A 48,745-nucleotide genomic window follows, 5' to 3' on the forward strand; every position below is an offset into this window, starting at 1 on the left:
CATCGCCATATACCTGGATATAGTAAGTTCCGGCTTCTCGTCCCTCTAAACTAATTCCCGACAAATAATAACTAATGCCAGTTTTCATCAAGACTCCCTCAGCATCATATAGGGAGAATTTTAGGGTTTCATTAGAGTAGGAGGAACGAATTGATACGGAATTATACCCTCTTCCGGTTTGAGCCATCGCAAACTTAAACCAGTCGGAGTCTTCAGCATGAATACTGAGACCAGACCAGGTATTATCTTCAGATAGTAAGCCTAAATCTGTAGCTGTTTCCAGACTATCGTTAGGTTCAAATTCATCTGGGGTAATAGTTCTATCCCAGGGAACGTCGATATAAAGGCTATAGTCAGGGTTAGTAATACCTTCATCTCCATAAACCTTAATATGGTAAGTACCGGCTTCTAGTCCCTCTAAACTAATATACTCCCAATCATCACTACTGGAAGTCTCAATCAAGACTCCCTCAGCATCATACAGAGAGAAATTTAGGGGGTCATCGTAATCGGAACGAATTGATACGGAATTATACCCTCTTCCGGTATTGGCGATCGCAAACTTAAACCAATCCGAGTCTTCGGCATCAATACTGAGACCATACCAACGATTTGATTCAGATAGCAACCCTAAATCGGTGGCGGTTTCCAGACTATCGTTAGGTTCAAATTCATCTGGGGTAATAGTTCTATCCCAGGGAACGTCGATATAAAGGCTATAGTTAGGACTAGTGATGCCTTCATCCCCATAAACTTGAACATGGTAAGTTCCTGCTTCTAGTCCCTCTAAACTAATAAACGACAGCTCTTCATCACTGTTGGAAGTGTTAATCAAGACTCCCTCAGCATCATACAGAGAGAAATTTATGGGGTCATCGTAATAGTACCAACAATGAATTGATACCCAATTCTCATATCTTCCGGTATCGGCGATCGCAAACTTAAACCAGTCCGAGTCTCCAGAATGAATACTGAGGTTATCCCAACAATTCCATTCAGATAGCAAGCCTAAATCTGTAGCTGTTGCCAGACTATCGTTAGGTTCAAATTCATCTGGGATAATCTCGAAGAGAGCTAGATCATCCCCCAAATTACCTTCAGATAGCAAGTTTAAATCGGTGGCGATTTCAATGGTATCATTTTCAATGGTATCATTGGCTTCAAATTCATCTGAGGTGATAGTTATGTCCCAAGGAGCATCGATCCAGAGGCTGTAGCTAGAGCTAGTGTCTGCATCATATCCATAAACCTGAATATGATAAGTTCCCGCTTCTAGTCCCTCTAAACTAATATCCTCCCAATCATCACTACTGGAAGTCTCAATCAAGACTCCCTCAGCATCATAGAGGGCAATATTTAGGTTTTCATCGTACCCAGAATGAATTGATAGGACATTATAAGCTCTTCCGGTTTGAGCGATCGCAAACTTAAACCAATCTGAGTCTCCAGCATGAATACTGAGACCAGACCAGTTATTCCATTCAGATAGCAAGCCTAAATCGGTGGCGGTTTCAATACTATCGTTAGGTTCAAATTCATCAGGTGTACGATCCCAGGGAGCTGTGATGCTAAGGCTATAATTAGGGTTAGTGCTACCAGGATCTCCATAAACCTTAACATGGTAAGTTCCAGCGTCTAGCCCCTCTAAACTAATTGTACGCACATCATAGTTATTAACTAAAATGTCAATCAAGACCCCCTCAGCATCATACAGGGCAAGATTTAGGTTTGGATCTAAGTAGACAACGGGAGCATCTAGGTAATCATAAAATCCCATAGGAATAATTGATACATGATCATCAGGTCTTCCAGTATCGGCGATCGCAAACTTAAACCAGTCCGAGTCTCCCTCATGAATACTGAGACTAGACCAGTAATTCCATTCAGATAGCAACCCTAAATCGGTCGCGGTTTCGAGACTATCATTAGGTTCAAATTCATCTGGGATGATATTGTTGACAGCTTCATCAGGCATTTTAATTTCTCCATGAAACGAAATGTATTTAATGTCTATTCGTCCCCTCAGTCACGGTGATGGGTATACTTGAGAAATCGGACACGACAAACCCGACTCAAGATTTCCTTAAACTTCTACCCTGAGTCACGTTTTTTATATAGATTCAACCGCTGGTTTCTTTGCTGTTAGCAGGAGATGTGGTAGGTATTGATTCACCCCCACCCATAACCCAAGAGGGTTCCGACTTTGATCGCTGTTTCTCTACTTGTTTCTCAAAAGCACGCCGTCTACCAAATTGGTTTGATTATCAGTAGATTAGCTTGATTATATCCTATAAATCCAGTTGGGAAGTTATCCGATGAATTTTTAAGGAAAATTTAATCATTTAGGCTATGGTAAAGTCATGGGAAAATCTATGCTGTCCCAGGGTGCGGCTCTCAATTATTGACACAGTGATAAAGTGCGATCGCCTTTGACGGTAGACCCTCCACCAGTACCCCCAGTTAGGGGAACCCAAAAAATCCCAAAAATCCCCCCATTTTTCCTTGACAAATCCCCGAACTTGACCTATACTTAGAGAATGGGAATCCGTGCCGACATATATATGGTATTTTAGGGGTTTGTCGGTGGTAAGGAAAAGCGAAAAGGTTTGTTAACAGTGGTGAAAGGGCGATCGCCTTGAGGAGAAGAGGGGAAGGGGAGAAGGGGTAGAGATAGCGATCGCCCGAAAAGAAACGGTTGTGTGGTTGTTGATGGTTAGGTAGTGGGAGAGGGGGCTAGTGGCAGTGACGAACTGAGGAGATTTCCTTAAAATAACAAGTAAGGACTAATCTTCATAAGGAGGAGAACCAATCTCATGAGACTTTTACACACAATGCTGCGGGTCGGCAACTTGGATGAGTCGCTGAAATTTTACTGTGATATTCTGGGAATGAAGCTGCTGCGACAGAAAGATTATCCTGGGGGAAAGTTTACCCTAGCCTTTGTGGGATATGGGGATGAAGCTGATCATAGTGTCATTGAACTGACCTATAACTGGGGCGTTGATAGCTACAACCTGGGGGACGGTTACGGCCATATTGCCCTCGGTGTGGATGATATTTATAGCACCTGTGAGCAAATTCGGGCAGCAGGGGGTAAAATTAGCCGAGAACCAGGGCCGATGAAACACGGATCAACAGTGATTGCTTTCGTGGAAGACCCGGACGGGTATAAAGTTGAATTGATTCAACTGGGAACCCAGGGCTCGGCTGAGGCAAGTAAACAGTTAGCAGTAAACAGTTAAGATCTGAACGGATAAGGTGATCGATTGCCCATAGTAGGATAAAATCCTTGGGGCAATCGGCTCTGGTGGTCCCCAGAAAAATACATCGGCAACATCTATTTGAGAGTCATAATTCCCCGTTCCCTATTTGGTGTCAATAAAAATAAGCAATGCAACCGACCGATCCGAGTAAATTTACAGATAAAGCCTGGGAAGCGATAGTAAAATCCCAAGATGTTGCTCGTCGCTTCCAAAATCAGCATTTAGAAGTGGAGCACGTGGCGATCGCCGCCTTAGAACAAAATGGACTGGCTAATAATATATTAGGGCGGGCTGGTTTTAATCCCGAACAGGTCCAGCAACAATTAGAAGCCTTCACCAAACGGCAACCCCGAGTCGGAACTATTGACCATCTCTACCTAGGTCGTGGGTTAGAATTGATGCTAGATACGGCTGAAGCGACGCGGTCCGCATGGCAAGACCGCTACATTGCTATTGAACACCTGATTATTGCCCTAGCAGAAGATGATCGCGTCGGTCGTAGGATTTTGGGTAGTGGAAACCCCACCAGAGCCACACCAGGAAGACCAGGGTTCGATCGCCCTACCAATGACTCCAAAGCTACAGTCCGGGAGAAACTGGAAGAAGCCATCAAATCCATGCGTGGCAGTGCTAAAGTTGACAACCAGAACCCGGAAAATAGTTATGATGCCCTGAGTAAGTATGGCCGAGATCTAACCGAATTGGCTAAGGCAGGGAAACTAGACCCGGTGATCGGACGGGATGAAGAAATTCGCCGGGTGGTTAGTTGTCTGTCCAGACGAACCAAAAATAATCCGGTGTTAATTGGAGAACCGGGAGTCGGTAAAACAGCGATCGCCGAAGGGTTAGCCCAACGCATTGTTAACGGAGATGTGCCAGAGTCCCTCAAAAACCGCCAGTTGATTTCCCTGGATATGGGTAGTTTAATCGCCGGAGCCAAATATAGGGGGGAATTTGAAGAAAGACTGCGATCGGTATTGCGGGAAGTTACCCACTCCGACGGTCAAATAGTCCTGTTTATCGACGAACTACATACCGTCGTGGGGGCAGGATCGGGTTCTGGAGGTTCGGGAATGGATGCCGGAAACCTGCTTAAACCTATGTTAGCCCGGGGAGAATTGCGCTGTATCGGTGCTTCTACTGTTGATGAATACCGTAAGCATATCGAAAAAGACCCAGCCCTAGAAAGACGATTTCAACAGGTCTATGTTGATCAACCTAGTCCAGAGGATACCGTGTCAATCCTGCGGGGGTTGAAAGACCGTTACGAACGCCATCACGGGGTCAAAATTACAGATTCCGCATTGGTGGCGGCGGCAATGCTGTCCGCGCGATATATTAGCGATCGCTTCCTTCCTGATAAGGCGATCGACCTAGTAGACGAAGCCGCCGCCCAGTTGAAAATGGAAATCACCTCCAAACCCGTGGAGTTAGAACAAATTGAGCGTCGCCTCATGCAGTTGGAGATGGAAAAACTCTCCGTCGAAGGGGAAAGCCAAAGAAGTACACCCCCACGCACAGGGGAACAAGATCGAACTGCTGATCTGGGTTTAAATATGCGTATCCAATCCCTACTGCAAGAAATTAACACCCTCAAAGACAAGCAGAAAACTCTATCGTCCCAGTGGCAGAGTGAAAAGGAACTCCTCGAAGCTATTAACCGCCTCAAAGAAGAAGAAGAAAAACTGCGGGTGCAAATTGAACAAGCCGAACGCGCTTATGATCTCAATAAAGCAGCTCAGTTAAAATACGGCCGCTTAGAGACTCTTCACCACGACCGAGAGGCGCGGGAGGCAGAATTGTTAAAATTGCAGGCTCAGGGGTCTTCCTTGCTGCGAGAGCAGGTGACAGAAGCCGATATTGCTGCCATTGTCGCTAAGTGGACGGGGATTCCCGTTAATCGCCTGTTGGAGTCCGAACGACAAAAATTATTACAATTGGAATCCCATTTACATCGGCGCGTAATTGGTCAGCAGGAAGCCGTGGAAGCTGTATCTGCCGCTATTCGCCGCGCTAGGGCGGGGATGAAAGACCCCGGACGGCCTATCGGTTCGTTTCTGTTTATGGGACCCACAGGGGTCGGTAAAACTGAGTTGGCTAGGGCTTTGGCGGAGTTCCTCTTTGACAGCGAGGAAGCTATGATTCGCATTGATATGTCCGAATATATGGAAAAACACGCTGTCTCTCGGTTGGTGGGTGCGCCTCCGGGATATGTGGGCTATGACGAAGGCGGACAACTATCAGAAGCGGTCCGCCGCCATCCCTATTCAGTGATTCTATTTGATGAGGTGGAAAAAGCTCATCCTGATGTCTTTAATATCCTCTTACAAGTATTGGATGATGGCAGAATTACTGACTCCCAAGGACGATTGGTGGATTTCCGCAATACGGTAATTGTCATGACTAGCAATATCGGCGGTGAGTATATTCTGGGGGTGGCTGGGGATGACTCTCGCTATGGGGAAATGTCTGCTTTGGTTATGCAGGCTTTGCGATCGCATTTCCGACCCGAATTTTTGAATCGGGTAGATGAAATTATCCTCTTCCACACCCTCAGTAAAGCTGAATTGCGCGATATCGTTGCCATTCAAATGCATCGCCTCCAAAGACTTTTGGCTGATCAAAAAATTGCTCTGGATTTATCACCTGCTGCTATTGATCATGTGGCTGATGTGGGTTATGATCCTGTTTATGGGGCTAGACCTCTGAAACGGGCGATTCAACGGGAGTTGGAAAATCCGATCGCTAACCTGATTTTAGAGCAGAAGTTTGTCACGGGCGATACTATTCAAATTCAGGTGAAAGATGGAACACTCACTTTTGATCATCCCTTGAAGACACCAGAAGCCCCATTAAATCAGGGTCAGTTGACCATGTTACCAGTGGCAGTCAACAGCCCAGGTGATGATAATTAAAATCTTTAAGTGTGCCGTCTCTATCTCGAATTGCCAAGGAAGACTCCCGTGGAAAGCCTAGCAGAATAGCGATAGTGTTAATATCCTACGATAGGAAGTTAATCATGATCCAGTTAACAGTAGCAATTCCTACCTATAATGGGGAAAACCGGTTGCCAGAAGTGCTCGAACAGTTGCGATGTCAAAGGGCGACCGAAAGCATCCGTTGGGAAGTTCTCGTCGTGGATAATAATAGTTCCGATGGTACGGCAGCAGTGGTACAGCAGTTTCAGAAGGACTGGCCCCAAGAAGTCCCCCTGCGATATGTGTTAGAAACTCAACAGGGTTTAGCATTTGCGAGGAAGCGATCGGTGTCTGAGTCCCAAGCTGAGTTGATCGGTTTTTTGGATGATGACAATATACCTGAATTAAATTGGGTAGCTGAGGCGGTTAGATTTTCTCAAGAAAACCCAAAGGCGGGAGCCTATGGTAGTCAAATTCACGCCATATTTGAGGTAGAACCGCCCCCTAACTTTAATCGAATTAAACCATTTTTCGCCATTACGGAATTAGGGAAAAATCCGAGGCTTTATAATGCTCGAAAAAATCTCTTGCCTCCAGGAGCAGGGTTAGTTATTAGGAGAGAGGTCTGGAGTGAATTTGTGCCAGACAAATGTATCTTGAGTGGTAGAGTTGATGGCAGTATGTTGGGCGGAGAAGATATAGAGGCTTTATCCTATATTCAACGCAAGTCCGACTGGGAAATTTGGTATAATCCCCAAATGCAGGTCGATCATAAAATTCCTAGAAAACGTTTGGAGATTGAGTATTTGATACCCTTATTTCGGGGAATTGGATTAAGTCGTTACGTCACTCGTACAGCGGGAGTTAAGCCAATTTTAAAGCCTGTTTTAACAACAGCGTACTTGGCAAACGACTGTCGAAAATTGCTGCTTCACGTCCTCCGTTACGGTGTGTCGGATCTGGATGATATTGCTGCTTGTGAACGAGCCTTATTAATGGGGAGTTTAAACAGCTTTTTTTATTTGTGGTATAACGGTTACTTAAAGCTAGACAAAAAAACAGCAACTCTGCTAATACTACTGTCAGTGCAGTTGTTCATGAGTAACCAGAATTTGCTCTCAGCTTGCACTACTCCCTAAGCAAACATATTAACAGTTTCAATACCTCCAATCTAGTATATCTTATGCTAGGACATCTCAAGTCTTCATTTGGTCCCAGTTATCCCACCAACTAGTACAAACTTTAGTTATGACCCAGGATTCATTTTCTCTCACGGTAGCTATTCCGACCTACAATGGAGCGCAACGCTTACCCGAAGTATTAGAGGCACTTCGTCATCAAAGCCATAGGTCAAAAATTGACTGGGACATTGTGGTTATTGATAATAATAGCACTGATACAACTCATCAAGTGATTCAAGCTTATCAAAGCAACTGGGAGAAACATTATCCCCTCACCTACTATTTTGAACCCAAGCAAGGACCAGCTTTTGCTAGACAACGAGCAATTAAAGAAGCAAAAGGACTTTATATCGCTTTCCTAGATGATGATAATATTCCAGCAACAAGCTGGATTTCCTCTATCTATGAATTTAGCCAAAACTACCCCCAAGCGGGAGCATTTGGCGGACAAATTAACGGCGAATATGAAGTAAAACCTCCTGAAAACTTTAAACAAATTGCCGCATTTTTAGCGATTGGCGAACATGGCAATCAACCCTTTCGCTTTGACCCAGATAATTTAATATTACCACCAACTGCTGGATTAGTGGTTAAAAAACAGGCTTGGCAAGAAGCTGTTCCGAAAACCCCTCAACTTGTTGGAAGTCAGAGGAATTTTTTGGCGCGAGGAGACGATTATGAGTTATTGCTTTATCTACACAAACAAGGCTGGGAAATTTGGTATAATCCCCAGATGCACATTAACCATAAAATTCCCGCGTTTCGATTAGAACGCAATTATTTATTATCCTTAGCGCGTGCCTGTGGTTTAGCCACTTTTCAGTTACGGATGATTAATGCTAAAACCATAGACAAGCCAGTGATTTTTGTCAGGACAATTTTGGGCAATCTCCGCCGTATTATTAAGCAACGACTGAAGTATGGAGAAATGCTGAAAAGTGAACTAATTCCAGCAGTTGAAATGGAATTTTATCGGGGTAGTATGATGAGTGTCTTGGTTGGGCTCAACAATGTCTGGAATGCTAAATTCGGGTCTGTAGAAAAGTCAGAGGATCAATAAAATGCCCCAAATATCAATAATTATTCCTGCCTATAATGCTGATAAGACGATTAAGGAAACCATTGATTCCGTTATCAATCAGACCTTTAAGGATTTTGAAATAATTATAATTAATGATGGGTCTACTGATAGAACATTAGATATTATTTCCAGTATTAATGACCCGCGTATTCAAGTATTTTCTTATCCCAATTCAGGGGCTTCTGTTAGTCGAAATCGAGGATTTTCTAAAGCCAGCGCTCAGTATATTGCTTTCTTAGATGCTGACGATTTATGGACCTCTGATAAATTGGAATTACAATATGCAGCACTTGAAGCAGATCCAGAAGCATCTGTAGCCTATAGCTGGACAAATTATATTGATCAATATGGTGAATTTTTATACCCGGGATTTCATCAAAGCTATCAAGGCGATGTTTATTCCATATTATTAGTGAAAAACTTTCTGGAAAATGGTTCTAATCCTTTAATTACCCGTCATGCTTTATCAGCAATTGGAGGTTTTGATGAGTCTTTGAAGGGTGGGCAGGATTGGGATTTATATTTGCGTTTAGCTGCCCAGTATAAATTTGTTTGTATATCTCAAGCGCAAATCTTATACCGCATATCTGAGCATTCGATTTCCTCTAATATTGAGCGTCAATAATCTTCCTGCTTATTGGTACTTAACAAAGCGTTTAACAATGCTCCCAGCTCCTTAAAAAATCTGAAAAAAGATAGCCTTTCACACTTATATAGTTATCTAACTTTTAAATCACTTGAATCGCCATTAACGAGAAAAAAAGCAAGGATAGGAGCGAGATGTTTTTGGATGTCTATTTACCACGATCCTGGTTTGATCAAACGTCGCTCACGTATGATGGCTATCGTATTTGTGAAAATCATGGTAGGTCTGATGTTACCCAACGGACAGGCTGAACCTTTACTTAAATTCGTTAAAGAATTTAAAGGATTTTTCCCCACAACTCATAACTCTAAAAATTTATCTCATTAGCCACATGAGTGATACTGTCAAAATCTACGCAGTTACTATAATTAGCGATCTACAGCACACCTTCCATGGATCTCGTTTTGATGGCCTCATTTGAGAATTATCGTCTGATCATTCCTTTCCTGGGTCTGATTCATGGGTCTGATGCTACCATATATATCGATTGTCCATGATCCATGGTTGATATACGGAAATCCGAATCATCTCATGGGGGTGATCCATGCCCATGATGTCATGGCGATCGCCCAAGATCAGGAAATGATAACTATGTATATTTGAGAAATAACGCCCATGACCGTACTTGAACAGGGAACAATCACGATCCATACTGAAAACATCTTCCCGATTATCAAGAAATCTCTCTACACTGATCATGAGGTATTCTTGCGGGAATTGGTTTCTAACGCGGTAGATGCGATCGCTAAATTAAAAATGGTGGCCCGCACCGGAGAATATTCCGGGGACATCAGCAACCCACAAATTACCATTGCGATCGACAAAGACGCTAAAACCCTATCTGTTAGTGATACTGGTATCGGTCTCACCGCCGACGAGGTTAAAAAATATATTAACCAAGTCGCCTTTTCCAGCGCCGAAGAATTTATCCAAAAATACCAAGCCACCGACGGAGAAGCCATCATCGGCCACTTTGGTCTAGGGTTTTACTCCTCATTCATGGTAGCCAAACAAGTAGAGATCGACACCCTCTCCTACAAAGAAGGCGCAGAAGCCGTCCATTGGACCTGCGACGGTTCCCCAGAATTCAAATTAGAAGATTCTGCCCGCACCACCCGTGGGACTACCATCACCCTCACCTTGATGGATGATGAATTAGAGTATCTCGAAACCAGTCGCATTCAGCAACTGATTAAAACCTATTGCGACTTTATGCCCGTCCCCATTATTATGGACGGCGAAACCATCAACCGCCACACAGCGCCCTGGCGTGAGTCTCCCAATAACCTCACCAAAGAAGATTATTTAGACCTTTATCGTTATCTGTATCCTTTCCAAGAAGAACCCCTGCTGTGGGTTCACCTGAACACTGACTATCCCTTCATTGTTAACGGTATTCTATACTTCCCCAAACTGCGGCCTGATGTTGATGTCACCCAGGGCAATATTAAACTATTTTGTAATCAGGTTTTTGTCAGCGACCACTGCGAGGAAATTATCCCGAAATTCCTGATGCCTTTGCGGGGTGTAATTGACAGCACCGATATTCCTTTGAATATCTCCCGTAGCGCCCTACAAACTAACCGCACAGTCCGCAAAATTGCTGACTATATCGCCAAAAAAGTAGGCGATCGCCTCAAAGAATTATATCGAGACAATCGCCAAGAATATATCCGTTGTTGGCAGGATGTTGGTACTTTTATCAAGTTCGGTTCCCTCAATGACGATAAATTTAAGAAACAGGTAGAAGAGATTCTCATCTTCCGCAGCACTTATAAACCCCCCACTGAGTCCGGGGAAGCTCAAACCCCAGAAGTACAAGTCCAAAGCGAAGATGGGGATGTTTGGGAAGAAGTGAAAACCGAAAAATCCCTTAGCACTGATGAACAGGGACGCTATTATACTACCCTCAGTGAATACCTAGAACGCAATCAATCCCGCCACGAAAACCGGGTTTTTTACTGCACCGATGAAGCCGCCCAAGCTACATACATAGAACTGCACAAAAGTCAAGGTTTAGAAGTGCTATTCCTCGACTCATTTATCGATACCCATTTTATCAGTTTCTTGGAGCGGGAACACTCAGAGGTTAAGTTTTTGCGGGTAGACTCGGAACTTGATGAGACTCTCATTGAAAAAGATAAGCCAGCCGAAATTGTTGACCCCAAAACTAATAAAACCCGCAGCGAACAAATTAAGGAGTTATTTGAGAAGTCCCTCAATAAGCCACGGGTGAATATTCGCACGGAATCTCTCAAATCTGAGGATACCCCGCCCGCCATGGTTTTACTACCGGAAGCCATGCGCCGTTTACAGGATATGACCGCCTTATTGCAACAGCAGAAGGCTGATTTCCCCGAAGACCATATTTTACTGGTAAATACTGCTCACCCTCTCATTCAAAATCTGGCTAATTTAAGTCAGGGTAGCATTATTCAAGAGGGCGGTTCTTCCCCCTCAGAAGAGTTGGCAAAAATGATTTGTCACCATGTTTATGACTTAGCATTAATGGCTCAAAAAGGCTTTGATGCTGAAGGAATGAAGGATTTTGTTGAACGTTCTAATCATGTTTTAACTCGGTTAACAGAACGGGCCATGTAAACATTAGGGGACAATTCACTAATTGTCCCCACCAGATAGGGGAATTTGGTGATATATCCTGGTCATGATCACACCGAAAGGTTAAAATCTTTAATAAAGCCGGATTAGATTTAACCAACCCTATGGATACAAAAGCATTTAGACGTTCACTCCAACAGTCAGACACCTACCACCGCAAAGGCTTCGGTCATCAGGAAGAGGTGGCGGGTGTCATGGACAGCGCCTACCAAAGTAGCTTAATTCAACAAATTAGACAAAATAACTATATCCTGACCCAAGGTAATGTGACCATCCGGTTAGCAGAGGCTTTCGGCTTCTGCTGGGGGGTAGAAAGGGCTGTGGCTATGGCTTACGAGACTCGCCAACACTTCCCGACTGAAAGAATATGGATCACTAATGAAATTATCCATAATCCTTCAGTTAATCAACATTTGCGGGATATGAATGTTGAGTTTATCCCGGTCAATGACTCCCACAAAGATTTTTCGGTGGTGGGTAGTGGTGATGTGGTTATCCTTCCTGCTTTTGGGGCGAGTGTTCAGGAAATGCAAATCCTGAATGATAAGGGGTGTAAAATTATTGATACTACCTGTCCCTGGGTTTCTAAGGTTTGGAATACGGTAGAAAAGCATAAGAAAAAACAGTACACCTCGATTATTCACGGTAAATATAAGCATGAAGAAACTGTGGCTACCAGTTCTTTTGCTGATAAGTATTTGGTGCTGTTGAATTTAGAAGAAGCAGAATATGTGGCTGATTATATCCTTAATGGTGGCAACCGTGAGGAGTTTTTGGCTAAGTTCGCTAATGCTTATTCGGCTAATTTTGACCCGGATCGGGATTTGGAATCTGTCGGTATCGCTAACCAAACTACTATGTTAAAAAGCGAAACTGAACAAATTGGGAAGCTGTTTGAACGCACGATGATGCAAAAATACGGCCCGGCTAATCTCAATGAACATTTCCAAAGTTTCAATACTATCTGTGATGCTACCCAGGAACGTCAAGATGCGATGATTGGGTTATTAGAAGAAAAGCTGGATTTAATGGTAGTGATTGGCGGTTTTAACTCTTCTAATACGACTCACTTGCAAGAGATGGCGATTGAACGGGGTATCCCTTCTTATCATATCGATAGCAGCGATCGCATTCTTGAGGGAAATCAAATTCAACATAAACCCCTTAATAAAGACTTGGAAATGGCGACAAAATGGCTCCCAGAAGGAGAAATTATTGTCGGTGTAACCTCTGGTGCATCCACCCCTGACCGGGTAGTGGAAGAGGCGATTCAAAAAATCTTCGCTCAGAAAGCCTTAGCGGTGGCAGTGTAGTTAGTTATATCCCCCTTGGGCATAATTTGCGGATGCTCCGGTAGGTAGAAATGCTGTAAATGTTATGCGATCGCCAAACCGGAGTATAATCAAAAAATACATTGTTCCTATCACAATTTGGAGAAAATAAAACCATGACTTTGCGATTAGGTGATACCGTCCCTAACTTTACCCAAGCCTCTTCAGAAGGAGATATTAACTTCTATGATTGGGCTGGGGATAGCTGGGTTGTCCTGTTCTCTCATCCAGCAGACTATACCCCTGTTTGTACCACAGAATTAGGCACTGTTGCTAAACTCAAACCAGAGTTTGATAAACGCAATGTTAAAGTAATCGCCCTGAGTGTGGATGATGCGGACTCCCATAAAGGTTGGATTGGTGATATCAACGAGACTCAGCAAACTAATATTAACTACCCGATTTTAGCTGATAGCGATCGCCAAGTATCGGATCTTTACGATATGATTCACCCCAACGCTAACGCATCTTTAACCGTTCGTACTGTTTTCGTCATTGACTCTAACAAAAAGTTACGCCTGACCCTAACTTATCCCCCTAGTACCGGACGTAATTTTAGCGAAATTTTGCGGGTGATTGACTCCTTACAACTCACCGACAACTACAGTGTGGCTACCCCTGCTGATTGGCAAGATGGGGAAGATTGTGTAATTGTGCCTTCCCTCAAAGACCCGGAAGAACTCAAACAGAAATTTCCCAAAGGTTACAAGGAAATTAAGCCATATTTACGCATGACTCCTCAACCTAATAAGTAGGATATTTAGCCTTTAAAATATGGGATGAGTGGATAGATTCAAAAGTGCCATAATCTTGAGCATCTCTCATCCCTTAATTGTCACCCCACCTTTGAAAAACCCAACTTTTTAAAAAATTAGCAATGGATATTAAACGTGGCTTTGTAGAAGCTGTGGGAAACACTCCCTTAATCAGATTAAATAGTTTTAGTGATGAGACAGGTTGTGAAATTTTAGGAAAAGCAGAATTTTTAAATCCTGGCGGTTCTGTTAAAGATAGGGCGGCTTTATATATTATCGAAGATGCCGAAAAAAAAGGTTTGCTAAAACCCGGTGGCACAGTGGTAGAGGGTACCGCCGGAAATACAGGTATTGGTCTAGCCCATATTTGTAATGCTAAGGGCTATAAATGCGTCATTGTCATACCTGAAACTCAATCTGTGGAAAAAATGGAAGCCTTGAGAACTTTGGGCGCTGAAGTGCGTGCAGTTCCCGCTGTTCCCTATAAAGACCCTAATAATTATGTGAAATTATCGGGACGTTTGGCGGCGGAAATGGATAATGCAATTTGGGCGAATCAGTTTGATAATTTAGCGAACCGGGAAGCGCATTATCAAACCACTGGACCGGAAATTTGGTCTCAAACTGACGGTAAAATTGATGCTTGGGTGGCGGCTACGGGTACGGGGGGAACCTTTGCGGGGGTGTCTCTGTTTTTGAAGGAAAAAAACCCGAATATTAAAACTGTGGTGGCTGACCCGATGGGTAGTGGTTTATACAGTTATGTGAAAACTGGTGAAATTCAACCCCAGGGAAACTCAATTACTGAGGGAATTGGTAATAGTAGGATTACTGCTAATATGCAGGATGTTCCTATTGATGATGCTATACAAGTTGATGACCAGGAGGCGGTGCGCGTGGTTTATCAACTCTTAGAAAAAGATGGGTTATTTATGGGGGGGTCTGTTGGTATTAATGTCGGTGCGGCGATCGCATTAGCTAAACAAATGGGACCCGGACATACCATTGTTACTGTGTTATGTGATGGCGGCGGACGTTATCAATCTAAACTATACAATAAACAATGGTTGGCTGAACGGGGACTATTACCAGTCAGTTAAAATTTACCCTCATCGGGAATCGGATTAGCTAGGGTTTAGGGCTGAATTTCCCATGATTGGGGCTGATTATCGGGGATGTTTAGCAAGTCCTATTCCCTATCTTTCCACAACTCTCAATCAATGTAATTTTGGCGATCGCTATAGTCACCGCTTGGCTGATTTTTGCCCCTTCTGGCGTGAGATTTTCGCCTCTGTAGATACATTTAGGAACCAGTAGGGTTGAGACTCCCGCCGCCTCTAATGCTGCGGCTTCCGCGACGCTGGGGGTGGTGATTTTTTGCTGTACCACCATGGAAGGATTGGGAACCTTGACACCCTGCAATTGTTGGGGTGAAAATGTCTGTAAAATCCAGTGGCGATCGCTACATAATTCTACTAACCCTCCTTCATCAGCCTTTCCCTCTATGGTAGCAATCCCAATGATAGCATCTTCCGCTAATTGATGTTCCTGAAATACCTGTTTAATAGCGGTTTCTATCACGAGTCTGGGGGTGTGACGTTGACAACCTATACCGACCCACAAAACCTTCTGAGACGATGATATTTTTAGCCACAGGTTTGTCATTAATTCACAAAAAGGGTGATTCTATATACCATTACCCTCATTTTAGCAAACTTTTATCTCATGGAAAAAATGATTAAGCGCCTACTACATGACCCACCTCCGTTAAGTGAAACGACGACGAAAACGGCGATCGTGATAATGGAGTTTTTTCCGATTACACTCCCAGCAGAGGGTCTGTAAATTACTCAGGTCATTACTTCCCCCCCTAGCCAATGCAATAATATGGTCAATCGTTAGCCGCGCCTCTTTATTGGTTTTTCCGCAACTTTGACAAGTAAAATTATCTCGTTCATAAACATATTTACGAACAGCCGGAGGGAAAGGAATGCGGGGTGTTTTACTCATGTTTATTTCCTGGTTTGGGGTTTCTATAGCCAACAATCAACGGGGGGGGTTAGCTTCAGCCAGATACCAGCATAACCCACCCCTACAAAACTTTTACTCGCTCATCACCGGATTTTTCTCTGTTGGTGTAAACTCAGCATCCACTATTTCTGAGGAAGTTTCCTGATCATCCTCAAGATTATAATTATATGATGGTTCTGTAAAAGCTGGTTGTTGGTAATTGAAAACCGGATCAAAGTCTGTGTCCTTAATATCCGGTAATTTACCTCGTCCTAAACCCATAGCCACTAAACAATCATTAATCGCTATTACTGAGTCATTATAAGCATCAATTTTCTGCTTAATTTGTTCTTGTAATTTATGATTATCTTCCAGCTTTTCTTCCGCTTCCTGTTCCAAGGTTTTAGCTAAATTAGCTCGTGCCATCTCGTATTGAGAAAAAATCGCCCCAGATTGATGTTTAGCACCCACCTGCAAATTATCATTGAGAGTCAGATTAATCACAGTCCGAAAATGGCGGAGAACTGTTCTTTTAACCTTTTTCTCAAAGTCAATTTTCAGCAGTTGACGAATAGCCGGTTCCGCTTCAACCATCCCTTGATAATCAGCACTATTACAGGCTTCCCGTAACGTTTGACGCAGTTGGAAATGGGGAACTGTTCCCTCTGCATAAAACTCTGGGGTTTCCCGTACATAAGCACCGCATTCGGTCTGAGCCGCACTAATTACAGCATCATGAACTTTACGGTGAAGTTGATTTAACGTAGCATCAATACCGCCATCATTACCCAAAAGACGATATAGATGATGGTAAAAATCAGCTTGATGGACTTGCTCAGTTAACTGTTGGAAAAAGTTAGCCACCAAGGACTCACAGGACTCTACTAGGGTGGCTTTTAAATCATCCGATAAGCTATAAAAAGCCTCCGCTAATATGGCTAATAGAGGAACCACAGCACTATTGGGGTGGTTACTTTGAGCGCGTTTGTAGGCTTCACCCACTGAGAATTTTTGAATCAGTGTATCTAAACGCTCAATCATCTTTCTTTGTAAGTTCCGAAAATCTCGCTCATAAATAGCGTTTTCGTTACTCGCTACAGTGTGATTAAGATGAGCCTTAATATACTGCTCAAATTCATCGCCAATGGTTTTTAAGTCTTGGCTAAGTTGTCGTAATTGTAAATCCTTAATTGCATCGATTTCTTTGGGTTGATTTTCTAAATCCCACCAGTTTTGCAGATAATAAGACCTTAACGAAATGCAGACAGGTCGGAGGTCTTCTGCTAAGGCTTGAAAAAGCTGGGGTCGGCGGTCTTCTGTGAGATAGCGGGTGATATCATCACGAAACTGATCAATCCCACTATCAAGAACTAATTGCTCCATCAAATTGTAGCCGTGAGCATTCAGAATTTGTAGATACTTTTCTTGATGGGTGTCCGCATAACCTATGGCTGGAGTAATGGGAAAGCTACTGCGGGAAAGTTGACCAGAAGTGAAGAAGTAGTTATTAAATTCTACTATAAATTTTGGTGTCTCTTCCGCCTCTGGATTAGAGAGATTACCCTTGGCAAAAATTGAATCTAAACCCCAGCGATCGCTACCATGAGTCTGACGAATTAACTCCCCATAAAACCCTAATAATCCACTGGTTTTATAAACGCGATCGCTACTACTGAATTGAGTATTTAGATGACGGTTTAAACAGTTTTTTAGCTGGTCATCGTACCAAGTCGCATCAATATAATTGAATACATAAAAAACGCGATCGCGAATCCCCGAATTATTCTGAATGCGTTCTAGTAACTGAGTCTCTTCTGAGGTCAGTTCCCCATTAGCTGCTGTTTTAAATACACAGACCACCGCCGAGGTATCAGAATGCTCAATTTTATCATAAGCAATCTGTGTATCTCGTTGGACAGGTGCATCAATTCCCGGAGTATCAATAATTACATTACCATCTTCTAAGAGGGGATGATGGCAGTAATATTCTATCTTTTTAATAACTGCACTATTTTGACTACGACGAGCATATAGGGAGGCTGAATCAACACCATTATCAGCGATTTCTCCCATAGATAAAATAGTATTATTATGGGCGTTGATTTTATCCCGATTCGCTACAAAACCAGCTAACAATTGTTCCAAGGCTTTCGCTCGTTTGGCGCGCTGATTCCGACTTTCCCCCCCCTCTTGTTCATAGAGTGTTTTCGCCGCTTCCTGGAGTCCTTTCGCTTCCTCTATTTCATGAAGATTCCCAGGAGTCGATAACCCCAATGTTTGACAAAGTTCGTGGACTTGCTCCCGGATTTCTACTTCACTTAAAAAGGTCAGCACTACCTTTTCATCCGATGGAGTAGCAGCATATTCAATGTAGCAAATAGTACCCGTGGCGTGTCCCTGAGCGCTATACAGCAATTCTCGCCCTAACAGAGCGTTAATTAGCATCGATTTTCCCGCACTGAAAGCGCCAGCAAATACAATCTCAAATCTCGGAGAAATTGCCTTTTCTAATGAGGTTCTGACTGCTGATAAATCCTGCGATCGCAAAGATGATTCCTGCAACAATAGCTTAATTACACTATTGACTTGCTGATCCAAATTCTGGCATTGCGGAATATTCACAGACATGATCTGTACCATCCTTTAATATCTTAAAATCGTCCCTGCTAACTACAGCATCACTTTTAGCTATTCCCGAAAAGATTGTGATTTTTTTGGTCTGACAATTACTAGCCACACCAACACTGACTCCCACCATTGGGGAAGCCTGAATCCAGCCACTGTAGTCAGCCAAGACCCTGACACATTATTCTAGGATAAATAGGGGATTGAGTCAACCCCTATAAATAGCAAGTTTTCCCCCTCCTAAGCAGCACCTAATACCTTAATCAGCCATCATCCGTGTTTCTACAGATTGCCATTTATTTAATGCCCAAAAATTATGGGTTAGCCACATTTTAAGGGCGGATAAATGATCTATAAATTTGGGGCAATTTACCCGATTTATTAGAAAGTCAAAAACCGCCCCATCATATAATTAAACCATCACTTTAAATCCAGAATACCCTGAGTTTTAAGTTTAGGGTTAAAGCGGATTTCTTCCTGTAATCCTCGTTTTTCCAAGGCAGATAAAATATTTGCCTCGACTCTTTTGGCGACGGTTTTAAGTAGTTTATCCTTGCCAATTTCATCAAGACTATCAAACTTAGCCACTTCCTCCGAGGTCATTTGTGGCTTGACATCAATAGGTTGATTCCAGCGATCGCTGTGTTCAGCATTACCAGGAGGAACCGAACCATTTTCAGCTATCCAACCATCGCGAATTTCCTCTAGCAGGGTCCGACTAGGGCGATTAATAGTTTGTACTTTCAGCCAATAGCACCCTTCTGGTTCACGCACTAAATGCTGTTTTATGCTTTGGAAAATATCACGAGAATAGCCTACATATTGTAAAATATGTTGTTGATTAAAAATTGCATAAACCCCGATTTTTCCTGATAAAGATTCTGGTAATTTCCCGGAATTATCCAGATAAGCAATAAATTCCAGACCGCTAAGGGGAATCATCTCAGTTGAGGAAGTCATGATTGATTAATTAGGTGCAATGAACAACAATACCACCAGCTAGTTAGCTAGGGCTATAAACAAAGGCATTTAAGCCATTAAACTCGACGATAGATAGCACAGAGGCGACTAGGTTTAAAAATCTTCGCCTGGAACATATAATTAGGCGGAACATTCACAATGATATAATCATCAGAGTGATAATATTCTTCTAATTCCGGTGGCATTCCTTTGGGGGTATTAATGCTGTAGGGGACAGGTTGAAAGAGTAACTCCGTAAATTCTACCCCATTCCCTTCAGTTTGCTGTCGCATTTGGTTGATAAATGTATCACTGGTTAGGAGGCTAAACAGTATGGATTTTGCTTGTGGTTCTAGGGTAAAAGAACCATCAAAATTTTCGATAACTTTTAACTTCATAACTCCCTTTCAAGGCTAGTTGAGCAATCACAGGTAATCTTCCCGTTGTTGACTGTATATTCTAAACCGCTAGGGGGGATATTCCCAAGGGTATAATTGCCCAAAACCTCAAAAATCTGGAGACCGAAAAGAATAATCTCAAAAATAGTGGCTATCTGGCGGACAGTTTGCGTTAGCATAACTCTATAACAGTTTTCTCCAAAATAGCGACAGCCATGCAAACGACAGAACCCTCGCCCCCAACCTCTGAAAATCAGCGAGATTGGCTCAAAATTGCCGAATATGTGTCTGTGGTCGCCTCTGGGGTAGGTTCACTGGTAGCAGCGATTATATTTCGCCCGTTGTTACTGGCGGCGGCTCCTTTAACTGTGGCTGTGGCGTTGAATATCATCAACCGCCAACGGTTTGAGCAGCAAGTGCGACAGAGTACAGATGCAGCGATCGCTGATGTTCGTGCGGTGGTAAAATCCCTTTATGATCAGGTTCAGATGTTACCAGGACCGACAGAGGAAAACAGCGACCTAGATCAAATTACAGAAGTGCTGACGGAATTACAAAGGGTAACTCAGCGTTTAGAACAAAATGCTTTGCGTCATGAGGATTGGGAAGTGATGAATGTTCGGTTTCGGTTAATGGAAAATACCATCAATGATATCAAACAACACCCACCAGCTACCAATTCGGAGCATTTATCCCAACCCTCTGTTTCTCCCGGAAACTTGATTAAACTGGAACAACAACTAGGGATTCTTTACCAGCAGGTCAGGGAACTGCAAAACCATAATCGAGAGATTGTTAAACCCTATTTAAAACGTCTGACTGTCGCGGTCAAAAAACTACAACAAGGTGACAATATACCGAGCTAGTTTAACGGTACTCATCCCCGCAGTCGCCAATAATTTCAAATAGGTTTTTTCCTCGATTGGTGACTTGATGAATTTGCTGCCGATCGCTTTCATCTAGGCTAAAATCAAAAACTCTAGCATTCTCATCAATATGTTGAGAAATGCTTAATCGCGCTCCCACCATGGCTCCCGCTACCGTAGGCTGTTCGAGGATGTAGCGAACCGCCACATTAGCAATACTGACCCCATGGCGATCGCCAATGGATTTTAACACAGTCAGCAACTCTTGAAATAACTTCCAGCCTCCCCAAGCATCAATCATATTTTTATATTTTTTGAGGCTAACAGTTTTTAACATCATAGCCATAGGTTCAGGCTTCCCTAAATACTGTTCCGATAAGAACCCACCACAGAGAACCCCATAGGGAACTAACTTAATATCATGGGTTTGACAGAACTCTACCATAGCCACCAAAGGACGGCGATCGACTAGGGAAAACTGCACCTGATTAGAGACTATTTTAATCCCATTTTCCACAATGACCCGCAAATGTTCAGTATCAAAGTTAGTCAAAGCCAAATGTTTAATTTTCCCCTCGGATTGTAGAATAGTCATCTGTCGCAATGCTTCCAAATAGTTATCATCGCGATAATCCCACCAGTGAAATTGAAGCAAATCCAGACAATCCACATTCATTCTCTTGAGAGAAATATCAATATTTTTCTCAACAATATTGCGAGTCATTTTTTGAGGTCTAGGAACCCATTTAGTAAACGCCTGAATAGTTGATAAGGCTTCCTGACCGCGAGAATTAGCCATTTGTCGCCTAAATTCCCCGATGAAATCTTCCGCCGGTCCATAATGATCCGCCAGATCCCAAGTAGTGTAACCTGCATCATGGTATTGAAACATGGTTTCGATCGCCACCTTGGGGTCAATGCGTCCATGATACCCAGAAACCTGCCACATTCCATTTAAGATACGACAGATATTGAGGTCTTCGGTAAATTGGAATCGAGAAGATGATGTTAACATGGCCAATGAAAGTTCCTTTAAAGGTTTGCTATCCCCCGAATGGGTGAGTTTTATGGAAAAAGTGGGTAATTGCAACAGACCCCTTGCGGTTTCACAATCGAACTGCCATGATGATAACAGAAAGGCACATTACGAGGGTTTCAAAAGGCGAGAAAGTAAGTGTTTATGGGAACACTGCACTTCTGGCCTTTTTTCTTTTTGGGTAATTTTTGGGTAATTCATGGCGATCGCGAAAAAGTGGGTAATTGCAACAGACCCCTTGCGGTTTTACCATGCAACTCCTCTGATAATAACAGAAAGGCACATTACGAGGGTTTCAAAGGGTTGGGAGCATGATTTAATCTCAAATTAGGTTAACATTTTACGGCAATACAGTATAATACCAAGTATGGGTGCGAGACGTTTAGGAGTGAAATAGGGATGCAATGCCCGAAATAGCCTCCTAGTGGGACTTCCACTCCTTTGTGGAATATAAGGGATTCACATCCCTGACCATCCCATAACTGTTTATATGTCCCGACGCTTGGAGAAATCTGAGCAAGGCAGGGGACTCAAGGTCATAAACAAACTGAGAAATCAGGGAGTAGAGAGTAAAGGCGATAGCCACCCCCAGTTTCAGGATACACAACCTTGGGATTGAAGCGGGGAACGGAAGGCGTGAAGTAGAACCTACTACCAAATGCGACCACTGCCAACCATCCATGACTAGGGAAACCGAATGTCTGGCTTGAACCATCGTCATTATTGAGTAGCGTAATAGGTTGCCACGCTGCGCTCAAAAGAGCAAGGGGAAAAGTAGGGTTTTCCATACAACACCTACACAGACCTTTTTAAGTACCCCGGTGGAAAGGACAAGTCTAAAGATGGAATGCCCATATAAACGGAACGTTTAAACCCCCTTTTTTTTTTAGGCTCTCGGCAGGTACATCTTGTTGAGTAGTGAAAGTGTAATCGTATGCCTTTAAGGGGAAGGGATGTGACTGAAAGCCAATGCCTAATTGTAATGGTTAGGATATGCCCACTAGTCACGGTGTAGATATAGTTACTGCAATCAACAGGAGTTTAACGGCGAAAGCGAGTTTAAACACTACGATGTTGTATTTAGCTCCAAAAGTTGAAGTACAAAAGCAGGGGTTGGTAACCCTGTTCCCGTTGCCAAGGGGTATCTACATCAGGAGCCGTGTGATACGAAAGTATCAAGCACGGTTTTGAATGGGAGTGGGGGAAGGCGACTTCCCTCTCGACCCCTACCTGCGAGACCTTCGGGTATGAAATAGAGCTGAAATGGGCGTGGGGACTACCCGGTGAGGACTTCAACCCCTTGGTTGATTGGGTCGCATCCCTGACCATCCCATAACACAGCCGGATTTTTGGGCCCACCTTCGAGACTTCCAATATGGTTGCCAAGGTGAAGCGTCTAATCAGGTCTAAGACTGCCCGAGCCATGCTGACATGGGCGCATTATCGATTCAAACTAACCCTGAGACATCAAGCGCGGAAATAACTGAACAGTTGTAGATGTGACCGAAGAATACACCAGCAAAACCTGTACTCACTGTGGTCATGTCCATTCCCAGCTAGGTGGCTCAAAAGTGTTCCGATGTCCGGAGTGCGGGTTCACTCTACCACGGGACTGGAACGGTGCTTTTGGAATCTTTCTAAAAGCTTTGCGGGATACCGCCTCTGTTACCTTAACGGGTAATAGTGCTATCGTCGCATTGTCCGGGAACAACCGGAAAAATGCCGCGTAAATGTATCAGATAAGTGTTTATGGGAACACTGCACTTCCGACCTTTTTCTTTGGCGGTAATTTAGAGCGAACGAGAAAAAGTGGGTAATTGCAACAGACCCCTTGCCGTTTGACAAGAAACCTGCCATGATCATAAGAGAAAGGCACATTACGAGGGTTTCAAAAGGCCGGAAGCTGAGTGTTTATGGGAGCACTACAACTTCTAGCCTTTTTCTTTTGGCGACATGGTGATGCTCTACTATTGGGGAGGTTTCTATGGATTAATCCTCATCAATAGCGGTTCTCAAACTCTGACAAAAAGTGGCGATCGCCTCTAACCCATGTTCTGGGGAAGCCGCCGCCAGTCGATTCACAAAAGCACTTCCCACAATCACAGCATCAGCCCCCCAGGAGCGAACTTGTTTGGCGTGTTCGAGTTGAGAAATACCAAACCCCACACCAATAGGCTTATCGGTGAGAGAGCGCATTTGTTTAAGTAAATCCTCAACCCGGGTCTGAACCTGCGATCGCATTCCGGTAACTCCGGTAACACTGACCAGGTAAATAAAACCCTGGGACTGACGAGCGATCGCCTCAATGCGATCGGGGGAACTGGTAGGAGCCACCAACAACACCAATTCAATCCCCTGTTCCTTAGCTGGATATAGGAGAATCTCAGCCTCTTCTAGGGGTAAATCTGGAACCACTAACCCCTTGACCCCAGCATCCTTAATCTGTGCGAGAAACTCAGGAATCCCCCGATACAGAATGGGATTGTAATAAGTAAATAAGATAATCGGAGCCTTGATAGTAGGGCTAACAGTTTTCAGCATCTCCAAAACCCCATCTAGTCGAGTTCCCCGATTTAAGGAACGGGTAGCAGCAGCTTGGATAACTGGACCATCAGCCAAGGGGTCAGAGTAGGGAACCCCTAACTCGATCAGGTCTGCTCCATTTTTATCTAAAACCTGGAGGGCTTTAGCGGTAGTATCTAAATCGGGATCTCCGGCTGTGATAAATGGAATCAGCGCACATTGGCGGCGATCGCCATTAGCTGGACTCTCAGAGCGCAACTTTTGGAAACATTCAGAAACTGAGATCATTTCAAACTCGAATATGTGGGGATAGTCCGGTTAGCTTTTTGATTGCTCATCTACAGACCCAGACTCCCGATGGACAGATTTTTGCTGTTTTTCTTGCTCAACTTCAGCCTGAAGTTGTTGGAGTTGTTCCGGTGTCATTTCCGCTATGCGCTTCTCAATCACCGCTTCCTCGTAATCTTTGAGCTGTTGATTATAGGTCATGGTCTGGGTGACGGCGCGCCATAGGTAGGTGAGTAGCCACAGGACTAACCCTCCCACCAAGATCGCCTGACTCCAAATTCCCGCCTTGCTACTATCAAAGCCTGATAACTGAAAAACCCAGTACAACAGACCTCCGGCTACAAAAATGCCAATCCCAATCCCAATTACATCAATTCGTCGCATTAGCTTTCAATTTGTCGGGGTTGGGGACGAAAATTTAGGAATGGTGACAGCAAAATCAGCCCTGGAAATAAAAAGAAAACCAGAAAGTACATCAGTAACCGCTCTACGGAACCAGCTACATACCAGCGACTTTTCAGGTAAAAGTACAAAGCCCCAGGAGCCACCACCAGGTAGGTTCCACCAAGAATAACATACAGTAACAGTGTAATCAGCATAGTTGGGTGATCCGACAATCCAACGACAGTCTTTATAATTAAACCGCGAAAAGTGACCAGTGACCAGTTTTGCTACGTCACCAATGACCAGCGATCGGGTCATAAATATTTGTAGGCGCGGGTTTACGCCGGGTATATGATATTACAGATAGGCTGCTGCTCTATGAGGCTCTCCCACCACTTGCGATCGCTCCGATTTTTCCCTACCGTTCAAAAAATTTGGGAAAATAGTTGCCAAAATTCCAGAAAGATGCTCAAATATAGATTGTGCTTTTAAATAAGCGACCTGGGGGCGTGGCGGAATGGTAGACGCTACGGACTTAGAAAACTGAGCCTTGGGGTGAGAAATCCCTCAAGTGACGGCTCTCAAACTCAGGGAAACCTAAATCTGTTCGCAGACAAGGCAATCCTGAGCCAAGCCTTTGAAGGGGTGAAGGAAATACCTAATTTCTGGAACTTCTTGATCGGAAGGTGCAGAGACTCGACGGGAGCTACCCTAACGTTAAGCCGAGGGTAAAGGGAGAGTCCAATTCTCAAGGCAATTAGGCGGGGATCAACCTACCTGATGCTGTAGCGAAAGCTGCGAGAGGATGAAAATCCGTTGACCTTCACCGGTCGTGTGGGTTCAAGTCCCACCGCCCCCACTATCATCAAACCCTTATCCGCACTGCGATAGCCGGGAAACACTTAACCCGATCGCCGTACCTAATTACTCAGATATTACTCACAATCTAGTCCTAGCACAGGACAATTATTCCGTCAATAGGATGATTACTCAGTCAACAAGCACAACTTAGTCAATCTGTCAAATATCCATACCTCCCCCCAACCAAACACGCGATAGGTTAACTCCCTTGTGATACCCGTCAAGGGTATCCCTATCGGTTCGTGCCTCACCCTTGACTGCTATCACGTCGGTCGTTTCCCCAAAGAGTGTTTGTTCCGGTTGGGGGGAGGATATGTTTCAAAATCAACCACGACAACAGCAGAAGATAATTCCCCAAGCTATCAATGTACAAAGATAAACCTATCAATGTACAAAGATATCAGACCGCCTTTCCGTGGACTAGACCTATAGGTAAACCTATGAGCGATCGCCTATCCGGTTATCTATGGGTCTGATTCATAATCCTCGGTGAGGGGAAACTATGGGCTATCATCTACCGACTCCAACCCGATACCCCTAAACAACTTTTCAACTGGTGACAATTACCGAGATGGGAATCGATACCCACATAATCCTCAGCAAGTCTCCAATCTTTGATGGTAATCATCCCGTGCGGAAACCGATACCAACATAATCAGTTCACCCCCAAAACCTTAGCCGTAAGTTGTAGGTAAAGCTATCTGTTAGGGGTAAAGTAGTTCTGGGCTCAGTACAGGACAAAAAAGCTGAAAGTCTTAGCCAAAAGGGAATCTAGCCGAAAATTCTGAAGGGGGCGCTCCGGGCTGAGGTGAAAGTCGAGGGGTGGGGGGGTAGCGCCAAGTTGGGGTGAGAGGGTTACATCGGAATTACCACAAACCAAACTTCCCTCTCATGAACGAGCTTAACCGATTACGAGACACTTTGCGCCCTCACTTGCCCTGGCACGGGGCGAGATTAAACTTTGTCTGCCTGTTCCTGATGGCGCTATTCCAAACAAAGACGGTTAATCTGATGGAAATAGCGACTGTATTCGCAAATCCTGTGCAAATTTCCTCAAATTACCAGCGATTACAACGTTTTTTTCGGCAATTCAAATTTGACCGGGCAGAGATTGCCCGTTTCGTCGTTAGCCTCATTGACATTCCCCAACCTTGGACTCTTAGTCTCGACCGCACCTGTTGGTCTTTCGGTCAAACCCATTTCAACATCTTGATGTTGGCAGTCGTCCACGAGGGGATTGCCTTTCCCCTGCTGTGGACGATGCTTGACAAAAAGGGCAATAGCAACAGTGGCGAACGCATGGACTTATTCGACCGCTTCGAGGCACTATTTCCTGACGTGGAGGTGGCTTGTCTGACCGCTGACCGGGAATTTGTGGGGCGAGATTGGCTCTCGTATCTTCTCATCGACCCCCAGGTTCCTTTCCGCCTACGCATCCGCCACAGCGAGCTGATTAGTCCTAAGTTAGGAGGAACTCGGCGTAGCGGCGAACGAATGTTTGATTCTCTGCGACCCGGAGAATTTCGCCAGCTTTCGGGTCGCCGTTGGGTTTGGGGACGGCAGGTTTACGTCATTGGCTCTCGTCTGGCTGATTCGGGGGAGTTGTTGATTCTCATCACTAACGCTTGCCCCGAAACGGCCCTCCCCGACTATGCTCGGCGTTGGGGTATTGAAAACCTCTTCGGAGCCTTGAAGACTCGGGGCTTCTGTCTCGAATCGACTCACTTTAAGGACCCTGAGCGCTTGAGCCGTTTATTGGCTTTGCTTAGCCTGGCTTTTATAGCACAAGACAGAACACTTAGGACGTATAATGGAGAGGACGAGATGACTAAGAAGACCAAAAATGCCAGCCCCCTATAGTTACGACCTCAGACAAAAAGTTATTGATGCCATTGAACTAGACGGTATGCCCAAAACAGAAGCCAGTCAAGTTTTCCATGTCAGCAGGAACACCATTAATCTCTGGCTGCAAAGAAAAGCACAGACCGGAGACTTCCTCCCTAAACCTCATCACCGACCTGGCAATAACCACAAAATTACCGACTGGCAGAAATTCAAGGCTTTTGCCCAAGAGCATGGCCACAAAACCTCCGCTCAAATGGCTGAACTTTGGGATGACGACATCTCTCCTCGCACCATATCCAGAGCCTTGAAGAAAATTGGCTTCACCAGAAAAAAAACTTACGGCTACCAAGAACGTTGGAAGCAACAGCGAGAGGAGTTTATGGCTCAGATTGAACAGATGGAGCCGGAAGAAGTGGTCTACCTCGATGAAGCCGGCATGAATAGTCAGGACTCGGATTACCCTTATGGTTACTGCGAGGAAGGAAAACGCTTCCATGCACTCAAATCAGGGAAGAGGCAGGGCAGGGTAAGTATGATAGCCGCATGGTGTCATCAACAACTCTTAGCTCCCTTTAGCTTTGAGGGTTGTTGTAATCGGACAGTGTTTGAGTTGTGGTTGGAGTTCATCTTAATTCCAACATTGAAGCCAGGTCAGACTCTAGTATTGGACAATGCAACGTTTCATAAAGGGGGGCGGATTGCTGAACTGGTGGAGGCAGCTCAATGCCGTTTACTCTATCTACCACCTTATTCGCCAGACCTCAACAAGATAGAGAAATGTTGGTCGTGGCTGAAAGCCCGTATTCGCCACTGCATTGAGCAGTTTGATTCTCTCCATGATGCCATGGATTCCGTTCTCAAAGCTGCGTCCTAACCACCTTGACTAATGCTATAGCTTACCTCGGTCGAAGCGAAAAAACTCCTAATAATTTTCCCCATCATATCAAGTTCGCTTAATCGGTTATAATATCAGTGACCAATGCCAAACTTGCGTTATGCCCAGACGAATTAGTATAGCTCCCCACTTAAGTACCGAAGAACTTGGCCGGGCTGATCACCAAGCCCAAGAGGGCTTGGAAAGTCGCCAATATCAAATTATTTGGTTGTTGGCTAAGGGGAAGACCACGGAGGAAGTCCAAGAAATTACGGGCTACAGTCGCATCTGGATTTATGAATTGGTAAAGAGATACAACCAATTGGGATTAAAAGGGCTGGGTGCGCGCCGAAAAGGAAATCCCGGACATCCACCGTTAATTGATGATGTGACTCAAGCTCAGTTATGGCAAGCCCTGCAAGGAACAGCGCCGGATGGGGGACTTTGGAACGGTCGCCAGGTGGCAGACTGGTTGACAGGAGTAACTGGACGAAAAATTAGCCGACAAAGGGGATGGGAGATTCTGCGACAAATGACATTTCGGCTTCGTGTACCGAGACCGGCTCACATCGAAAGTGACGAAGACGAGCAGCAAGCCTGGAAAAAAAACTGGTAACGGAGTTAGAGGGACTTCGCCGGAGATACCCTGATGCACAGGTGCAATTGTGGAGCGAAGATGAACACCGTCTGGGACTCAAACCGGTGATGCGACGTATTTATGTAGCGGAAGATTGTCAACCACTCGCCCATATTAATTGGAAATTCGAGTGGTTATGGCTATATGGTTTTGTGAGACCGGAAACGGGAGAGACTTATTGGTGGACTAAGTACAGGACAAAAGTTGTAGAGCCTGGTGAAACCGCCCTGAAAACAAAGGCAGATTAGAGAAAGTGCGGCGTAGAAAATCGAAGCCAGTGCGGAAAAGACTCTGGGAGCGTCGTCCGTGAGCCTTCAAAGGAATGGGTGAACCTTGGTGAATCCACAAACCCACCTTCATAGCCCAAGTAAAAGCCAGGCTAAGCAAAGCCAATAAACGGCTCAAGCGCTCAGGGTCCTTAAAGTGAGTCGATTCGAGACAGAAGCCCCGAGTCTTCAAGGCTCCGAAGAGGTTTTCAATACCCCAACGCCGAGCATAGTCGGGGAGGGCCGTTTCGGGGCAAGCGTTAGTGATGAGAATCAACAACTCCCCCGAATCAGCCAGACGAGAGCCAATGACGTAAACCTGCCGTCCCCAAACCCAACGGCGACCCGAAAGCTGGCGAAATTCTCCGGGTCGCAGAGAATCAAACATTCGTTCGCCGCTACGCCGAGTTCCTCCTAACTTAGGACTAATCAGCTCGCTGTGGCGGATGCGTAGGCGGAAAGGAACCTCGGGGTCGATGAGAAGATACGAGAGCCAATCTCGCCCCACAAATTCCCGGTCAGCGGTCAGACAAGCCACCTCCACGTCAGGAAATAGTGCCTCGAAGCGGTCGAATAAGTCCATGCGTTCGCCACTGTTGCTATTGCCCTTTTTGTCAAGCATCGTCCACAGCAGGGGAAAGGCAATCCCCTCGTGGACGACTGCCAACATCAAGATGTTGAAATGGGTTTGACCGAAAGACCAACAGGTGCGGTCGAGACTAAGAGTCCAAGGTTGGGGAATGTCAATGAGGCTAACGACGAAACGGGCAATCTCTGCCCGGTCAAATTTGAATTGCCGAAAAAAACGTTGTAATCGCTGGTAATTTGAGGAAATTTGCACAGGATTTGCGAATACAGTCGCTATTTCCATCAGATTAACCGTCTTTGTTTGGAATAGCGCCATCAGGAACAGGCAGACAAAGTTTAATCTCGCCCCGTGCCAGGGCAAGTGAGGGCGCAAAGTGTCTCGTAATCGGTTAAGCTCGTTCATGAGAGGGAAGTTTGGTTTGTGGTAATTCCGATGTAACCCTCTCACCCCAACTTGGCGCTACCCCCCCACCCCTCGACTTTCACCTCAGCCCGGAGCGCCCCCTTCAGAATTTTCGGCTAGATTCCCTTTTGGCTAAGACTTTCAGCTTTTTTGTCCTGTACTGAGATTGGTGGATTATACCTTACGTCAATACAACTCTATTTAGTCGAGTGTTACAGGAGTTTGCTGCCGAATTTAAATTAGGTCCAAATCAACACATTATGTTAGTGGTTGATCAAGCCGGATGGCATATCAGTAAGAATCTGAAAGTACCCGAAGGACTGCATTTAATGTTTCTACCGTCCCATTCCCCGGAACTACAACCAGCAGAAAGACTGTGACCTCTGGTAGATGAACCCATTGCCAATCGTTCATTTGAGAATCTTGATCAGCTAGAGGAACTCTTGTGTGCTCGCTGCCGAAGTTTGTGGAAACAGCGCGAATTAATTCGAGGCTTGACCAGTTTTCATTGGTGGCCTCAAACCGAGACTTTACTATAATTGATTATCCGGACTTGATATCACAGTATTTTTGGGCTCGGATTATCGGGTTATGCTTGGAGCCAGTCGCTAGTTTTCTGGCAAGAAGAGATGTTAGCATTGATGGCCCTCAAGCCTCATAAAGCTCAGAATTTTCGGCAAGGACTAAATGCTCTATCCCTTGTACAGCAATCAGTCTAGCTCTCTTGTCACCCTCTCAGGGTGTACACTCAAGATTGGCTATCTTGGGTAGTCGTTTCCCGGTAGGTGGCTGCTTAAACTGCAATAGCAGATTGTACCTAGTCCCGGACTTTTGTAACTTGAGAGTCACTCCTTTGGGACATTCCCCTTTAAAGTCTTGATAGGCTTTCAAGAATCTAGCGTAACTCTCATCGTAGTTGCCCTTCCCCCCTACAGTAGGGGTATTAGTAGCGTTACTCATTTTTTACTCACTTGTTACTCTGCTACGGTTTTGAGTAACACCTAAGTAACGGTAGAATAGGGGTTATAGGCTATGTATCAGGTTCAAGTCCGCCTCCTGGCATTTTCGGAAAAACCTGATCCTGACTGCGATCGCAGCTTATTGCTTAACTCGATAGTCGCAGTCGATTAGTAGGCTATTACTCATAACCTAGCCCTGGCATGGTAGGAAAAAAGCGGGCGGGGGGAATCGAACCCCCATCATTAGCTTGGAAGGCTAAGGTTTTACCACTAAACTACGCCCGCAAATTTGCACTTAACTAATCTAACACAGGAAAATAAAAATTGCAATAGTGCGATCGCATTTTTTCCCCAATTATCTGCCATTAAGCTGTATCCCTTACTGATTCAGGTTTTGGGTTAATCACACAAGTCATTACCGGCTCATCAATGCCTTTAAGTTCGAGAAATTCGCGCTTAATAATCTCCTCATCGGGGACATACTGAGCCACCATAGCGGATACCATAATGCTGTTGGGGGCAGTAGCCTCCTGAAGACGGGCAGCAATATTAACCGAAGGACCGATCGCCGTAAAATCCGATCGCTCTTGGGAACCAAACAACCCCACCACAGCCATACCCTGGTGAATCCCACAGCGGAACCGCACCGGAGGAACCTCATTACGGCCCACCAAACCTCGTTCCTGCCAACCCTGGTTAAGTTTTTCGAGAGCCACCAACATTTGTCTAGCCGTAGCGATCGCGCGTCGGACTTGTTCAGAGGGGCTCATCTCCTCCGGGGCTCCATACAAAGCCATAATCGCATCTCCTACAAACTTGTCAACAGTCCCCTGATTCTCAAAAACCGCCCGAGTCATTTCTCCCAAATACTCATTAAGCAATTCCGCCACCCCCTGAGACTGTAGAGCATTAGACATCCGAGTAAAACCGACAATATCACTAAATAAAATGGTAATCAGCCTCGGTTCCGGGCGCAAATCCAGAGTCAAGTCCCCCGCCGCCGCCTTTTTGACCATAGACTCCGGCAAAAACCGTCGCAATACTGATTCAGTCAGATACTTATTCAAATGGGCTACCCGTCGTTCCTCTGCCTTGAGGGCCTGTAAATTCCTGACCTCAGCTATCAACTCCCGGTCATTAAAAGGCTTAGAAACATAGGCATCAGCGCCGCGCTCAACCCCTTCGATGCGGGTATCCTCATCAGCCTTAGCAGTCAACAAAATAATTGGAGTTCCCCTAAGTTCAGGTGAGGAGCGAATCATGCGAATCAACTCCAACCCAGACACCTGGGGCATCATCAAATCAGTAACAATCACATCAGGATGATAAGTCTGAGCCTTGTTAAAACCATCAGCGCCATTCTTAGCCAAAACTGCATTAAATCCGGCATTTTGCAACATCATCGACACATAGCGGCGCAAATCGGGGTTATCATCCACCACCAGGACAGTATTAGACCCCAACTGTCCGTGGTCCGTGAGGGAAGCCGAACCGTCAGCAACCAAAACCTCCGGCAGATTTATGTCGTCAATTTGTACATCTGGTAAATCGACCTCCACATCAGCCAATTCTACGGCTGCTCGACGTGCATCAAACTCAGCGGGAACATCAAGGACTTGCTCTGGTGGTAGATGAAGATTCCCCATTTGTAGCCAGACGGTAAATGTAGTTCCCTGACCATACTCAGACTCTACAGTAATGCGACCATGATGGAGTTCGACCAACTCTTTAACCAGAGCCAATCCCAAGCCACTCCCCTCAAAGGAGCGATTGGCTGAACCTTCAGCTTGTCGGAAGCGTTCAAATAAATGGGGGAGTTGTTCTTGTTTAATACCAATCCCGGTATCTTTGACCATAAGACGGCAATAATTCCCTTCGGGCTGGAGACTAACGGTAATAGTGCCATCGGTGGGGGTAAACTTCATGGCATTAGAGAGCAAATTGTAAAGGACTTTATCAAACCTTTCCAGATCAAGATAAAGTTGGGGGCAACTCTGTAAATTGGTAACTAGATTAATTTGTTTGCGATCGCAATAAGACTTAAATGATTCCACCGTTTGCTGACAAAACTCCACCAGGTCACAGGGGCGAAAACTGGGCTGCATTCGTCCCGCATCAAACCGTTGCAAATCCAATAATTGATTAACCAAGCGCAATAGTCGCCTGGAGTTACGCAGAGCAATTTTCGCTTGGTCTAATGACAGATCCTGCTGTTGATTAACCACCGTTTCCAAAGGACCTATCATCAAAGTCAAAGGGGTGCGAAACTCGTGGGAGACATTTTGAAAAAACTCAGTTTTGAGGCGGTCGGCTTCTAATAGGCGTTCTGCTTGCTGGCGTGTTTTTTGGTATAGACGAGCCTGCTGTACCGCCAAAGCGGCTTGGGCTGCCACTAACAGGACCATATCAATTTCGGAGGGTTGCCAATGGCGAACTTGGTGATTTTGGCGTAGGGATATGCTGCCAATAATATCACCATCGAGCAATAGTGGCACGACCAATAGAGCCTTAGAAGGCGATCGCAAAGGCAACATCACCATCGAGTCTGGTCGCTGTTCGATATCAGCGATCGCCACCGGAGCGCGAGTTCTAATCAATTCCTGAAGCACCGGGTTGCCACTAATAGGAGCCGCCGACTGAGGCAAATCATCGGACTGATCGGACTCAATGGATTGATTAGTTTCTACCCCCAATAGGGGCAAATTCGTCGTCGTGCTGGTATCAGGTTCAGACAAAGCCGCCGGTCTAGTCTCTACTACTGTTTCTTTAATCGCCGCATTATAAAGGCCTACACACTGCATATATTCATCTCCCGGACTCCAGAGAGACAAAGCACAGCCATCAACCTCCAAAGCCTCCCCCAATTGCTCAGTGATAGCCGCAAAAATTTTCTGAGGGTCAAGACTAGACCGAATAGCATTGGTAATCGTATTAACCAGCGCTTCCCTACGAGCCAATTCTCGCACCTGCTCGTATGCGCGCACCTGAGACAATGCCAAAGCCGCCTGATCTGCTACACCCGCAGCTAACTGCACTTCATGTTCATGCCAATTACGGGGCGATCCCGTGTGGTGCAGCGCCAAAACCGCCAACAATTCCTGACGGTAATACAGAGGCACTATCAAACTGGAGCGAATATCTGCACGTTGGTAAACGTCTCGTCGCTGCTGCCATTCTGGTCCATCGTGGTCAGAAATATCATTTCCCAAACCTTCCGAAAGAATCATTACTTCCGTAGTTTCCCAAACCAGGGATCTCAATTCCAGATCATTATTATTGATAACGCTGATGTTGTCTGTCGTGGAATTTTGATGATTCTGACCTTCCGCTAAGTATGCGAACCACTCCTTCCCTTGTGTAGCAGTGATATCCTGTTTGGTAGGGCTGACTCCAGCCCCCAGCCCTATCAGGTCTGAACCCACACCGAATGAACGCAGCAGACAATAGCTCACCTCAAACATTTTACCCACTGTTTCAACTATGCGCTGCAACATTTCCTGGGAATTAGGACAGGCGCGAATGGTACTTGTCACTTCATAAAGTAACGATTCCTGTTTTTGTGCTAGGCGTAGTTCCTCTGTGCGAGATTTCAGGACATTATGAGTTTCTAAACCTTGCTGAACGATCGCCTTGAGTTCATCAGATTTCCAAGGTTTAGTGACATATTTAAACACCTTACCGGAGTTAATTGCCTCTACCAGGTCTTCAACATCCGTATAACCAGTGAGGATAATGCGGATCGAATCGGGATATTGAGTCGCGGTCAAACTGAGAAACTCTGTGCCACTCATATAGGGCATCCGCTGATCAGAGATAATTACTGCTACTTCCCCCACCTCTTCTAAGATCTTCAATGCAGCCGGCCCACTTTCGGCTTTGAGAACTTTAAATTCCCGATGGAAAGTCCGGTATAGCAGATCTAAATTATCTGGCTCATCATCAACCACTAATATGGTGGGCTTCAATTTTCTGTTGGGGGAACTCATGCACCGATCTCCTGCTGGAAGGGCTCATCAATTCGGGGGCTTCGATGGTCAGTACTGGCACTAATGTGTCTGTAGGGGAGTAGATTACACCGTAGGTGACTCTTCACCATAAGCAAGCCAACCCACCAACCCGCCCGTCTAATTTGAGAGTTGTTCGCGATTAGGTAGACCATTGTAGACCGCTGAGTTCCAGAGGGAGCTATATTCATCTACAAGTGAGCGATACGGAATGTTTGACTATGTGCCTTTTCATCAACTGAGTTTAGTGGGAGGTTTAGCAATATTGTTCCAGCGGTCCCCAGACTGTTACACCCTCATGTTAATCATACTTTATCAAGAAACTGGGTCTCAAACCTTGCACTTCAGGGCGACTTCGTGATACAATAGTAATGGTTGTGCGAGACGTTTAGGAGTGAAATAGGGCTGCAATGCCTGAAATAACCTCCTATTGGGACTTCTATTCCTTGGTAGAATATAAGGAGTGCGCCCTGACCATCCCATAACTATCTATGTGTTCCAACATCTGGACTCGACACCCAGATAAGGCAGAGAGACTCAAGGTCAAGACAGAACACTAGAACGATGGAGTTGTAACCCATCTAGTAAAGCAGGAAGTTGAGAGTAACGGCGGTAGCCACCCCCAGTTTCAGGATTCACAACCCGTCAGATTGAAGCGGGGAACGGAAGGCGTAATAGAGGAACCTACCTCTCACTCGACCACTGCCAACCATCCATGATTAGGGAAACCGAATGTCTGGCTTGAACCATCGTAACTATTGGGCAGCGAAACAGGTTGACACGCTGCGCTCAAAGAGTAAGGGGAAAAGTAGGAGTTTAAGCAAGCTACCCAGAAGCAACGTTTCGTTGTGCATAGACCTTTAAAGTACCCCGGTGGACAGGACAAATCTAAAGATGGAATGCCCACACAGATGGAACGTTTAAAACCCCTCATTGGCTCTCAAGTGGCGGGATGTACCCGTGGAGTAGTGAAAAGTGTAAGCGTATGGTGCGAGACGTTCGGGTATGAAATAGGGCTGAAATGCCCGAAATAACTACCCGGTGAGGATTCCAGCTCCGAATCTGGATATAAGGAGACCTCTCCTGAGCATCCTCATAACTGGTTATATGTCCCGACGCTTAGGGAACTAAGCAAGGCAGGGAACTCAAGGTCATAAACGAACTGAGAAATCAGGGAGTAGAGAGTAACGGCGATAGCCACCCCCAGTTTTGGAAATCATAACTCCAGGATTGAAGCGGGGAACGGAAGGCGTGAGGTAGAACCTACTACCAAGACGCGACCAATGCCAACCATCCATGATTAGGAAGACCGAATGTCCGACTTGAACCATCGTAATACACTAGCAGCGAAATAGGTTGACACGCTGCGCTCAAAAGGGCAAGGGGAAAAGTAGGGGGTTCATCCGACTACCTACACAGACCTTTAAAAGTACCCCGGCGGAGAGGACAAATCTAACGATGGAATGCCCATATAATCGGAACGTTGTAACCCCTCTAATGCTCTGCCTATAAACCAGTGAGTAATGCTATTCACAAGGCAGTAGTGAAAAATGTAAGCGCATGCTTAGAGGGTGAAGGATGTGACCAGAAGCTAAAGCCCAATTGTCATGGTTGGGATATGCCCACAGGTCACGGTGGGGATATATAGCATTAGTCAAGGTGGTTAGGACGCAGCTTTGAGAACGGAATCCATGGCATCATGGAGAGGATCAAACTGCTCAATGCAGTGACGAATACGGGCTTTCAGCCACGACCAACATTTCTCTATCTTGTTGAGGTCTGGCGAATAAGGTGGTAGATAGAGTAAACGGCATTGAGCTGCCTCCACCAGTTCAGCAATCCGCCCCCCTTTATGAAACGTTGCATTGTCCAATACTAGAGTCTGACCTGGCTTCAATGCTGGAATTAAGATGAACTCCAACCACAACTCAAACACTGTCCGATTACAACAACCCTCAAAGCTAAAGGGAGCTAAGAGTTGTTGATGACACCATGCGGCTATCATACTTACCCTGCCCTGCCTCTTCCCTGATTTGAGTGCATGGAAGCGTTTTCCTTCCTCGCAGTAACCATAAGGGTAATCCGAGTCCTGACTATTCATGCCGGCTTCATCGAGGTAGACCACTTCTTCCGGCTCCATCTATTCAATCTGAGCCATAAACTCCTCTCGCTGTTGCTTCCAACGTTCTTGGTAGCCGTAAGTTTTTTTCTGGTGAAGCCAATTTTCTTCAAGGCTCTGGATATGGTGCGAGGAGAGATGTCGTCATCCCAAAGTTCAGCCATTTGAGCGGAGGTTTTGTGGCCATGCTCTTGGGCAAAAGCCTTGAATTTCTGCCAGTCGGTAATTTTGTGGTTATTGCCAGGTCGGTGATGAGGTTTAGGGAGGAAGTCTCCGGTCTGTGCTTTTCTTTGCAGCCAGAGATTAATGGTGTTCCTGCTGACATGGAAAACTTGACTGGCTTCTGTTTTGGGCATACCGTCTAGTTCAATGGCATCAATAACTTTTTGTCTGAGGTCGTAACTATAGGGGGCTGGCATTTTTGGTCTTCTTAGTCATCTCGTCCTCTCCATTATACGTCCTAAGTGTTCTGTCTTGTGCTATAGATACTGCGGTCAGTAAGAGTATAATGGCGAGGACGAGTTTAAAGACTACGTGGTGCATATAGCTCTGAACATCGAAGTAGAAAGCAGGTCTCTTGATTCTGCTCCTTTGACAAATAGGGTATCCACACCAGGAGCCGTGTGATGGGAAACTATCAAGCACGGTTCTGAATGGTCGAGGGTGAAGGTGACTTCACTCTCGACCCCTAACCCTTTAAGGGGAAAGGATGTGATTGAAAGCTAATGCCTAACTGTAATGGTTAGGATATGCCCACTAATCACGGTGTGGATATAGAGACCGCGATAAGTAGGAGTTTAATGGCGAAAGCGAGTTTAAAGACTAACGCAAGCATATAGCTCTGAAAGTTGAAGTACGAAAGCAAGGGGTAGTAACCTTGTTCCTACTGACAAATAGGGTATCCACATCAGGAGCCGTGTGATGGGAAACTATCAAGCACGGTTTGGAAGTGGAGTTGGGGAAGGTGACTTCCCTTTCGACCATAACCAGGTGGCAATACCGCTCACATCGTGAAAATTCTGCTGAAATAGCGCAGCACTTTTGAGGAGAAAATAAACAAGCAAGAGCTACCGAAAACTCTTTAAACAGGGCAGTAACCGAAAACTCGGCGAATGAATTAGTCAGCGTAGTGCTGTAGAAATATTTTTGCTGTAAGGTAGATAGGGTAGGGCATACCCGAATCTTGGTTGCAATACCAAAACGCTTGGAGAGCATGATTTAATCTCAAATTAGGTTAATATTTTAGGGCAATATGGTATAAGAAGCGAGAAGAGTTGAGGATAAACCTATTGCCAGATATGTCAAACCCAAGGAAGCGGCTCAAATCCTTGGAGTCCATGAAAGAACACTCCGCAGATGGGACGAAAATGGCTCAATCGAGACCATCAGAACCCCCGCTGGGCAACGACGATACAACGTTGAGTGATATACTGCCAAATCAGGCAGTGACAAACGCAAAGTCGTTATCTATGCCAGAGTTAGTAGCCGCGCCCAGCAGTCCGACCTCAACCGACAGGTGGCCGCACTGTCCAACCTCTACCCCGAAGCAGAAGTCGTCTCAGAAATCCGAGGCGGGCTCAACTTCAAGGGAAAGAAAATGCTGGCCTTACTGGGACATCATTTGTCAGGAGATGTCGGCATGGTTGTCGTTGCCCACAAAGACTGATTGGCAATATGGGGATTTGACTTGTTTCGATGGCTCTGTGAGCAAAACAGGTGTTCACTCATGGTTCTCAACCAGACAAGTCTCAGTCCAGAACGACAAATGGTTGAGGACAGGACATCCTCGCCCTCCTCCACTGCTTCAGTTCCCGATTATACGGAGTGCGTAAATACAAAACTCAGGTCAAAGAAGATCCGGATTTACCCCAGCCCAGAGCTAAATCAAGTCTGGCGTAAATGGCTGGCTGCTTGTCGGTATTGCTACAACCAAGCAATTGCATTATCTAGGAGTGGTAAACGACTAAGCAAACTGAAATTACGCAACGAAGTGATGCAGAGTGACTTACCCGAATGGGTCAAAGAAACACCCTGCCACATTCGGCAAAATGCCATCTTTGATGCCTATCAGGCTTTGAGCGCCAGTCCTGATGCCAGGTTTAGAAGTTGTCGTGACAGCTCTCAAGGGATTAAGTTCAATAATACTAATTTCTCTTCAGGGAGTTGGTATCCAAGACTAACGAAAGGATTAACTTTCATGGTTTCCGAACCCATCCCTAAAACTTGCGGGCAAGGGACTCAGTTGGTGTTTACCAAAGGTCGATGGTTGGCGATTTTCCCTGAACCAGTTGCCGTTACCCCAACTGACGCTACTGGCGTGATTGCATTAGACCCGGGCGTCCGAACTTTTATGACCGGGTTTGATGGTTCACGGTTTCTGGAATTGGGCTCCGGGGATATTGGACGCATTACTAGGCTATGTCAACATTTGGATGATTTGATGAGCCGAATCGCCAAGGAACCCTGTCGTTCAAGAAGGCGACGGATGAGGCAAGCGGCTCAACGAATGAGAACCAAAATCCGCAATCTAGTTGATGAAGCCCACAAACAAATTGCTCACTACTTGACTCACAACTACAGCATAATTTTTCTGCCGACCTTCGAGACTTCCGATATGGTTGCCAAGGTGAAGCGTCTAATTAGGTCTAAGACTGCCCGCGCCATGCTGACATGGGCGCATTATCGATTCAAACTAACCCTGAGACATCAAGGGGAAATAACTGGAACCACAGTTGTAGATGTGACGGAAGAATACACCAGCAAAACCTGTACTCACTGTGGTCAGATGCATTCCCAGCTAGGTGGCTCAAAAGTGTTCCGATGTCCTGAGTGTGGGTTCACTCTACCCAGGGACTGGAACGGTGCTTTTGGAATCTTTCTAAAAGCTTTGCGGGATACCGCCTCTGTTACCTTAACGGGTAATAGTGCTATCGTCGCATTGTCAGGCAATAGCCGGATAAATGTCGCGTAAATGTATCAGTGAACCACTAATAGGGTATCTAGATAACAAGGTGCGAGACGTTTAGGAATCAAATAAGGCTGCAATGCCTGAAATAACTTCCTAATGGGACTTTCACCCCTTGGTGGAATATAAGGGATTCACATTCCTGACCATCCCATAACTGTTTATATGTCCCGACGCTTGGAGAAATCTAAGCAAGGCAGGGGACTCAAGGTCATAAACAAACTGAGAAATCAGGGCGTTGAGAGTAACGGCGATAGCCACCCCCAGTTTCAGGATTCACAACCCGTGAGATTGAAGCGGGGAACGGAAGGCATGAGGGAAACCTAATCCCAACAATCCGACCACTGCCAACCATCCATGACTAAGGAAATCTGAATGTTCCGGCTTGAACCATCGTAATCTAGAAGCAGCGAAATAGGTTGATACGCTGCGTCCAAAAGGGCAAGGGGAAAAGTAGGGTAATCTTGTTATCACCTACACAGACCTTTAAAGGTACCCCGGTGGAAAGGACAAGTCTAAAGATGGAATGCCCATATAAACGGTACGTTTAAACCCCTTTTAGGCTCTCGGCAGGTACATCTTGTTGAGTAGTGAAAGTGTAATCGTATGCCTTTAAGGGGAAGGGATGTGACTGAAAGCCAATGCCTAATTGTAATGGTTAGGATATGCCCACTAGTCACGGTGTAGATATAGTTACTGCAATCAACAGGAGTTTAACGGCGAAAGCGAGTTTAAACACTACGATGTTGTATTTAGCTCCAAAAGTTGAAGTACAAAAGCAGGGGTTGGTAACCCTGTTCCCGTTGCCAAGGGGTATCTACATCAGGAGCCGTGTGATGCGAAAGTATCAAGCACGGTTTTGAATGGGAGTGGGGGAAGGCGACTTCCCTCTCGACCCCTACCTAATCTTCTAGCAAGCTCGGTTCAGACATAACAGTTTAAGACCTAAATAGGGGTAAAACCTGAAAGGGCAATTGTTAGCTCAAGAATCCTCGCACTTCAGGGCGAGGAGTGTCAAAAGCTATAATGGGCCACCCTAGTCCGCTCACCCGCCTTGTTAATTGATCCGATGCCAATGGAGTAATGGTACAGTGTAAAGAAGTTGGCTTGGAATCGTGGAGCCGTTCTTCTTGACCTCAACAACTTACAAACGAGAAGGTTCCGGTGGTGCCTCACACGGGTATCCCCTAAAAATTAGGGCAGCCCTACGGGCTGATGTTACCCGATTAACGGAGATCCTCGCTGAGAGTTTTCATACTCGACAGGGACTCGGTGGCTTGATGTATCCTATTTTTCGCCTGGGCATTTACGAGGATTTGCGTAATCGCTTGGCTACTAGCTCGGGGTATTATACCTGTCTAGTGGCTGCGATCGCAGATTCTCCTCATAAATTAGGTAATATACCTCTAAATGTCCCAGAACATTTGGTAGGAACCGTAGAAATGGCGTTAAGATCGCACAATCCCTGGTCAATTGGCGATCGCTATCCATATATTTCTAATTTAGCTGTTCATCCCACAGCCCGCCGCCAGGGTGTAGCCAGGGAACTCCTGATTGGTTGCGAACAAGTCGCCATGAAATGGGGTTTCTCTGATTTGTACCTTCATGTTCTGGAAAATAATTCCCAAGCACGACAACTGTATCATCAAGTGGGCTATCGCATAGCCCAGATAGATTGGAGTTGGGACTCTGTGTTTTTGGGTCAGCCGAGGCGACTGTTTTTGTGCAAAAACTTGTCTCAGTCTTGATCCATTTTTCTGTTTAATCGCTCTCCCACTCGCAGGATTTGGCCAGCCAAGATAGCCGCGCCAAATCCGTTATCTATATTGACTACTCCTACACCCGCCGCACAGGAATTCAGCATAGTTAATAGGGGTGCTAACCCATTAAAACTTGCACCATAGCCAATACTGGTGGGGACAGCAATTACTGGACAATCAGCTAAACCAGCCACGACACTGGGTAAAGCTCCTTCCATCCCCGCTACTACAATTAAAACATCAGCATCCGAGATTAAATGCCAGTTTCCTAATAGTCGGTGAATTCCTGCTACCCCCACATCCCACAGTCGCTTTACCTGAAACCCTGATAAGCTGGCGGTGACCGCTGCTTCCTCCGCCACAGATATATCAGCAGTTCCGGCGGTTAAAATTCCTATTACACCCACAGATTGCGGTTCAGCAGACCGATAACGCCTATCTAAGGCACAAATCTTAGCTTCTCGATAATATTCTAAATCTGGCATTTCCCGCCGCAGTTCTTCATAAACTTCCGGCTCAATTCGGGTCGCCATCACTACCGGATTTCGTCCCTGCATAGTCTGCATTATTTCTCGGATTTGCTCTGGGGTTTTTCCCGGTCCCCAAATCACTTCGGGAAATCCGGTTCTCAGTTGTCGGTGATTATCTATTTTGGCATAATTTCCGACCGTCTCAAAATCAAAATATCGCATTTTGTTCAGGGCTTCTCTGGGGGATAAATAGCCTTGTGCGACATATTCTAATAGCTGTTTTAAGGCTTCCGGTGTCATTGACAATTTCCTGAATACGGGTTATCTGAGGATACCGTTTATTTATCCCTATTCGCGAATTTTTAACTCGTATAAATTCCAGAACCCTCTGCCGATGGGTGTATAGTTAATGCCTTCTATGCGATCGCGTATGGCATCGAATACCAAAGGATTAACCATATACAGAAACGGCAAATTTTCCGCAATAATCTTCTGGGCTTCTCCATAAAGTTCCCTACGTTTATCATTATCTAGTTCCTGGGAAGCCTGCACATATAAATCATCAATTTTTTGCTCCCAGTCTGATACCACCCAACCTTCTATTTCAGGTTCTCCCGGTTGCTGACCTTGATTAAACGTATGGAGACGACCATTAACAGACCAAATATTATAGCCACCATGGGGCTCTAAAACTCCCCCAGTAAATCCACCCAAAAAAGCCTCCCAATTGCGAGTCTTAGACAACCTATTTACATAAGTATTAAAACTCAAAAATAGCGGATCCACTCGGATGCCAATTCTGGATAAATCTTGAGCAATTTGGGTCGCCATTTGTTCCCGAACTTTTCGACCCGCCGCCACCAACAACGTCAACCGGACTTGATTACCTTCGTCATCGATTAAATTGCCATTATCATCATAGGAAAAACCCGCCTCTCGCAATAATTCCCTAGCATTTTCCGGGTTATAGCTATAGGTTCTTAATCCCTGTTCTGGAGATAGATAAAAAGGACTTTGCACCGGGAACGGCGAATGTTGTAACTCACCCAATCCTAAAAAAATATTATTTTTCATCACCTCTCTATTTATGCTATAATATACTGCTTGACGAAAGGCTAGATTATTAAACCATCGGGATTTATAGGGTTCCACAAAAGGTCTACCGTCGGCATTTTTGCCCTGATTAAGATTAAAAGACATAAACACAGTTCCGGTATCCGGGCCAGGACTGTAGATGGTATATTGCCCTCTGGTTTCTTCAGGTTTCAGCAGGGGGAATGCTTCTGGTTGAACATCTAGGGTATCGAGGGAACCAGACCTAAAATTGAGTAGTTGGGTATCGCTACTCTCGATAATTTGCCACACTATTTGCTCTATATAGGGTTGGGGGTTCCCCTGTGAGTCTTCCCGCCAATAGTAGGGGTTACGTTCTAGGATAACCCGTTGATTGGGGTTATAGCTTCTGATGCGGTACATACCATTACCAACAATTTCCTGGGGGTCGGTATTGGTTCCCCAGGTACTCAAAAATAGGAGATTTCCTTGAGAGTCGAAATTCCGAACGGAGTCAGCCAAAACATGGGCGGGTAAAATTGGTAAACCGCCTGCATATCGGAGGAAAGGGGCGAAGGGTTCGGGGACGGAAAATTCGACCCGCCGATCATCGAGTTTTTTAACGGTGGGTAGGGTGCGATCGCGTCCTACTCTGAGAATATCTTTAAAGCTGCTGGGGATTTGGTCATTGAAATAGATCTCGTTGTAGGTGAAAATCACATCATCTACGGTCATGGGTTCACCGTCAGACCATTTTAAACCCGATCGCAGGGTGATGATAATCCTTTGACCATTTGGGGCAATTTCCCAAGACTCTGCTAGACCTGGTTGGAGTTCTCCGGTAACGGGGTGTTCTTCGATGACGGGACTATAAATATAGCCAAAAACGCTATAGGCGGATTCATTTAGCGGATAGTTAAACGTACTCGGACCGCTAGGGGTGGGAATAACTAGGCGGGAGGGTCTGTCGGCAGATTGGGCGACACCACAACCCCATAAGCCTAGGGCTAATAATATTACTAATAATACTGAGGCTAGGCGGATGAGTAACCCGCGCTTTGACCCTGGATAGACTAAATGGTTCATAACTGGCAAAGTTTATGGCGATTGCGCTTTTAGGCTGATACATTTACGCGACATTTATCCGGCTATTGCCTGACAATGCGACGATAGCACTATTACCCGTTAAGGTAACAGAGGCGGTATCCCGCAAAGCTTTTAGAAAGATTCCAAAAGCACCGTTCCAGTCCCTGGGTAGAGTGAACCCACACTCAGGACATCGGAACACTTTTGAGCCACCTAGCTGGGAATGCATCTGACCACAGTGAGTACAGGTTTTGCTGGTGTATTCTTCCGTCACATCTACAACTGTGGTTCCAGTTATCTCGGCTTGATGTCTCAGGGTTAGTTTGAATCGATAATGCGCCCATGTCAGCATGGCGCGGGCAGTCTTAGACCTGATTAGACGCTTCACCTGACTGGCCATATCGGAAGTCTCGAAGGTGGGCAAAAAAATTAGGCTGTAGTTGTGAGTCAAGTAGTGAGCAATTTGTTTGTGGGCTTCATCAACTAGATTGCGGATTTTGGTTCTCATTCGTTGAGCCGCTTGCCTCATCCGTCGCCTTCTTGAACGACAGGGTTCCTTGGCGATTCGGCTCATCAAATCATCCAAATGTTGACATAACCTAGTAATGCCTCCAATATCCCCGGAGCCCAATTCCAGAAATCGTGAACCATCAAACCCGGTCATAAAAGTTCGGACGCCCGGGTCTAATGCAATCACGCCAGTAGCGTCAGTTGGGGTAACGGCAACTGGTTCAGGGAAAATCGCCAACCATCGACCTTTGGTAAACACCAACTGAGTCCCTTGCCCGCAAGTTTTAGGGATAGCTTCGGAAACCATGAAAGTTAATCCTTTCGTTAGTCTTGGATACCAACTCCCTGAAGAGAAATTAGTATTATTGAACTTAATCCCTTGAGAGCTGTCACGACAACTTCTAAACCTGGCGCCAGGACTGGCTGAAAAGGCGAGATAGGCATCAAAGATAGCATTCTGCCGAATATGGCAGGGTGTTTCTTTGACCCATTCAGGTAAGTCACTCTGCATCACTTCGTTGCGTAACTTTAACTTGCTTAGTCGTTTACCACTCCTAGATAATGCAATTGCTTGGTTGTAGCAATACCTACAAGCAGCCAGCCATTTACGCCAGACTTGATTTAGCTCTGGGCTGGGGTAAATCCGGATCTTCTTTGACCTGAGTTTTGTATTTACTCCGTCGGTATAATCGGGAACTGAAGCAGTGGAGGATGGCGAGGATGTCCTCAACCATTTCTGGTTCTGGACTGAGACTTGTCTCGTTGAGAACCATGAGTGAGCAACTGTTTTGCTCACAGAGCCATCGAAACAAGTCAAATCCCCATATTGCCAATCGGTCTGGGTGGGCAACGACAACCATGCGGACATCTCCTGACAAGACTTGTCCCAGTCAGGCCAGCATTTTCTTTCGCTTGAAGTTGAGCCCGCCTCGGATTTCTGAGACGACTTCTGCTTCGGGGTAGAGGTTGGACAATGCGGCCACCTGTCGGTTGAGGTCGGACTGCTGGGCGCGGCTACTAACCTAACTCTGGCATAGATAACGACTTGGCGTTTGTCACTGCCTGATTTGGCAGCAGTATATGACATGACTCAACGTTGTATCGTCGTTGCCCAGCGGGGGTTCTGATGGTCTCGATTGAGCCATTTTCGTCCCATCTGCGGAGTATTCTTTCATGGACTCCAAGGATTTGGGCCGCTTCCTTGGGTTTGACATATCTGGCAATAGGTTTATCCTCAACTCTTCTCGCTTCTTATACCATATTGCCCTAAAATATTAACCTAATTTGAGATTAAATCATGCTCTTTTTAGGAGGGTGACGGCGTAAGCGGCTATTCCTTCCTCTCGTCCTACGGGTCCGAGTTTTTCGTTGGTGGTGGCTTTGATGCCTACCTGGTCCGGTTCTAATTTTAGGACATTGGCGATGCGATCGCGCATTGTCGGGATATGGGGTTTGAGTTGGGGACGTTCAGCCACAATTACTGAGTCTATGTTACATAACTGCCAGCCTCGCTGTTGTATGAGGCTATGAACTTGTTCTAGTAAGACTAGGCTATCAGCACCCGCCCAGCGTTCATCTGTGGGGGGAAAGTAAACGCCGATATCTCCTAAACTAAACTTAGCGCCCCTAACATAGCATCCATGATGGCATGGGTGAGGACATCGGCATCGCTGTGACCGAGTAATCCTAGATGATGCTCAATTTTAACGCCGCCTAGTATTAGGGGACGGTTTTCGACTAGCTGGTGAATGTCGTATCCGTTTCCGATGCGAATGTCCATGGGGCCCTCTCTACTGCTACGGTTTTTATTATCGGCTAGTTTGTTGATTAGATGCGATCGCCCATCAGTCCCGCTAGAGGATAAACCCTTGATTTGACTCGGTTTCGGCGGTTGGCGAATTTTTTTTTCAGAAAAGCGTAAAGAAATGTTGCAAAGTTGGTGGTAAGTGTGTTAAGTTTTCTTTAGTTGAATCAAGCAAACCTATCTAGGAGTAACTCACAATGGAAAATCAAGGAACTAAATTTGGTTTCACCGAATTCGCGGAAACCTGGAACGGTCGCCTCGCTATGCTTGGTTTCGTCATCGGTGTTGGTACCGAGTTACTGACCGGCCAAGGTATTCTGTCTCAATTAGGCTTAATGTAGTTTTCCTCAAGTGACGGGGATCTATTTTTCCTAATTCTGGGGATTCGGCTCTATAATTAACTTCTAAGGATTCTGAGGCTATAGCTTCGGAATCCTTTAATTTTTGTGGTTTTTGGTATCAATGAAGCTCACCCCACCTGCCCAAGGCAGGTGGGGGTGTCAGTGCTAACCTGAGACTGTACGAGTCCACAGGTCACACAAACAAGCCCAGCTTCTAGGCGAGGAGCCCTCGAACGTTGGATCGAGGGCTCCTCGCTGTCCTTTCGGCGAGTGAGCTGAAGAATACCTCGTGCAGCAATATTGAGCGCCCCATTGAGGTCTGCATTGTATCGCTTGCCCGAGGAAAATTTAGCCAGAGCATAGTTGTTGGAGTCTCGCCCTTTCGACTCCACTACCGTCATAAGCCAACTTTTAGGTGGAGCTACGATACCTTGGCCGGNCAGTAACTCGGTACCAACACCGATGACGAAACCAAGCATAGCGAGGCGACCGTTCCAGGTTTCCGCGATTTTTTTTAAACCCCCCCCCCTTCCTTGATTTTCCATTGGTGAAAACAAATAGATAGGTTTGCTTGAATCCACTAAAGAAAACTTAACACACTTACCACCAACTTTGCAACATTTCTTTACGCTTTTCTGAAAAAAAAATTCGCCAACCGCCGAAACCAAGTCAAATCAAGGGTTTATCCTCTAAGCGGACTGAATGGGCAACGCATCTAATCAACCAACTAACCAAATAATAAAACCCGTACAGTAGAAAAGGGCCCCATGGACAATCGCACTCGAAAACGATACCAAATTCAACCAACTAGCCAAAACGTCCCCTAAATACTAAGGGGGGTTAAATTTAACCACCACTTGGATTACCTCGGTCCCAACGAGCCCAATTTCCCCACCCCTGCCCATATGGATGCTTAGTTAAGGGGCCCTTAATTTAAAGAAATTCTCGGCGTTTAACTTCCCCCCCCAAAATGAACGCTGGGCGGGGTCTTGAATACCCTAATTCTTATTAAAAACAAAATTCAAAGTCCTTTAAAAAACGGGAGAGGGGGGAAAGTTTATGTAAAAAAAAAAACCAATATATTTGGGGGGTAGAACCCTTCCCCAACCTAAAAAACCTCAATATTCCCGCAACAATAGGCCCGAATTTTCATTTTCCCCCAATATGTCTTTAAAAATATTAAAAAAACCCCGCCACACACCGGGGGGGGGGCCATAAAAAAAAGCACCCCCCCCCCCCCCCCACCCACGAAAAAAAAAAAACCTTCCCGTCGCACACCACACCGCGGCGCAGAGAAGAGAAAGGGCAATAAGAAA

General features: G+C 45.4%; 32 protein-coding genes, 1 tRNA gene and 10 pseudogenes (1 of these 43 cut by a window edge). 22 read left to right on the forward strand and 21 right to left on the reverse strand.

Going from position 1 to position 48,745, the window contains the following annotated elements:
- Positions 1-1,975, reverse strand: the start of a protein-coding gene (locus tag XZ46_RS10295) for a pre-peptidase C-terminal domain-containing protein (protein ID WP_008050301.1). 2,441 nt of this gene lie to the left of the window's left edge; the window shows 1,975 of its 4,416 coding nt (coding positions 1-1,975); its start codon is at positions 1,973-1,975; the stop codon falls past the left edge of the window.
- A gap of 838 nt (positions 1,976-2,813) precedes the next feature.
- Between XZ46_RS10295 and gloA the strand changes: the two genes are divergently transcribed.
- The 11 genes from gloA (at position 2,814) to XZ46_RS10340 (ending at position 14,894) form a co-directional block, all read left to right on the forward strand.
- Complete coding sequence (gloA, locus tag XZ46_RS10300) at positions 2,814-3,242, forward strand: lactoylglutathione lyase (RefSeq protein ID WP_006669071.1); 429 nt, start codon at positions 2,814-2,816, stop codon at positions 3,240-3,242.
- A gap of 149 nt (positions 3,243-3,391) precedes the next feature.
- Positions 3,392-6,178 (forward strand): ATP-dependent chaperone ClpB, encoded by a 2,787-nt coding sequence (gene clpB / locus XZ46_RS10305; protein ID WP_006626092.1) that lies wholly within the window; start codon positions 3,392-3,394, stop codon positions 6,176-6,178.
- Positions 6,179-6,282: 104 nt separating this feature from the next.
- The gene (gene hpsE, locus XZ46_RS10310) at positions 6,283-7,320 is read left to right on the forward strand and encodes a hormogonium polysaccharide biosynthesis glycosyltransferase HpsE (protein WP_008050307.1); all 1,038 of its coding nucleotides are present in this window, start codon (positions 6,283-6,285) and stop codon (positions 7,318-7,320) included.
- A 109-nt stretch (positions 7,321-7,429) separates the two neighbouring features.
- Positions 7,430-8,422, forward strand: a complete 993-nt coding sequence (hpsE, locus tag XZ46_RS10315) for a hormogonium polysaccharide biosynthesis glycosyltransferase HpsE (RefSeq protein ID WP_008050309.1) — start codon at positions 7,430-7,432, stop codon at positions 8,420-8,422.
- Position 8,423: 1 nt separating this feature from the next.
- On the forward strand, positions 8,424-9,068 hold the full coding sequence (locus XZ46_RS36500; protein ID WP_008050311.1) for a glycosyltransferase family 2 protein: 645 nt from the start codon (positions 8,424-8,426) through the stop codon (positions 9,066-9,068).
- 165 nt (positions 9,069-9,233) lie between these two features.
- The gene (locus XZ46_RS36505; protein WP_228116532.1) at positions 9,234-9,416 is read left to right on the forward strand and encodes a hypothetical protein; all 183 of its coding nucleotides are present in this window, start codon (positions 9,234-9,236) and stop codon (positions 9,414-9,416) included.
- A gap of 141 nt (positions 9,417-9,557) precedes the next feature.
- Entirely contained in the window at positions 9,558-9,692 is a 135-nt protein-coding gene (locus XZ46_RS37505) for a hypothetical protein (RefSeq protein WP_257720191.1), read from the forward strand.
- 12 nt (positions 9,693-9,704) lie between these two features.
- Positions 9,705-11,690 carry a molecular chaperone HtpG gene (gene htpG, locus XZ46_RS10325; RefSeq protein ID WP_006626091.1) on the forward strand — a complete coding sequence of 662 codons (1,986 nt, stop codon included), beginning with the start codon at positions 9,705-9,707 and terminating at the stop codon, positions 11,688-11,690.
- A 122-nt stretch (positions 11,691-11,812) separates the two neighbouring features.
- Positions 11,813-13,021: a 4-hydroxy-3-methylbut-2-enyl diphosphate reductase gene (locus XZ46_RS10330; protein ID WP_008050315.1), complete on the forward strand. Its 1,209-nt coding sequence runs from the start codon at positions 11,813-11,815 to the stop codon at positions 13,019-13,021.
- 134 nt (positions 13,022-13,155) lie between these two features.
- A complete protein-coding gene (locus XZ46_RS10335; protein ID WP_006626089.1) occupies positions 13,156-13,794 on the forward strand; it encodes a peroxiredoxin in 639 nt (212 codons plus the stop codon).
- 122 nt (positions 13,795-13,916) lie between these two features.
- A complete protein-coding gene (locus XZ46_RS10340) occupies positions 13,917-14,894 on the forward strand; it encodes a cysteine synthase A (protein ID WP_006618942.1) in 978 nt (325 codons plus the stop codon).
- 79 nt (positions 14,895-14,973) lie between these two features.
- On the opposite strand, the gene XZ46_RS10345 is transcribed toward XZ46_RS10340, so the two are convergent.
- The 6 genes from XZ46_RS10345 to XZ46_RS10370 form a co-directional block, all read right to left on the reverse strand.
- On the reverse strand, positions 14,974-15,459 hold the full coding sequence (locus XZ46_RS10345; protein ID WP_008050316.1) for a cobalamin biosynthesis protein: 486 nt from the start codon (positions 15,457-15,459) through the stop codon (positions 14,974-14,976).
- A 102-nt stretch (positions 15,460-15,561) separates the two neighbouring features.
- Positions 15,562-15,804, reverse strand: a complete 243-nt coding sequence (locus XZ46_RS10350; RefSeq protein WP_006669063.1) for an HNH endonuclease — start codon at positions 15,802-15,804, stop codon at positions 15,562-15,564.
- 93 nt (positions 15,805-15,897) lie between these two features.
- A complete protein-coding gene (locus tag XZ46_RS10355; RefSeq protein WP_008050317.1) occupies positions 15,898-18,432 on the reverse strand; it encodes a dynamin family protein in 2,535 nt (844 codons plus the stop codon).
- A 417-nt stretch (positions 18,433-18,849) separates the two neighbouring features.
- Positions 18,850-19,389 carry a GIY-YIG nuclease family protein gene (locus XZ46_RS10360; protein WP_006626084.1) on the reverse strand — a complete coding sequence of 180 codons (540 nt, stop codon included), beginning with the start codon at positions 19,387-19,389 and terminating at the stop codon, positions 18,850-18,852.
- Positions 19,390-19,466: 77 nt separating this feature from the next.
- Positions 19,467-19,787, reverse strand: a complete 321-nt coding sequence (locus XZ46_RS10365; RefSeq protein ID WP_006626083.1) for a hypothetical protein — start codon at positions 19,785-19,787, stop codon at positions 19,467-19,469.
- Entirely contained in the window at positions 19,784-19,966 is a 183-nt protein-coding gene (locus tag XZ46_RS10370; RefSeq protein ID WP_006626082.1) for a hypothetical protein, read from the reverse strand. Before XZ46_RS10370 ends, XZ46_RS10365 begins: the two co-directional genes overlap by 4 nt.
- Before the next feature lie 36 nt (positions 19,967-20,002).
- Here XZ46_RS10370 and XZ46_RS10375 point away from each other — a divergent pair, with 36 nt between their 5' ends.
- Positions 20,003-20,653, forward strand: a complete 651-nt coding sequence (locus tag XZ46_RS10375; protein ID WP_006626081.1) for a hypothetical protein — start codon at positions 20,003-20,005, stop codon at positions 20,651-20,653.
- A gap of 1 nt (position 20,654) precedes the next feature.
- On the opposite strand, the gene XZ46_RS10380 is transcribed toward XZ46_RS10375, so the two are convergent.
- Entirely contained in the window at positions 20,655-21,668 is a 1,014-nt protein-coding gene (locus XZ46_RS10380; RefSeq protein WP_006669060.1) for an aldo/keto reductase, read from the reverse strand.
- Positions 21,669-23,025: 1,357 nt separating this feature from the next.
- Between XZ46_RS10380 and XZ46_RS29000 the strand changes: the two are divergent.
- Positions 23,026-23,419 (forward strand): annotated as a pseudogene (locus XZ46_RS29000) (zinc ribbon domain-containing protein); the annotation flags it as partial.
- A gap of 259 nt (positions 23,420-23,678) precedes the next feature.
- Here the strand turns inward: XZ46_RS29000 and trpA are convergent.
- Genes trpA through ndhL form a run of 3 tightly spaced genes read right to left on the reverse strand, consistent with a single transcriptional unit; the run spans position 23,679 to position 25,099 of the window.
- Complete coding sequence (trpA, locus tag XZ46_RS10390; RefSeq protein ID WP_006626077.1) at positions 23,679-24,500, reverse strand: tryptophan synthase subunit alpha; 822 nt, start codon at positions 24,498-24,500, stop codon at positions 23,679-23,681.
- A gap of 30 nt (positions 24,501-24,530) precedes the next feature.
- On the reverse strand, positions 24,531-24,884 hold the full coding sequence (locus XZ46_RS10395; RefSeq protein WP_006626076.1) for a DUF3007 family protein: 354 nt from the start codon (positions 24,882-24,884) through the stop codon (positions 24,531-24,533).
- Complete coding sequence (gene ndhL, locus XZ46_RS10400) at positions 24,884-25,099, reverse strand: NAD(P)H-quinone oxidoreductase subunit L (RefSeq protein ID WP_006626075.1); 216 nt, start codon at positions 25,097-25,099, stop codon at positions 24,884-24,886. Before ndhL ends, XZ46_RS10395 begins: the two co-directional genes overlap by 1 nt.
- A gap of 1,537 nt (positions 25,100-26,636) precedes the next feature.
- Between ndhL and XZ46_RS10405 the strand changes: the two are divergent.
- The 3 genes and pseudogenes from XZ46_RS10405 to XZ46_RS10415 all read left to right on the forward strand — a co-directional run.
- Positions 26,637-27,524, forward strand: a pseudogene (locus XZ46_RS10405) (IS4-like element ISAtsp3 family transposase); the annotation flags it as partial.
- Positions 27,525-27,588: 64 nt separating this feature from the next.
- Positions 27,589-28,464, forward strand: a complete 876-nt coding sequence (locus XZ46_RS10410) for an IS630-like element ISAtsp1 family transposase (RefSeq protein ID WP_006670343.1) — start codon at positions 27,589-27,591, stop codon at positions 28,462-28,464.
- Positions 28,465-28,585: 121 nt separating this feature from the next.
- Positions 28,586-29,286 (forward strand): annotated as a pseudogene (locus XZ46_RS10415) (IS630-like element ISAtsp4 family transposase); the annotation flags it as partial.
- A 1-nt stretch (position 29,287) separates the two neighbouring features.
- Here the strand turns inward: XZ46_RS10415 and XZ46_RS10420 are convergent.
- Positions 29,288-30,358, reverse strand: coding sequence for an IS4-like element ISAtsp3 family transposase (locus XZ46_RS10420; RefSeq protein ID WP_006669216.1), 1,071 nt, complete (start codon positions 30,356-30,358; stop codon positions 29,288-29,290).
- Between the two features lie 167 nt (positions 30,359-30,525).
- On the opposite strand from XZ46_RS10420, the pseudogene XZ46_RS34135 reads away from it, so the two are divergent.
- Positions 30,526-30,897 (forward strand): annotated as a pseudogene (locus XZ46_RS34135) (transposase); the annotation flags it as partial.
- Between the two features lie 18 nt (positions 30,898-30,915).
- Positions 30,916-31,077: pseudogene (locus XZ46_RS34140) on the forward strand (IS4 family transposase); the annotation flags it as partial.
- 16 nt (positions 31,078-31,093) lie between these two features.
- Here XZ46_RS34140 and XZ46_RS10425 read toward each other — a convergent pair.
- From XZ46_RS10425 to XZ46_RS32290, 4 genes and pseudogenes are all read right to left on the reverse strand, one after another.
- Positions 31,094-31,318 (reverse strand): hypothetical protein, encoded by a 225-nt coding sequence (locus tag XZ46_RS10425; protein WP_006669054.1) that lies wholly within the window; start codon positions 31,316-31,318, stop codon positions 31,094-31,096.
- Positions 31,319-31,531: 213 nt separating this feature from the next.
- A tRNA-Gly gene (locus XZ46_RS10430) sits at positions 31,532-31,602 on the reverse strand.
- A gap of 80 nt (positions 31,603-31,682) precedes the next feature.
- Positions 31,683-35,303 (reverse strand): response regulator, encoded by a 3,621-nt coding sequence (locus XZ46_RS10435; RefSeq protein ID WP_006669053.1) that lies wholly within the window; start codon positions 35,301-35,303, stop codon positions 31,683-31,685.
- A gap of 1,681 nt (positions 35,304-36,984) precedes the next feature.
- Positions 36,985-37,859: pseudogene (locus tag XZ46_RS32290) on the reverse strand (IS630 family transposase).
- An 869-nt stretch (positions 37,860-38,728) separates the two neighbouring features.
- Here XZ46_RS32290 and XZ46_RS32295 point away from each other — a divergent pair.
- The 3 genes and pseudogenes from XZ46_RS32295 to XZ46_RS10455 all read left to right on the forward strand — a co-directional run bounded on the left by XZ46_RS32295 (position 38,729) and on the right by XZ46_RS10455 (position 42,153).
- Positions 38,729-39,339 (forward strand): annotated as a pseudogene (locus tag XZ46_RS32295) (IS607 family transposase).
- On the forward strand, positions 39,302-40,411 hold the full coding sequence (locus XZ46_RS32305; protein ID WP_230428097.1) for an RNA-guided endonuclease InsQ/TnpB family protein: 1,110 nt from the start codon (positions 39,302-39,304) through the stop codon (positions 40,409-40,411). The pseudogene XZ46_RS32295 and the gene XZ46_RS32305 overlap by 38 nt, the downstream one beginning before the upstream one ends.
- Positions 40,412-41,535: 1,124 nt before the next feature.
- Entirely contained in the window at positions 41,536-42,153 is a 618-nt protein-coding gene (locus XZ46_RS10455; protein ID WP_006626066.1) for a GNAT family N-acetyltransferase, read from the forward strand.
- On the opposite strand, the gene larB is transcribed toward XZ46_RS10455, so the two are convergent.
- From larB to ispF, 5 genes and pseudogenes are all read right to left on the reverse strand, one after another.
- Positions 42,144-42,935, reverse strand: coding sequence for a nickel pincer cofactor biosynthesis protein LarB (gene larB / locus XZ46_RS10460; protein WP_006626065.1), 792 nt, complete (start codon positions 42,933-42,935; stop codon positions 42,144-42,146). The genes XZ46_RS10455 and larB overlap by 10 nt on opposite strands.
- A 48-nt stretch (positions 42,936-42,983) precedes the next feature.
- Entirely contained in the window at positions 42,984-44,774 is a 1,791-nt protein-coding gene (locus tag XZ46_RS10465; protein WP_006626064.1) for an ABC transporter substrate-binding protein, read from the reverse strand.
- A gap of 43 nt (positions 44,775-44,817) precedes the next feature.
- Positions 44,818-46,459, reverse strand: a pseudogene (locus XZ46_RS10470) (RNA-guided endonuclease InsQ/TnpB family protein).
- Positions 46,422-46,508: pseudogene (locus tag XZ46_RS38265) on the reverse strand (IS607 family transposase); the annotation flags it as partial. The pseudogenes XZ46_RS38265 and XZ46_RS10470, both read right to left, overlap by 38 nt.
- 71 nt (positions 46,509-46,579) lie before the next feature.
- Positions 46,580-47,064 (reverse strand): annotated as a pseudogene (ispF, locus tag XZ46_RS10480) (2-C-methyl-D-erythritol 2,4-cyclodiphosphate synthase).
- A 221-nt stretch (positions 47,065-47,285) separates the two neighbouring features.
- On the opposite strand from ispF, the gene XZ46_RS10485 reads away from it, so the two are divergent.
- Positions 47,286-47,429, forward strand: a complete 144-nt coding sequence (locus tag XZ46_RS10485; RefSeq protein WP_006619489.1) for a CAB/ELIP/HLIP family chlorophyll-binding protein — start codon at positions 47,286-47,288, stop codon at positions 47,427-47,429.
- Positions 47,430-48,745 lie beyond the last annotated feature (1,316 nt).

It is taken from the genome of Limnospira indica PCC 8005 (genome assembly GCF_000973065.1).
Classification (GTDB): Bacteria; Cyanobacteriota; Cyanobacteriia; order Cyanobacteriales; family Microcoleaceae; genus Limnospira; species Limnospira fusiformis.

What these genes read in the sequence shown, in the direction of transcription:
- gloA (WP_006669071.1), top strand. Translation starts at nt 2,814, where the DNA reads ATGAGACTTTTACACACAATGCTGCGGGTCGGCAACTTGGATGAGTCG.
- clpB (WP_006626092.1), top strand. Translation starts at nt 3,392, where the DNA reads ATGCAACCGACCGATCCGAGTAAATTTACAGATAAAGCCTGGGAAGCG.
- hpsE (WP_008050307.1), top strand. Translation starts at nt 6,283, where the DNA reads ATGATCCAGTTAACAGTAGCAATTCCTACCTATAATGGGGAAAACCGG.
- hpsE (WP_008050309.1), top strand. Translation starts at nt 7,430, where the DNA reads ATGACCCAGGATTCATTTTCTCTCACGGTAGCTATTCCGACCTACAAT.
- XZ46_RS36500 (WP_008050311.1), top strand. Translation starts at nt 8,424, where the DNA reads ATGCCCCAAATATCAATAATTATTCCTGCCTATAATGCTGATAAGACG.
- XZ46_RS36505 (WP_228116532.1), top strand. Translation starts at nt 9,234, where the DNA reads ATGTCTATTTACCACGATCCTGGTTTGATCAAACGTCGCTCACGTATG.
- XZ46_RS37505 (WP_257720191.1), top strand. Translation starts at nt 9,558, where the DNA reads ATGCTACCATATATATCGATTGTCCATGATCCATGGTTGATATACGGA.
- htpG (WP_006626091.1), top strand. Translation starts at nt 9,705, where the DNA reads ATGACCGTACTTGAACAGGGAACAATCACGATCCATACTGAAAACATC.
- XZ46_RS10330 (WP_008050315.1), top strand. Translation starts at nt 11,813, where the DNA reads ATGGATACAAAAGCATTTAGACGTTCACTCCAACAGTCAGACACCTAC.
- XZ46_RS10335 (WP_006626089.1), top strand. Translation starts at nt 13,156, where the DNA reads ATGACTTTGCGATTAGGTGATACCGTCCCTAACTTTACCCAAGCCTCT.
- XZ46_RS10340 (WP_006618942.1), top strand. Translation starts at nt 13,917, where the DNA reads ATGGATATTAAACGTGGCTTTGTAGAAGCTGTGGGAAACACTCCCTTA.
- XZ46_RS10345 (WP_008050316.1), bottom strand. Translation starts at nt 15,459, where the DNA reads ATGACAAACCTGTGGCTAAAAATATCATCGTCTCAGAAGGTTTTGTGG.
- XZ46_RS10350 (WP_006669063.1), bottom strand. Translation starts at nt 15,804, where the DNA reads ATGAGTAAAACACCCCGCATTCCTTTCCCTCCGGCTGTTCGTAAATAT.
- XZ46_RS10355 (WP_008050317.1), bottom strand. Translation starts at nt 18,432, where the DNA reads ATGTCTGTGAATATTCCGCAATGCCAGAATTTGGATCAGCAAGTCAAT.
- XZ46_RS10360 (WP_006626084.1), bottom strand. Translation starts at nt 19,389, where the DNA reads ATGACTTCCTCAACTGAGATGATTCCCCTTAGCGGTCTGGAATTTATT.
- XZ46_RS10365 (WP_006626083.1), bottom strand. Translation starts at nt 19,787, where the DNA reads ATGAAGTTAAAAGTTATCGAAAATTTTGATGGTTCTTTTACCCTAGAA.
- XZ46_RS10370 (WP_006626082.1), bottom strand. Translation starts at nt 19,966, where the DNA reads ATGCTAACGCAAACTGTCCGCCAGATAGCCACTATTTTTGAGATTATT.
- XZ46_RS10375 (WP_006626081.1), top strand. Translation starts at nt 20,003, where the DNA reads ATGCAAACGACAGAACCCTCGCCCCCAACCTCTGAAAATCAGCGAGAT.
- XZ46_RS10380 (WP_006669060.1), bottom strand. Translation starts at nt 21,668, where the DNA reads ATGTTAACATCATCTTCTCGATTCCAATTTACCGAAGACCTCAATATC.
- trpA (WP_006626077.1), bottom strand. Translation starts at nt 24,500, where the DNA reads ATGATCTCAGTTTCTGAATGTTTCCAAAAGTTGCGCTCTGAGAGTCCA.
- XZ46_RS10395 (WP_006626076.1), bottom strand. Translation starts at nt 24,884, where the DNA reads ATGCGACGAATTGATGTAATTGGGATTGGGATTGGCATTTTTGTAGCC.
- ndhL (WP_006626075.1), bottom strand. Translation starts at nt 25,099, where the DNA reads ATGCTGATTACACTGTTACTGTATGTTATTCTTGGTGGAACCTACCTG.
- XZ46_RS10410 (WP_006670343.1), top strand. Translation starts at nt 27,589, where the DNA reads ATGCCAGCCCCCTATAGTTACGACCTCAGACAAAAAGTTATTGATGCC.
- XZ46_RS10420 (WP_006669216.1), bottom strand. Translation starts at nt 30,358, where the DNA reads ATGAACGAGCTTAACCGATTACGAGACACTTTGCGCCCTCACTTGCCC.
- XZ46_RS10425 (WP_006669054.1), bottom strand. Translation starts at nt 31,318, where the DNA reads ATGAGTAACGCTACTAATACCCCTACTGTAGGGGGGAAGGGCAACTAC.
- XZ46_RS10435 (WP_006669053.1), bottom strand. Translation starts at nt 35,303, where the DNA reads ATGAGTTCCCCCAACAGAAAATTGAAGCCCACCATATTAGTGGTTGAT.
- larB (WP_006626065.1), bottom strand. Translation starts at nt 42,935, where the DNA reads ATGACACCGGAAGCCTTAAAACAGCTATTAGAATATGTCGCACAAGGC.
- XZ46_RS10465 (WP_006626064.1), bottom strand. Translation starts at nt 44,774, where the DNA reads ATGAACCATTTAGTCTATCCAGGGTCAAAGCGCGGGTTACTCATCCGC.
- XZ46_RS10485 (WP_006619489.1), top strand. Translation starts at nt 47,286, where the DNA reads ATGGAAAATCAAGGAACTAAATTTGGTTTCACCGAATTCGCGGAAACC.